At 65.5% G+C, this 55024-nt stretch carries 55 protein-coding genes and 2 pseudogenes (2 of these 57 running past the window's edge); 20 read left to right on the forward strand and 37 right to left on the reverse strand.

Annotated features, from left to right (window positions below):
* Positions 1–1301, reverse strand: the 5' portion of a protein-coding gene (locus tag CDO81_RS08320; protein WP_088482713.1) for an NADP-dependent malic enzyme. It extends 997 nt beyond the left edge of the window; only the first 1301 of its 2298 coding nucleotides appear in the window; its start codon is at positions 1299–1301; its stop codon lies beyond the left edge, outside the window.
* A gap of 91 nt (positions 1302–1392) precedes the next feature.
* Between CDO81_RS08320 and thiL the strand changes: the two genes are divergently transcribed.
* From thiL to CDO81_RS08335, 3 genes are read left to right on the forward strand one after another with little or no spacing between them, the layout of a single operon-like run.
* Positions 1393–2331 carry a thiamine-phosphate kinase gene (gene thiL / locus CDO81_RS08325; RefSeq protein WP_088482714.1) on the forward strand — a complete coding sequence of 313 codons (939 nt, stop codon included), beginning with the start codon at positions 1393–1395 and terminating at the stop codon, positions 2329–2331.
* The gene (locus tag CDO81_RS08330; protein ID WP_088482715.1) at positions 2328–2858 is read left to right on the forward strand and encodes a phosphatidylglycerophosphatase A family protein; all 531 of its coding nucleotides are present in this window, start codon (positions 2328–2330) and stop codon (positions 2856–2858) included. The genes thiL and CDO81_RS08330 overlap by 4 nt, the downstream gene beginning before the upstream one ends.
* Positions 2859–2861: 3 nt before the next feature.
* Complete coding sequence (locus CDO81_RS08335; RefSeq protein ID WP_088482716.1) at positions 2862–3353, forward strand: CinA family protein; 492 nt, start codon at positions 2862–2864, stop codon at positions 3351–3353.
* A 9-nt stretch (positions 3354–3362) separates the two neighbouring features.
* Here CDO81_RS08335 and CDO81_RS08340 read toward each other — a convergent pair whose 3' ends face one another.
* From CDO81_RS08340 to CDO81_RS08380, 9 genes are all read right to left on the reverse strand, one after another.
* The gene (locus CDO81_RS08340) at positions 3363–5756 is read right to left on the reverse strand and encodes a putative bifunctional diguanylate cyclase/phosphodiesterase (protein ID WP_193466488.1); all 2394 of its coding nucleotides are present in this window, start codon (positions 5754–5756) and stop codon (positions 3363–3365) included.
* A 10-nt stretch (positions 5757–5766) separates the two neighbouring features.
* Entirely contained in the window at positions 5767–6372 is a 606-nt protein-coding gene (locus CDO81_RS08345) for a methylamine utilization protein (protein WP_088482717.1), read from the reverse strand.
* A gap of 45 nt (positions 6373–6417) precedes the next feature.
* Positions 6418–7488 carry a DNA polymerase III subunit delta gene (holA, locus tag CDO81_RS08350; protein WP_088482718.1) on the reverse strand — a complete coding sequence of 357 codons (1071 nt, stop codon included), beginning with the start codon at positions 7486–7488 and terminating at the stop codon, positions 6418–6420.
* A gap of 106 nt (positions 7489–7594) precedes the next feature.
* Entirely contained in the window at positions 7595–8080 is a 486-nt protein-coding gene (locus CDO81_RS08355) for an LPS-assembly lipoprotein LptE (RefSeq protein WP_088482719.1), read from the reverse strand.
* On the reverse strand, positions 8080–10710 hold the full coding sequence (gene leuS / locus CDO81_RS08360) for a leucine--tRNA ligase (protein ID WP_088482720.1): 2631 nt from the start codon (positions 10708–10710) through the stop codon (positions 8080–8082). Before leuS ends, CDO81_RS08355 begins: the two co-directional genes overlap by 1 nt.
* A 39-nt stretch (positions 10711–10749) precedes the next feature.
* Positions 10750–11175, reverse strand: coding sequence for an ExbD/TolR family protein (locus tag CDO81_RS08365; protein ID WP_088482721.1), 426 nt, complete (start codon positions 11173–11175; stop codon positions 10750–10752).
* The gene (locus CDO81_RS08370; protein WP_088482722.1) at positions 11175–11831 is read right to left on the reverse strand and encodes a MotA/TolQ/ExbB proton channel family protein; all 657 of its coding nucleotides are present in this window, start codon (positions 11829–11831) and stop codon (positions 11175–11177) included. The genes CDO81_RS08365 and CDO81_RS08370 overlap by 1 nt, the downstream gene beginning before the upstream one ends.
* A 1-nt stretch (position 11832) precedes the next feature.
* Positions 11833–12570 carry a 4-hydroxy-tetrahydrodipicolinate reductase gene (gene dapB, locus CDO81_RS08375; RefSeq protein WP_088482723.1) on the reverse strand — a complete coding sequence of 246 codons (738 nt, stop codon included), beginning with the start codon at positions 12568–12570 and terminating at the stop codon, positions 11833–11835.
* Positions 12570–13142 carry an outer membrane protein assembly factor BamE gene (locus CDO81_RS08380; protein WP_088482724.1) on the reverse strand — a complete coding sequence of 191 codons (573 nt, stop codon included), beginning with the start codon at positions 13140–13142 and terminating at the stop codon, positions 12570–12572. The genes dapB and CDO81_RS08380 overlap by 1 nt, the downstream gene beginning before the upstream one ends.
* A 115-nt stretch (positions 13143–13257) precedes the next feature.
* Here CDO81_RS08380 and fur point away from each other — a divergent pair, with 115 nt between their 5' ends.
* The gene (gene fur / locus CDO81_RS08385) at positions 13258–13698 is read left to right on the forward strand and encodes a ferric iron uptake transcriptional regulator (protein ID WP_088482725.1); all 441 of its coding nucleotides are present in this window, start codon (positions 13258–13260) and stop codon (positions 13696–13698) included.
* A 19-nt stretch (positions 13699–13717) separates the two neighbouring features.
* On the opposite strand, the gene CDO81_RS08390 is transcribed toward fur, so the two are convergent.
* The 4 genes from CDO81_RS08390 to hpf all read right to left on the reverse strand — a co-directional run bounded on the left by CDO81_RS08390 (position 13718) and on the right by hpf (position 17328).
* Positions 13718–15133 (reverse strand): nicotinate phosphoribosyltransferase, encoded by a 1416-nt coding sequence (locus CDO81_RS08390; protein WP_088482726.1) that lies wholly within the window; start codon positions 15131–15133, stop codon positions 13718–13720.
* Between the two features lie 52 nt (positions 15134–15185).
* A complete protein-coding gene (hprK, locus tag CDO81_RS08395) occupies positions 15186–16142 on the reverse strand; it encodes an HPr(Ser) kinase/phosphatase (protein ID WP_088482727.1) in 957 nt (318 codons plus the stop codon).
* 133 nt (positions 16143–16275) lie between these two features.
* Positions 16276–16746, reverse strand: a complete 471-nt coding sequence (locus CDO81_RS08400) for a PTS sugar transporter subunit IIA (RefSeq protein WP_088482728.1) — start codon at positions 16744–16746, stop codon at positions 16276–16278.
* A gap of 240 nt (positions 16747–16986) precedes the next feature.
* Positions 16987–17328, reverse strand: coding sequence for a ribosome hibernation-promoting factor, HPF/YfiA family (gene hpf, locus CDO81_RS08405; RefSeq protein WP_088482729.1), 342 nt, complete (start codon positions 17326–17328; stop codon positions 16987–16989).
* Between the two features lie 423 nt (positions 17329–17751).
* Between hpf and corA the strand changes: the two genes are divergently transcribed.
* A complete protein-coding gene (gene corA / locus CDO81_RS08410; protein WP_088482730.1) occupies positions 17752–18741 on the forward strand; it encodes a magnesium/cobalt transporter CorA in 990 nt (329 codons plus the stop codon).
* Positions 18742–18769: 28 nt separating this feature from the next.
* On the opposite strand, the gene CDO81_RS08415 is transcribed toward corA, so the two are convergent.
* The 8 genes from CDO81_RS08415 to CDO81_RS08450 are packed head-to-tail and all read right to left on the reverse strand — an operon-like array spanning position 18770 to position 25523.
* Positions 18770–19186 carry a nuclear transport factor 2 family protein gene (locus tag CDO81_RS08415; RefSeq protein ID WP_088482731.1) on the reverse strand — a complete coding sequence of 139 codons (417 nt, stop codon included), beginning with the start codon at positions 19184–19186 and terminating at the stop codon, positions 18770–18772.
* Positions 19183–19941 (reverse strand): SDR family NAD(P)-dependent oxidoreductase, encoded by a 759-nt coding sequence (locus tag CDO81_RS08420; RefSeq protein ID WP_088482732.1) that lies wholly within the window; start codon positions 19939–19941, stop codon positions 19183–19185. Before CDO81_RS08420 ends, CDO81_RS08415 begins: the two co-directional genes overlap by 4 nt.
* Positions 19938–20468: a DUF3833 domain-containing protein gene (locus CDO81_RS08425; protein WP_088482733.1), complete on the reverse strand. Its 531-nt coding sequence runs from the start codon at positions 20466–20468 to the stop codon at positions 19938–19940. The genes CDO81_RS08420 and CDO81_RS08425 overlap by 4 nt, the downstream gene beginning before the upstream one ends.
* Positions 20465–21703, reverse strand: a complete 1239-nt coding sequence (locus CDO81_RS08430) for an MFS transporter (RefSeq protein WP_088482734.1) — start codon at positions 21701–21703, stop codon at positions 20465–20467. The genes CDO81_RS08425 and CDO81_RS08430 overlap by 4 nt, the downstream gene beginning before the upstream one ends.
* Positions 21687–22235: a chalcone isomerase family protein gene (locus CDO81_RS08435; protein ID WP_088482735.1), complete on the reverse strand. Its 549-nt coding sequence runs from the start codon at positions 22233–22235 to the stop codon at positions 21687–21689. The genes CDO81_RS08430 and CDO81_RS08435 overlap by 17 nt, the downstream gene beginning before the upstream one ends.
* A complete protein-coding gene (locus tag CDO81_RS08440; protein ID WP_088482736.1) occupies positions 22235–23449 on the reverse strand; it encodes an SAM-dependent methyltransferase in 1215 nt (404 codons plus the stop codon). The genes CDO81_RS08435 and CDO81_RS08440 overlap by 1 nt, the downstream gene beginning before the upstream one ends.
* 5 nt (positions 23450–23454) lie before the next feature.
* Complete coding sequence (locus CDO81_RS08445; protein WP_088483036.1) at positions 23455–24183, reverse strand: DUF1365 domain-containing protein; 729 nt, start codon at positions 24181–24183, stop codon at positions 23455–23457.
* Between the two features lie 17 nt (positions 24184–24200).
* On the reverse strand, positions 24201–25523 hold the full coding sequence (locus CDO81_RS08450) for an NAD(P)/FAD-dependent oxidoreductase (RefSeq protein ID WP_241516922.1): 1323 nt from the start codon (positions 25521–25523) through the stop codon (positions 24201–24203).
* A 536-nt stretch (positions 25524–26059) separates the two neighbouring features.
* On the opposite strand from CDO81_RS08450, the gene CDO81_RS08455 reads away from it, so the two are divergent.
* Positions 26060–27034, forward strand: a complete 975-nt coding sequence (locus CDO81_RS08455; protein WP_088482738.1) for a MerR family transcriptional regulator — start codon at positions 26060–26062, stop codon at positions 27032–27034.
* 13 nt (positions 27035–27047) lie between these two features.
* Positions 27048–27911, forward strand: a complete 864-nt coding sequence (locus tag CDO81_RS08460) for a ferritin family protein (RefSeq protein WP_088482739.1) — start codon at positions 27048–27050, stop codon at positions 27909–27911.
* 71 nt (positions 27912–27982) lie between these two features.
* Here CDO81_RS08460 and CDO81_RS08465 read toward each other — a convergent pair whose 3' ends face one another.
* Genes CDO81_RS08465 through CDO81_RS08475 form a run of 3 tightly spaced genes read right to left on the reverse strand, consistent with a single transcriptional unit; the run spans position 27983 to position 30079 of the window.
* The gene (locus CDO81_RS08465) at positions 27983–28849 is read right to left on the reverse strand and encodes a hypothetical protein (protein ID WP_088482740.1); all 867 of its coding nucleotides are present in this window, start codon (positions 28847–28849) and stop codon (positions 27983–27985) included.
* A gap of 10 nt (positions 28850–28859) precedes the next feature.
* Positions 28860–29729, reverse strand: coding sequence for an ABC transporter ATP-binding protein (locus CDO81_RS08470; RefSeq protein WP_088482741.1), 870 nt, complete (start codon positions 29727–29729; stop codon positions 28860–28862).
* Positions 29726–30079, reverse strand: coding sequence for a GntR family transcriptional regulator (locus CDO81_RS08475; RefSeq protein WP_088482742.1), 354 nt, complete (start codon positions 30077–30079; stop codon positions 29726–29728). Before CDO81_RS08475 ends, CDO81_RS08470 begins: the two co-directional genes overlap by 4 nt.
* A gap of 654 nt (positions 30080–30733) precedes the next feature.
* Between CDO81_RS08475 and CDO81_RS27515 the strand changes: the two genes are divergently transcribed.
* Both CDO81_RS27515 and CDO81_RS08490 read left to right on the forward strand, forming a co-directional pair.
* Positions 30734–32266, forward strand: a complete 1533-nt coding sequence (locus CDO81_RS27515) for a hypothetical protein (protein WP_144397169.1) — start codon at positions 30734–30736, stop codon at positions 32264–32266.
* A 10-nt stretch (positions 32267–32276) separates the two neighbouring features.
* Positions 32277–34592 (forward strand): DNA cytosine methyltransferase, encoded by a 2316-nt coding sequence (locus tag CDO81_RS08490; protein ID WP_088482745.1) that lies wholly within the window; start codon positions 32277–32279, stop codon positions 34590–34592.
* A 243-nt stretch (positions 34593–34835) separates the two neighbouring features.
* On the opposite strand, the gene CDO81_RS08495 is transcribed toward CDO81_RS08490, so the two are convergent.
* Entirely contained in the window at positions 34836–35837 is a 1002-nt protein-coding gene (locus CDO81_RS08495; RefSeq protein ID WP_088482746.1) for a hypothetical protein, read from the reverse strand.
* Positions 35838–36085: 248 nt separating this feature from the next.
* On the opposite strand from CDO81_RS08495, the gene CDO81_RS08500 reads away from it, so the two are divergent.
* The 7 genes from CDO81_RS08500 (at position 36086) to CDO81_RS08530 (ending at position 42006) form a co-directional block, all read left to right on the forward strand.
* Positions 36086–36394 carry a hypothetical protein gene (locus CDO81_RS08500; RefSeq protein ID WP_088482747.1) on the forward strand — a complete coding sequence of 103 codons (309 nt, stop codon included), beginning with the start codon at positions 36086–36088 and terminating at the stop codon, positions 36392–36394.
* A 148-nt stretch (positions 36395–36542) separates the two neighbouring features.
* Positions 36543–37220 carry a hypothetical protein gene (locus CDO81_RS08505; RefSeq protein WP_144397170.1) on the forward strand — a complete coding sequence of 226 codons (678 nt, stop codon included), beginning with the start codon at positions 36543–36545 and terminating at the stop codon, positions 37218–37220.
* Positions 37165–39162: an integrase catalytic domain-containing protein gene (locus tag CDO81_RS08510; RefSeq protein ID WP_088482749.1), complete on the forward strand. Its 1998-nt coding sequence runs from the start codon at positions 37165–37167 to the stop codon at positions 39160–39162. Before CDO81_RS08505 ends, CDO81_RS08510 begins: the two co-directional genes overlap by 56 nt.
* Positions 39147–40103: a TniB family NTP-binding protein gene (locus CDO81_RS08515; RefSeq protein WP_088482750.1), complete on the forward strand. Its 957-nt coding sequence runs from the start codon at positions 39147–39149 to the stop codon at positions 40101–40103. Before CDO81_RS08510 ends, CDO81_RS08515 begins: the two co-directional genes overlap by 16 nt.
* Positions 40090–41046 (forward strand): TniQ family protein, encoded by a 957-nt coding sequence (locus CDO81_RS08520; protein WP_088482751.1) that lies wholly within the window; start codon positions 40090–40092, stop codon positions 41044–41046. The genes CDO81_RS08515 and CDO81_RS08520 overlap by 14 nt, the downstream gene beginning before the upstream one ends.
* Positions 41047–41072: 26 nt before the next feature.
* A complete protein-coding gene (locus CDO81_RS29255; RefSeq protein ID WP_420917021.1) occupies positions 41073–41714 on the forward strand; it encodes a TniQ family protein in 642 nt (213 codons plus the stop codon).
* A 67-nt stretch (positions 41715–41781) separates the two neighbouring features.
* Entirely contained in the window at positions 41782–42006 is a 225-nt protein-coding gene (locus tag CDO81_RS08530) for an antitoxin VbhA family protein (RefSeq protein WP_088482753.1), read from the forward strand.
* A gap of 98 nt (positions 42007–42104) precedes the next feature.
* Here the strand turns inward: CDO81_RS08530 and CDO81_RS08535 are convergent, their stop codons facing one another.
* The 4 genes from CDO81_RS08535 to CDO81_RS08555 all read right to left on the reverse strand — a co-directional run bounded on the left by CDO81_RS08535 (position 42105) and on the right by CDO81_RS08555 (position 44887).
* The gene (locus CDO81_RS08535; protein ID WP_088482754.1) at positions 42105–42350 is read right to left on the reverse strand and encodes a helix-turn-helix domain-containing protein; all 246 of its coding nucleotides are present in this window, start codon (positions 42348–42350) and stop codon (positions 42105–42107) included.
* A gap of 597 nt (positions 42351–42947) precedes the next feature.
* Positions 42948–43811, reverse strand: coding sequence for a GIY-YIG nuclease family protein (locus CDO81_RS08545; protein WP_158218195.1), 864 nt, complete (start codon positions 43809–43811; stop codon positions 42948–42950).
* A gap of 46 nt (positions 43812–43857) precedes the next feature.
* Positions 43858–44385: a hypothetical protein gene (locus CDO81_RS08550; protein ID WP_088482757.1), complete on the reverse strand. Its 528-nt coding sequence runs from the start codon at positions 44383–44385 to the stop codon at positions 43858–43860.
* Entirely contained in the window at positions 44369–44887 is a 519-nt protein-coding gene (locus CDO81_RS08555) for a Panacea domain-containing protein (protein WP_088482758.1), read from the reverse strand. The genes CDO81_RS08550 and CDO81_RS08555 overlap by 17 nt, the downstream gene beginning before the upstream one ends.
* A 420-nt stretch (positions 44888–45307) precedes the next feature.
* On the opposite strand from CDO81_RS08555, the gene CDO81_RS27520 reads away from it, so the two are divergent.
* Entirely contained in the window at positions 45308–48571 is a 3264-nt protein-coding gene (locus CDO81_RS27520; RefSeq protein ID WP_158218196.1) for a hypothetical protein, read from the forward strand.
* Between the two features lie 367 nt (positions 48572–48938).
* Here the strand turns inward: CDO81_RS27520 and CDO81_RS27990 are convergent, their stop codons facing one another.
* On the reverse strand, positions 48939–49082 hold the full coding sequence (locus CDO81_RS27990) for a hypothetical protein (RefSeq protein ID WP_158218197.1): 144 nt from the start codon (positions 49080–49082) through the stop codon (positions 48939–48941).
* 606 nt (positions 49083–49688) lie between these two features.
* On the opposite strand from CDO81_RS27990, the gene CDO81_RS27525 reads away from it, so the two are divergent.
* The gene (locus CDO81_RS27525; RefSeq protein ID WP_144397172.1) at positions 49689–49949 is read left to right on the forward strand and encodes a hypothetical protein; all 261 of its coding nucleotides are present in this window, start codon (positions 49689–49691) and stop codon (positions 49947–49949) included.
* A gap of 101 nt (positions 49950–50050) precedes the next feature.
* Here CDO81_RS27525 and CDO81_RS08560 read toward each other — a convergent pair.
* From CDO81_RS08560 to CDO81_RS08575, 6 genes and pseudogenes are all read right to left on the reverse strand, one after another.
* Positions 50051–50512, reverse strand: a pseudogene (locus CDO81_RS08560) (methyl-accepting chemotaxis protein); the annotation flags it as partial.
* A 49-nt stretch (positions 50513–50561) separates the two neighbouring features.
* Positions 50562–50825: pseudogene (locus CDO81_RS29260) on the reverse strand (hypothetical protein); the annotation flags it as partial.
* A 6-nt stretch (positions 50826–50831) separates the two neighbouring features.
* Entirely contained in the window at positions 50832–50984 is a 153-nt protein-coding gene (locus CDO81_RS27995; protein ID WP_158218198.1) for a hypothetical protein, read from the reverse strand.
* A 146-nt stretch (positions 50985–51130) separates the two neighbouring features.
* Positions 51131–51844: a CsgG/HfaB family protein gene (locus tag CDO81_RS08570; protein ID WP_158218199.1), complete on the reverse strand. Its 714-nt coding sequence runs from the start codon at positions 51842–51844 to the stop codon at positions 51131–51133.
* A 145-nt stretch (positions 51845–51989) separates the two neighbouring features.
* Positions 51990–52136, reverse strand: a complete 147-nt coding sequence (locus CDO81_RS28000; protein WP_158218200.1) for a hypothetical protein — start codon at positions 52134–52136, stop codon at positions 51990–51992.
* Between the two features lie 48 nt (positions 52137–52184).
* Positions 52185–52484, reverse strand: coding sequence for a hypothetical protein (locus CDO81_RS08575; RefSeq protein ID WP_088482762.1), 300 nt, complete (start codon positions 52482–52484; stop codon positions 52185–52187).
* Positions 52485–52975: 491 nt separating this feature from the next.
* On the opposite strand from CDO81_RS08575, the gene CDO81_RS08580 reads away from it, so the two are divergent.
* Together CDO81_RS08580 and CDO81_RS08585 are read left to right on the forward strand one after the other, a co-directional pair.
* Positions 52976–54133 carry a C1 family peptidase gene (locus CDO81_RS08580; protein WP_158218201.1) on the forward strand — a complete coding sequence of 386 codons (1158 nt, stop codon included), beginning with the start codon at positions 52976–52978 and terminating at the stop codon, positions 54131–54133.
* 25 nt (positions 54134–54158) lie between these two features.
* Positions 54159–55024, forward strand: partial view of a hypothetical protein gene (locus CDO81_RS08585; protein ID WP_088482764.1) — the 5' portion only. 544 nt of this gene lie beyond the right edge of the window; 866 of the gene's 1410 nt are visible here — the first part of the coding sequence; its start codon is at positions 54159–54161; the stop codon falls past the right edge of the window.

Here is a 55024-nt window from a genome sequence, read left to right on the forward strand (position 1 = left end):
TTGCCCGAGGCGTAGACGAAGCTCTGCAGCTTCTCGCGATAGGCATCCCAGTCCTGGATGGGGCGGGCCGCCACGCCGGAGTCAGCCGCGGCCTTGGCCACGGCCGGCGCGATGCGCATCATCAGGCGCGGGTCGAAGGGCTTGGGGATGAGGTACTCGGGCCCGAAGGACAGCGTTGCGCCGACGTAGGCGGCGGCCACCACTTCGCTCTGCTCGGCCTGGGCCAGCTCGGCGATCGCCTGCACCGCCGCGATCTCCATTTCGACGTTGATCGTCGTGGCGCCGGAGTCCAGCGCACCGCGGAAGATGTAGGGGAAGCACAGGACGTTGTTGACCTGGTTCGGGTAGTCGGTGCGGCCGGTGGCCATGATGGCGTCGTCACGCACCGCCTTGACTTCTTCCGGCAGGATCTCGGGCGTCGGGTTGGCCAGCGCGAAGATCAGTGGCCGGGCGGCCATGCTGGCCACCATGTCGGCCTTCAGCACGCCGCCGGCCGACAGGCCCAGGAAGACGTCGGCGCCCTGGATGACCTCGCGCAACGAGCGAGCCTCGGTCTTCTGGGCGTACTCGGCCTTGTCGGGGTCCATCAGCTCGGTGCGGCCTTCGTAGACGACGCCGGCCAGGTCGGTCACCCAGATGTTCTCGCGCGGCAGGCCCAGCTTGACCAGCAGGTTCAGGCAGGCGAGTGCCGCCGCGCCCGCGCCCGACGTGACCAGCTTGACTTGCGTGATGTCCTTGCCGACGACCTTCAGACCATTCAGGAAGGCCGCGCCCACGACGATGGCGGTGCCGTGCTGGTCGTCGTGGAAGACGGGGATCTTCATGCGCTCGCGCAGCTTGCGCTCGACGTAGAAGCAGTCCGGCGCCTTGATGTCTTCAAGGTTGATGCCGCCGAAGGTGGGCTCCAGCGCGGCGATCACGTCGACGAGCTTGTCCAGGTCGTTCTCGGCGACTTCGAGGTCGAAGACGTCGATGCCGGCGAACTTCTTGAACAGCACGCCCTTGCCTTCCATCACCGGCTTGGACGCCAGCGGCCCGATATTGCCCAGGCCCAGCACCGCGGTGCCGTTGGTGACCACGGCCACCAGGTTGCCGCGCGAGGTGTAGCGGTAGGCGTTGGCCGGGTCGGCCACGATCTCTTCGCAGGCCGCCGCCACGCCGGGCGAGTAGGCCAGCGCCAGGTCGCGCTGGTTGATCAGCTGCTTGGTCGGCGCGATGGCGATCTTGCCGGGCGTCGGGAACTCGTGATATTCGAGAGCGGCCTGGCGGAGTTGGGCGCGTTTTTCTTCTGAGCTGGACATGGCGGGAGGATCACAAAGGCCGACGGGGTGGGAATCATGCCACTGCCCCCGGACCCGGGTGCTGTGGACATCCACAAGGTCTAATGGCGGCATGGGCGAGTTCGATCTGATCCGGCGCTTTTTCCAGCGCCCTGCAGCGGCCGGTGTGGAGGTGGGCGTGGGCGACGACTGCGCGGTGCTCGTGCCCACGCCGGGCGCGCGCTGGCTGGTGTCCAGCGACATGCTGGTCGAAGGCCGGCACTTCCTGTCCACCGTTGACCCCGCGCGTCTGGGGCACAAGGCGCTGGCCGTCAACCTGAGTGACCTGGCCGCCTGCGGTGCTACGCCGCGCGGCTTCACGCTGGCGCTGGCGCTGCCGCGGGCGGACGAGGCCTGGCTGGCCGGCTTTGCCCAAGGCCTGTGGGCGCTGGCGGATGCCAGTGGCATCCCGCTGATCGGCGGTGACACCACGCAAGGCCCGCTGAACCTGTGCCTCACCGTCTTCGGCGAAGCCCCGCCCGGCCAGGCGTTGCTGCGCAGTGGCGCGCGGGTGGGTGACGAGATCTGGGTGTCGGGTCGGCTGGGTGATGCGCGGCTCGCGCTGGAGGTGTTCCGTGGCCGCGTGGTGCTGGCCGGCGAGGCCTTCGAGCAGGTGCGGGTGGCGATGGAGCTGCCCACGCCGCGCCTGGCGCTGGGCCAGGCCCTGCGTGGCGTGGCCACCGCGGCCCTCGACATCTCCGACGGGCTGCTCGGCGACCTCGGCCACCTGCTCGCGGCCTCGGGCGTCGGCGCCACGCTCGAACTCGCGGCCCTGCCGCGCAGCGCCGTGCTGGCCGTGCAGCCGCCGGCCGTGCAGCAGGAATGCCTGCTGGCCGGCGGCGATGACTACGAACTCGTCTTCACCGCGCCGCCGGGTGCCCGCCTGCCTGACGTCGGTGTGCCCCTGACCCGCATCGGCCGCATCGAGGCCGCACCGGGGCTGCGGGTCGTGGATGCACGCGGCGAGCGTGTGGACCACGGCCTGCGTTCCTTCGATCATTTCCAGTCATGACCGTTTCCGCGCCCATCCGCCCCACGCCTGCCTTCATGTGGGGCCACCCCGCGCGCTGGATTGCGCTGGGTTTCGGCAGCGGCCTGAGCCCCAAGGCCCCCGGTACGGTCGGCACGCTGTGGGCCTGGCTGGTGTTCGCCGTACTGGCGCCCTGGATGAACGACCTGGCCTGGGCGGTGCTGATCGGTGGCGGCACGCTGGTGGGCTGGTGGGCCTGCACCGTCACCGCGCGCCAGCTCCACACGCCCGACCCCAGCGCGGTGGTGTGGGACGAGGTGGTGGCCTTCTGGCTCATCCTGTGGCTCATCGGGCCGGCCTCGTGGCTGGCGCAGGCGGTGGCCTTCGGCCTGTTCCGGCTGTTCGATGCCGTCAAGGTCGGGCCCGTGGGCTGGGCCGACCGACTGTTCAAGATTGAACGCGGCCAGCCGATCGGCTGGGCGCAGGGCTTCGGCATCCTGTTCGATGACTTCGTCGCGGCGGGCTGCACGCTGGTCGTGTTCGCCGCCGGGCGGCATTTTCTCGGGTGACGCATGTTTGCCAACGACGCTGATCTCCTGCACCGCATCGCCGCCGCACTGCTGCGCCGGCACGAATGCTTCGGCACTGCGGAGAGCTGCACCGGCGGCCTGATCGCGGCCGCCTGCACCGACCTGCCGGGCTCCAGCCAGTGGTTCGAGCGGGGTGTGGTGACCTACAGCAACGAGGCCAAGACCGAGTTGCTCGGCGTGCCCGCCGCGCTGATCGCCCGCCACGGCGCCGTCAGTGCCGAGGTGGCCGAACGCATGGCCGCCGGCCTGCTCGAACGCGCGCCGCTGCACTGGGCGCTGGCCGTCACCGGCATCGCCGGCCCGACGGGGGGCAGCGCCGAGAAGCCGGTCGGCACCGTCTGGCTGGCACTGGCGCAGCGGGGGCAGTCGGTGCAGGTGTGGCGTGAGCTGTTCGGTGGTGATCGCCAGGCGGTGCGCCTTCAGACGCTGCGTGCGGGCCTTGGCGCGCTGGACCGCGCGCTGCGGCAGCCCTGAGCTTGCGCCTCAGCCCAGCTTGGCCAGCTGGCTGTCCGCGGAGATGATGGATGGGTCGGGCGCCTGCCAGTCGCGCATCCAGTCGATGAACTGCTCCTGCGGCATCGGTTTGCTGATGTAGTAGCCCTGGCCTTCATCACAGCCCAGCCGTGCCAGCATCGCCCAGGCCTTGATCGTCTCCAGGCCTTCGGCCACCACCGTCAGGCCGAGGTTGTGGGCGAGCTCGATGGTGGACCGCACGATGCGCGCATCGTCCAGGTCGCGCTCCATCGCCATGACGAAGCTCTTGTCGATCTTGAGCTCGTCCACCGGCAGCCGCTTCAGGTAGGCCAGCGACGAGTAGCCGGTGCCGAAGTCGTCGATGGACAGCTTGAAGCCCATGGCGTGCAGATGCTCCAGTGTGGACAGCGCCCGCTCGGGGTCGTCCATGATGGCGCTCTCGGTGATCTCCAGGCACAAGGTCTCGGCGGGCACCTTCAGCGGCGCCATCAGGGCCTCGATCTTGGCCGGCAGGTCCTGGTCCATCAGGTCGCGCGTGGAAAGGTTGACCGACAAACGCAGCGTCAGCCCGGCGTCGGCCGCCTGGCGGGCGAACTGCGCCGCGCCCGCCAGCACCCAGGCGCTGAGCATGCGGATGAAGCCCGTCTGCTCGGCAAATGGAATGAACTGCATCGGCGGCACCAGGCCGCGCGTGGGGTGCTGCCAGCGCACCAGGGCCTCGGCGCCCACCACGCGACGCTGCGCCAGGTCCACCTTGGGCTGCAGGAACAAGCGCAGCTCGTTGTTCTCGACGGCGCGGCGCAGCTCCGACAGCAGGGACAGCGACTCCTGGCTGCCTGCGTCCAGCGCGGCGTGATAGATCAGGCTGCCGCACTGGCGGCTCTTGGCCGCATACATGGCCAGCTCGGCCCGGCCCAGCAGCAGGCCCACTTCGTCACCATGCTCCGGGAAGAGTGCAATGCCGATGCCGGCGCCAAGGTCGACGGTTTCGTCATCGATCTGCAGCGGCCGCTCGAAATCCTTCAGGATGGCCACGGCCGCCTCGCTGGCGGTGCGTGCGTCGGCATGGGCCAGCAGGATGGCGAACTCGTCGCCCGACAGCCGCGCCAGCACGGCGTTGTCAGCCGCGCACAGGGCTCGCAGCCGTTCGGCCACGCTTTGCAGCAGTCGGTCGCCGACGTCATGGCCGAGCACGTCGTTGACGTGCTTGAAGCGGTCCAGGTCGAGCATCAGCACCGCGCCGGGCAGGGGGCTGTGCTCCAGCACATGCTGCACGACCTCGGCGAAGCGCGCCCGGTTGGGCAACTGGGTGAGCGGGTCGACGTAGGCGAGGTTGTTGACCAGCACATCGCGGCGGCGGATGCCTTCGCGCATGGCTTCCAGTGCCACCGCCAGCTCGCGCACTTCGTGCAGCCGCGACGTGCTCGGCACCGGGGTGTCGTAGTCGCCAGCTTCCAGCCGCCCCGCCGCAGCGGACAGTGCCGTGATCGGATTGCTGATGCCACGTGCCAGCAGCACGCTGACCGCGGCGAACACCGCCACGCCGAGCAGGGTCAGGCCGAGCATCACGAGTTGCAGCTGCTGGTAGGGCGCGAGCGCGGCATCGAGCGAGCGCAGCAGCAGCACGCCCAGCGGCTGCTCGCCCCCGATGAGGGCCACGAAGCGGGCACGCATGCGCTCGCCCGCCAGGGTCAGGTTGCCATCACTGGGCACCTCGCGGCCGAGCTGGCTGCGCAGGGCCGTGGAAGCATTGGCGTCCAGGTTGTCGACGATGTCGGCCCAGGGTTGTGACGGGCTTTGCAGCAGCAGTGCGCCCTGCAGCTCGGACAGGGCCTGCAGGTCCACCAGCACCTCGCGATCGAGCGCGAAGGCCATCAGCACCCAGCCCACGGGGGCCGGCGTGCGCACTTGCACCGCCACCACCTGGTAGACCTGCCCGCCCTGCACCGCCAGCGCCGCGCTGTCGTTGCTGCGGATGATCTGCGCCAAGGCACTGCCGAAGGCGGCGGAGCCCTCGCGGGTGGCGGCAATCAGCTGCTGCTGGTCGTCGAAGTAGGCGACGACCGAGGCGCCCACGCGCGCCCCCTGGTTGACCAGGGCGTCCTTGATGGTCTCGACGGTATCGGCCTCGGCCAGCGACAGGCCGACCGTGCTGCGAAAGCCGTAGTCCTTGGCCAGCAGCTCGGCAGCGTCGCGCAGCTTGCCGGCGCGTTGCTCCAGCAGGCGGCGCAGCACGCGCTCGCCGGTCTGCAGCTCAGCACCGAGTGACTGCTCGGCGTTGTGCGTGATGCTCGCGTGGATGATGCCGAAGCTGGCCAGCTGCACCACCAGCAGCAGTGCCAGGAAGAGGGCCACGATGCGCCCTTCCAGGCGCCGCAGGTTCAGCCAGGCAGGCAAGCTCATCGCGCTGCGTTCACTCCGCCAGCGTCAGCGTGAGCGCGCCGCCAGCCGCCGGCACCTCGAGCCTGAGCGCCTGCAGCGTGGGCGACTTCTGGCCTGCGTGCCAGGCCTTGACCGCATGTTCGCCCGGCGGCAGGTCGAAGCTGGCCTGGCCCTTGTCGTCGGTGCGGGCAAAGGTGGGCGTGTCCACGACCACCACGTGGGCGCTCATGCGGTCGTGGATGTTGCAGCCCAGGGCGGCCACGCCGGGCTTGTCGAAGACCACCGGCTCGGCCGGCGTGCCGGAATAGAGCTTGATGTCGATGACCTTGATCGGCGAGAACGAGTAGACGTGATGCCGCACCGTGTCGAAGTTCGGGAAGCTCACGGCCGTGCCGGTCTGCACCACCAGCAGCTGCGGTGTGAACTGGCGGTCGCGCTGGCCCATTTCGGCCTTGGCGCTGCTGGTCTTGCCGGTGCGGCCCTTGACCTCGATGGCCACGGCGGCGCCCGCCAGGGGCTGGCCGCCCGGGCCCCGCAGCTGCACCATCACGGGCACCGCATGGGCTGCCGTGCCCGCCAGGGCCAGCAGCAAGGCGACGGTGGCGGGGCGGCGGAGGCGTGTGCGGTGGGGCGTCATGTGGGGCAGGCGTCTGGGCACCCTCGACGTTAGCCCGAATCGGCCTCAACGTCCCGTGAGAACTGCGCCAGTTTTGCCACTTGCGGCTTCGCCGATCATCATCGCCAGGCGGCGCAGGGCGGCCCAGGGGTCAGAGGGCCAGTCAGGGTGGCGCAGCCCCTTGACGAGGCCATCGCACACCTGGGCGGCCTGCACCAGCGCGCCGGCCTGCGCACTGTCCAGCCGCGGCGCGATGCGCTCGATCAGGCGCTCCTTGGCGCCCCACACCCGGGCTTCGCGCAGCGCCAGGGGCAGGGGCTTGCCGGCATCCAGCGCGGCGCGCACGCGGGCCAGGGCGCGGGCGTCTTCGGCCAGCGTCCAGTGCACCAGCACGGCAGCCTCGCCTTCGGCCTCCAGGCCGTCGAGCATGCGCAGCATGCGCGGCACCGCGCCGGAGAGCACCGCCTCGCTGAGCTTGAACACGTCGAAGCGCGCCACGTCCAGCACCGCAGCCTCGATTTGCTCCAGCGTCAATTCGCCCTTGGGATGCAGGAGGGCCAGCTTCTGCAGCTCCTGGTGGGCGGCCAGCAGGTTGCCTTCCACCCGGTCGGCGAAGAAGGTCAGGGCCTTCTGCCCGTCTTCCCCTTCCGGCACGGACTGCCCCTGGGCCTTCAGTCGCTGGGCCAGCCAGGCCGGCAGCAGGCGGCGCTCCACCGGCTCCACGCGCACGGACACGCCGTTGCCGTCCAGTGCCAGGAACCAGGCGCTGGACAGCTGGGTCTTGTCCAGCCGCGGCAGCGTGACGAGGGTCAGCACATCGTCGGGTGCGGCCTCGGCATAGCGCTGCAGGGCCTCTGAGCCGTCCTTGCCGGGCTTGCCCGTCGGGATGCGGATCTCGATGAACTGCCGCTCGGCGAAGAGGCTCATGGCCTGCGCTGCCGCGAGCACCGGCGCCCAGTCGAAGTAGGCGCCCGTGACGGTGAAGATCTGCCGCTCACCGAAGCCCTGCGCGCGGGCGGCGGCACGGATCTGGTCGGCCGCCTCCTGCGCGAGCAGCGGCTCGTCGCCATGCACGGTGTAGATACGGGCCAGGCCCTTGGCCAGGTGGGGGCCGAGCGATTCGGGACGCAATTGCATGGGTCAGCGACCTGGAACACAGCCACGGAGGCACACAGGCACAGAGGCCGCGGGAAGGCGCCCTCTCTGAGTCTCTGTGTCTCTGTGGCGGTGTTGGGTTTTCATGTCATCCCGGAAGGCGCACGGCCGCCAGGCGGCGCATGACCTGCGCGATGGCGTCGGAGTGCATCGCGTTGTAGAGGTTGGTGGCCTCCTGCTCCTTGGCCAGGGCCGCGGTTTCGGTGTAGTTCATGTCGCGCGACAGGCGCAGCTCCACCTTGGGCACCAGCAGCTCGCCACTGGCCGTGCGGATCAGGTAGTCGAACTGCAGGCGCAGCTGCCATTCACGCACCTGGCCCACGCTGGTGGAGGCCACCACCGTGCGGTCGCGGTACTCGTGCAGCGCCTCCAGCACGACCTCGGCGCGGGCCGGGTCGTCGAGCAACTGCACCGGCGTGCGCTTGATCTGGCGCTTCAGGCCCAGGGCCAGCGGGGAGTCCGCCGGGAAGCCGGTCAGCGCCAGGGTCTTGAACGGCAGCACGGGCTCATGGCGCAGCTCGAAGCCGCAGCCGGCCAGGGCCGTCAGGCCGAGAAGGGCGGCACGCCTTTTCATCAGACGACCACGTTCACGAGGCGGCCCGGCACGATGACGACCTTCTTGGGCGCCTTGCCTTCGCTGAACTTGGCGAACTCCTCGGTCGCCAGCGCGGCGGCCTCGATGGCGGCCTTGTCGGCGCTGGCCGGCACCTTCACCGCGCCGCGCAGCTTGCCGTTGACCTGCAGCATCAGCTCGATCTCGTCCTGCACCAGCGCGGCCTCGTCGACCGTGGGCCAGGGCGCGTCGAGCAGGTCGCCATGCTCGGCGGCAAAGCCGAGGTCCTGCCAGAGCTGGTGGGCGATGTGCGGCGTGGCCGGGTAGAGCACGCGCAGCAGCACCGAGAAGCCGTCGCGCACGGCGGCCGCCTGGCCTTCGGCCTTGAACCCCTCCAGCGCATTGAGCAGCTTCATCGCGCCGGAGACGACGGTGTTGTACTGCATGCGCTCGTAGTCGTAGCTGACCTGCTTGAGCACGTTGTGCACCTCGCGGCGCAGGGCCTTGCCGTCGCCGTTCAGCGCCCCGAAGTCGCTGCCGCCCGTCTTGATGGCTGCCGCGTTGCGCACGCCGAAGTTCCACACACGCTTCAGGAAGCGGTGCGCGCCTTCGACGGCCGCGTCGTTCCACTCCAGCGTCTGCTCCGGCGGGCTGGCGAACATCACGAACAGGCGGGCCGTGTCGGCGCCGTACTGGTCGATGAGAGCCTGCGGGTCCACGCCGTTGTTCTTGGACTTCGACATGGTCGTCATCTCGTACTCGAGACGCGTGCCGTCCTTCTTGAGCGTCGCGCCGACGATGCCGCCCTTGTCGTCGTGGATGACGTCGATCTCGTGGTCCCAGTAGTAGTCCTTGCCGCCGCCCTCGGGCTTGTGGAAGAACGCGCCCTTGAGCACCATGCCTTGCGTCAGCAGCTTCTCGAAGGGCTCGGACACGTCCACCAGCTTCAGGTCGCGCATGACCTTGGTCCAGAAGCGCGCGTACAGCAGGTGCAGGATGGCGTGCTCGATGCCGCCGATGTACTGGTTCATCGGCATCCAGTACTTCGTGCCCGCGCCGACCATCGCCTGGTCGTTCGTCGGGTCGCAATAGCGCATGAAGTACCAGGACGAGTCCACGAAGGTGTCCATCGTGTCCGTCTCGCGGCGCGCAGGCTTGCCGCATTGCGGGCACGCGACGTTCAGGAAGTCGGCGCGCTTGTTCAGCGGGTTGCCGCTGCCGTCCGGGATGCAGTCTTCCGGCAGCACGACAGGCAGGTCTTTCTCGGGCACGGGCACCACGCCGCAATCGTCGCAATGGATGATCGGGATCGGCGTGCCCCAGTAGCGCTGGCGGCTGATGCCCCAGTCGCGCAGGCGCCAGGTGGTCTTCTTCTCGCCCAGGCCCTGGGCGCCGAGCAGTTCGGCGACCTTGTCCACCGCCGCCTTGTGGCCCAGGCCGTCCAGCGCGCCGGAGTTGACGCACACGCCGCGTGTCTTGTCGCCGTACCACTCGGCCCAGGCGTCGGTCGTGAAGGTCTCGCCGTCCACCGCCACGACGGGCTTGATCTCGATGCCGTACTTCTTCGCAAACGCGAAGTCGCGCTCGTCATGCGCCGGCACGCCCATCACCGCGCCGTCGCCGTAGCTCATCAGCACATAGTTGCCAACCCACACCGGCACTTGCGCGCCGGTCAGCGGGTGGGTGACGAACAGGCCCGTGGGCACGCCCTTCTTGTCCTGCGTGGCGAGCTCGGCCTCGGTCGTGCCGCCGGCCTTGCATTCCTCGATGAAGGCCGCGACTTCGGGCTTGTCCTTGGCTGCAATGGTGGCCAGCGGATGCTCGGGCGCCACGGCGCAGAAGGTCACGCCCATGATGGTGTCGGCGCGGGTCGTGAACACCCACAGCCGTCCGCCGCCGCCCTCGATGCTGTGCGGGAAGGCGAAGCGCACGCCCTGGCTCTTGCCGATCCAGTTCTCCTGCATCAGCCGCACGCGCTCGGGCCAGCCGGAGAGGTAGTTGGGGTCTTCCGGGTTGGCAACGGCCGACAGCAGCTCCTCGGCGTACTGCGTGATCTTCAGGTAGTAGCCCGGGATCTCGCGCTTCTCGACCAGCGCGCCGGAGCGCCAGCCGCGGCCGTCGATGACCTGCTCGTTGGCCAGCACGGTCTGGTCCACCGGGTCCCAGTTGACGACCTGGGTGCGGCGCTCGGCGATGCCGGCCTCCAGCATCTTCAGGAACAGCCACTGGTTCCACTTGTAGTAGCTGGGCTGGCAGGTCGCGACCTCGCGGCTCCAGTCGATGGCCAGGCCCATGGCCTGCATCTGGCCCTTCATGTGGGCGATGTTCGAGTACGTCCACTGGGCCGGCGGCACCTTGCCCTTCATCGCGGCGTTCTCGGCCGGCAGGCCGAAGGCGTCCCAGCCCATGGGCATGAGGACGTTGTAGCCCTTCATGCGCAGCTGGCGGGCCAGCATGTCGTTGATCGTGTAGTTGCGCACATGGCCCATGTGCAGCTTGCCGCTGGGGTAGGGCAGCATGGAGCAGGCGTAGAAGTGCGGCTTGCTCGCGTCCTCGGACACGCGGTAGGCATCCCGCTCGGCCCAGTAGGCCCGGGCGGCGGCTTCGATCTCGGTGGGGTTGTAGCTGGGCGCTTCGATGGGGGCGTTCATGCCGAAATTGTAGGGGCCGCCCCCGCGGCCGCCCTTCGCTCAGGGCGCAGACGCGGCGGCCTGCGCGACGAAGGCGATGCGGCTCAGGCCGGCGGCCTGCACCCAGCCGATCAGTTCAGCCACCCGGCCGTAGGGCACGTTGCGATCGGCCCGCAACTGCACTTCCATCTGCGGGTTGGCGCGGCCGAGTTCCGCCACGCGCTGCTGGAAGGTGGCCGCATCCAGCGCGTCATCACCGAGATGCAGGCTGCCGTCGGGGGCGATGGCCACGGCGATGAAGGTCGGCGCGTCGCTCGGCGTGGCGGCTTCGCTCTTGGGCAGGTCCAGCCGCAGCGAGGCGGTCATCAGCGGCGCGGTGATCATGAAGATGACCAGCAGCACCAGCATCACGTCGATGAGCGGCGTCATGTTGATGTCGCTCATCGGCCGCGAGCCTTCGGGCTTCTCGAGGCGACCGAAGGCCATCAGCGGGCCCCGGAGGTGTCGTGCAGCAGTTCGCGCAGGTCGTGCGCGAAGCCTTCGAGGTCGGCCTCGCAGGCGGCGACCCGCTTGCCGAACACGTTGTAGGCCAGCACCGCCGGGATGGCCACGGCCAGGCCGGCCGCCGTCATGATGAGGGCCTCGCCGACCGGGCCGGAGATCTTCTCGATCGTGATGTTGCCGCTGGCCGCGATGCTCACCAGGGCGTGATAGATGCCCCAGACGGTGCCGAACAGGCCCACGAAGGGCGCCGTGGCGCCAATGGAAGCGAGCATGACCTGGCCGAACTGCAGGCGCGCCAGCACGCCGTGCAGTGCGTCGCGCAGGCGGCGTGTCAGTCGGCTTTCCTGTCGGCCGGCGGCCTCCAGGGTGGCTGTGCGGGTGTCGGCCGTGGCGGCCTCCAGCAGCGGCAGCAGCACGGCTTCGGTGTCGAAGTTCTGCAGCGCCGCGCGACCTTCGCTGATGCCCGCGGCCGCCCAGAAGGCCGGCACGGCGCGCAGCATGCCGCGGCGGGCGCGGCTCAGCAGCCAGGCTTTCCAGAGGATCAGGGCCCAGGCGCTGACCGACATGGCCAGCAGGATCAGCGCAACGGCGCGACCGATGAGGTCGCTCTGGGCCCAGAACGCCGAGAAGCCGCCCATGTCAGCGAGCGAACCCAAGCACGTCGTTCATGCCGAACAGCCCCGTGCGCTGGCCCGCCAGGAAGCGTGCCGCGCGCAGGCTGCCCTGGGCATAGATGCCGCGGTTGCTGGCCTTGTGGCTGATCTCGATGCGCTCGCCCGTGCCGGCGAAGAGCACCGTGTGGTCACCGATGATGTCGCCACCCCGCACGGTGGCAAAGCCGATGGTGGACGGGTCGCGCACGCCGGTCACGCCTTCGCGGCCGTAGACGGCGCATTGCTTCAGGTCGCGGCCCAGCGCGTCGGCGACGACCTGGCCCATCTGCAGCGCGGTGCCGCTGGGGGCGTCGACCTTCATGCGGTGGTGCGCCTCGATGATCTCGATGTCGAAGCCCTCGTTCATGGCGCGGGCGGCCAGGTCGAGCAGCTTGAGCACCACATTGACGCCCACGCTCATGTTGGGCGCGAAGACGATGGCGGTGCGCTCGGCAAACCGGGCGATCTCGGCCTTCTGGGCGTCATCGAAGCCGGTGGTGCCCACGACGGCCTTCACGCCCAGGTCGGCGCACACGGCCAGGTGGGCCAGCGTGGCCTCGGGGCGGGTGAAGTCGATCATCACATCCGCGCCCGTGAGGCCGGTGCGGACGTCATCGCCCTTGTCCAGGGTGACGTGCAGGGTGCAGTCTTCTGCCGCCTCGACGGCCTCGATCAGCATCTTGCCCATGCGCCCGGAGGCGCCCATGACGGCGACCTTCAGCATCACGAACCCGACTTCGGCAGCGTCGCATCCAGCGGCGGGTAGACACGGCCGGGCGCCGGGCCTTCGGCGGCGGCGGTGGGCGCGGTCTCGGCGCTGCGCTTGGGCGGCGGCAGGGCGCTGCGCTCGGCTTCGGTCAGCTCCAGCTTGGGTTCCTTCTTGCTGGGCTTGAAGGTGTTGATGGCGGCCACGAAGTCGTTCTCGGCCGGCAGGTCGTCGGGCACCGTCAGCGACTTGAGCTTGTCGCCCTCAAACAGGGCCACGACGAGACGCTTCTGCGGTGCCGTCCCTTGGCGGTTGATGGTGAAGACGTAATCCCAGCGCGACTCGTGGAAGACGTCGGTCAGCAACGGCGAGCCCAGCAGGTCACGCACCTGGGCCTTGGGCATGCCCGGCTTGACGCGGGCGACCATCTCCTTGGTCAGCACATTGCCCTGCACGACTTCAACGCGGTAGGGCGTCACCAGGCCCAGCACCTTTTCGCCGGTCACGGTGGGCAGGGAGTCCCAGGTGGGGAGATACGAGCAACCGCCGAGCAGCGCAAGCAGCGGGAAAGAGGCAAGCAAGGGACGCATCGGGCGGCTGGCGGGGAGCGCAGAGTGACGGGAGGAACGCCAGCCGAAGCGTCGGCTGGCTATGATCGGGCGGATTCTAGCGGGGGCCTCTGCCGGCTTTCCGCGCCCCAGCGCCATGCCCTCTTCACCCAAGAACCAGACCCACGACATCAAGAACAGCGGCCTCAAGGCGACGCTGCCGCGCATCAAGATCCTCGAGATCTTCCAGCGCTCGGCCCAGCGCCACATGACGGCCGAAGATGTCTACAAGGCCCTGCTCGGCGAAGGCGCCGACATCGGCCTGGCCACGGTCTACCGGGTACTGCAGCAGTTCGAGCAGGCCGGCCTGCTCAGCCGCAACCATTTCGAGACCGGCAAGGCGGTCTACGAACTCAACGAGGGCCATCACCACGATCACCTCGTCTGCCTGAACTGCGGCAAGGTCGAGGAGTTCTACGACGCGGACATCGAGGAGCGCCAGCACGCCATCGCGCGGGAGCGTGGTTTCGCGCTGCAGGAGCATTCGCTGGCGCTGTACGCCGCCTGCGTGAAGACCGACTGCCCCAACCGCAGCTGAGCGGGCAGCCTCGCGGCGCTCAGTCGCGTGCTGCGCGGGCGCGGATGGCGGCGAAGCTGTCGTCCACCAGCAGCCGGCCGTCCTCGTACACGGTGCGCAGGGCCTCTGTGGCGCCAGCGGCGAGCGCCTCCTGGCAGCCGGGCGAATCCAGCCGCACCGTGGCATAGGCGCCGTCCTGTTGCAGCAGCGTCAGGCGGCCGGCCTTGCTGCGCTTGGCCGGGTCGGTGACCGGCGCCTTGAAGACATCCCGCCACTGGCCGTCGATCTGCACGGCCGAGGCCTTCATCGCGAAGCCCAGCGTGTCGCGGCTGACCTGCTGCAGCAGTGCGCCGCCCTGACCGAACGCGATGTTGTCGGCCGAGTAGCCCGCGCCTTCGAGCGCCGCCAGGATGCTGGCGATGGACGCGCGCGTGATGCCGTCGCCCTGGATGACGCGCACTTGGCGCAGCACCTTGAAGCCCTTGGCATTGGTGTCGCTGCCGAACGCCGCGTCCAGTGACTGCACGGTGCGCAGCACGACGGTGGTCGGGTCGCCACTGTCGGGGCGGATGACGACCGTGGCCCCGCTGGCGATGACCGCTTCGCGCAGCTCGCCGCCCCAGAGCCGCGTGACGGCGGCATCGAGGTCGTAGGAATCGGACACCACCGCCAGGATGGCGCCGGGCTTGCCGAACTGCCGCAGCATGTTGCGGTAGGCCTCGGCCTCACCCTCGCGGCCCCAGGCGGTGATGGTGCTGTGCTCGGCCGCCGGGATGGAGAAGCCGGCCATCGGCTCGCCGTAATAGGTGCGGGCACCCAGCAGGGCCGTCAGGGTGTCGGTGCCCTGGAAGTTCACCAGATGCGCCATGCCGCCGAGCAGGGCCGACTCCAGCGACGACACGCCGCGGGCGCCAAAGTCGTGCAGCTTGAAGGGCAGGCCGGCGGCATCACCCGTGCGCGCGAGCGCCTCACCAATCAGCCGGCGCGTGGCGTGGCTGTGCGTGGCCACCGTGGTCGGGTACCAGACGCGCAGCAGGGCGGTCTCGACATAGCTGGTGAGCCAGCCGCAGTCCGGATCCGTGTTCTCCACGGTCACCAGGGCATGGTGGACGGGCACGACCGTGCCTTCGGGCACCGCGCGGATGCGCAGCGGCAGGCGGCCGCCGTGGGCGTTCACGATGTGCAGCCAGCCTTCGCGATGAAAGGGCACCCCGTGGGCTGCGCACACGTCGGCAGCGAGCGCGACGTCGTCAGCGGTCACGGGCTTGCAGAAGTACTCCTTCAGCAGCGCCTGAAGGCCGAAGAACACCGTGTAGGGCAGGCTGCCGCCGCGCGCCTCGATGTAGCTGAAGACGGTCTGGGTGCCAGGCGGGTATTGCAGCCAGTGGCTGGTCTTGTAGCTGTCCGTGTTCAGCACGAGCAGCCGGGCGATGTCGCTGAAGCCAGTCAAGGCCATGGGGGTTCCGTTTTACGCAGTGCGGATGTGCGGGCCGTGCCGCACCGCAGCTTCAATCCAACGAGCCGTTGTCGATGGCGCGCTGGTGGCGCTCGACGAACTCCTTGTAGGTGTCGATGCCGCGCAGCTGCAGGATGGTGTTGCGCACGGCCGCCTCCACCAGCACCGCGAGGTTGCGGCCGGCGTCCACCGCGATGACGACCTTGCGCACCGGCATGCCGAGCACGTCTTCATAGAGCGGCTCGTAGGGCAGGCGTTCGAAGTCGCGCTCCATCGTCTCCTTGCGCACCAGATGCACGATGAGCTTCAGGCGCATCTTGCGGCGCACGGCGGTCTCGCCAAAGATGGCCTTGATGTCCAGCAGGCCGATGCCGCGCACCTCCAGCAGGTTCAGCAGCAGCTCGGGGCAGCGGCCTTCGATGGCGGTCTGGGCGATGCGGAAGAAGTCGACCGCGTCGTCCGCCACCAGCCCGTGGCCGCGTGAGATGAGTTCCAGGCCGAGTTCGCTCTTGCCCAGGCCCGATTCACCCGTCAGCAGTACACCGAGGCCCAGGATGTCCATGAACACGCCGTGGCGCGTCGTGCGATTGGCGAAGAGCTGGGACAGGTAGCCGCGCACCAGGTCGATGACGTGACCCGCGGACTCGGCGGTGCGGAACAGCGGGATCTCGGCGCGGTCGCACATGGCCACCAGGCGGGGTGGTGGCACGCTGTCATCGGCCACGATGAGGACGGGCGGCTCCAGCGTGACGATCCGCGAGATGCGCCGGTCCTGGATGTCGGTGCTTTCCTGGCTGAGGTAGGCCACCTCGCGCCGGCCCACGATCTGGACGCGGTAGGGGTGGATGTAGTTCAGGTAGCCGACCAGGTCAGCGGCGCTCTGCGCATCGCGCACGGCGGCTTCGTCGAAGCGGCGCTCCGGGTGGGCGTGGCCGGCGATCCACTCCCAGCGAAGGGCCTCGCGGTGTTCCTCAAACAGCCGCTCGGCGCTGATGGACGTCGGTTTCATGGTGCCCCTCGCCCGGCGGGTACGCCGGTCGGTCCCCCGCGGGGACGGCGATGCCCGCAGCATCGAGCTGCGAGCACATCGCCTGACGGGCCGGCTTGGGAGCGGCCCGGCGCTCGGCCCAACGCGACCCGCATCAAGCGACCGACTTCAGCGGCTCCCAGGCCGCGATCAGCTTGAACAGGGTGGCGGCGTCCGGCTCGGCCTTGAGCTGCTCGCGCAGTTCGCGGTCAGACAGCATCTCGGCGATCTCGGACAGGATTTCCAGGTGGCGCTGGGTGGCGGCCTCGGGCACGAGCAGGAAGATCAGCAGGCTGACCGGCTCGTCGTCCGGCGCATCGAAACCGATGGGCTGGGCCAGTCGCAACACGGCGGCCAGCGGGTTCTTCAGGCCCTTGACCCGGCCATGCGGGATGGCGACGCCGTGGCCCAGACCGGTCGAACCCAGCCGTTCGCGGGCGAACAGGTTGTCGGTGACCAGCGCCCGGGCCATCTGGTGGTGGTTCTCGAACAGCAGACCTGCGTGTTCGAAGGCGCGCTTCTTGCTGGACGCATCCACATTCACCAGCACGTTGTCGGCGGGCAGGATGGCGGCGAGACGGTTCATGGGCGGAGGCCTGGCTTCGGGGGCGCCTGGGGGCGCGGCCGTGGCTGGGCAGGTGGGTCATTCAGAGTCGCAGATTATGGAACCGTGGACCGTTTTGGGGTGGGCGAGAGACCCTAGACCCGTGCAAAACCTGTCCGCCCACCCCCGAATGCGTGTTTTTGCGGCACCGCAGCAACAAGCGATTGCACATCGCAAAAACAAAAGCGGCCCGCAGGCCGCCGTGAGATGAGGCACTCAGCCTCAGGGCGCTGGCACCTCAAGGCGCTTGGCCGAGGCGTGGTGGTGATCCTGCACCTTGTCCTTGTGACGGCAGACCTGGCGGTCGAGCTTGTCCATCAGCTGGTCGATGGCGGCGTACAGGTCTTCGTGCGACTGCTCGACGAAGATGTCGCGGCCCTTGACGTGTAGCGTCACTTCAGCGCGCTGGCGGCGGTCCTTCTCCTTTTGCTTCTCAACGGTCAGCAGGACGTTGATGTCAACGACCTGGTCGAAGTGGCGGGTCACACGGTCCAGCTTCGTGAGTACGTACTCGCGCAGCGCTGGCGTGACTTCGAGATGATGGCCACTGATCGTCAGATTCATAAAGCCTCCTTTCAGAGGGTTGGGTCCAGAAAACAGACCGGGAAAACAGAGAAAACCAAACGAAGGGGGAGGAGGAGGGAGGGGTCTTTTCGGGTAGCGGAGTGGAGGGGGAGTGGGGAAATTGACGAGCCCAGTTTGCGCGCGAAGCGGGCGCATGACAAGGGGATGACGGTGAACCTTTGTGCCGGTCTGGTTCAAGTTTTTGTGCCTTCTTTCACGTGCATCACGGTGCAATAATCCGCGGCTATTCCCCCCTCGGAGAGCCACTTGGACAGCGATCACCCTCGGTGACCGTCCGCTCCTGCCGCTCGGGCCTGCACATTGCATGAGGCCCGCCGCCCGGAGTGAGACGGTTGACCTGAACCCCACCACACCGGACGGCGCACCGTCGTCCTCCCCGCTTGTCGCTGCCGGAGACGAGGCATGCTGAATGTGTTCACGCTGGACAACGGACGCCTGAAGGGCGGTCTGTTCCAGGAAGAAATCGAAACCGCCGAGGACCTGGCCCTGTCGCGACCCATCTGGGTCGACCTCGAAAGCCCCAGCCAGGAAGAAAAGGGCTGGATTCGCGACCGCTTCGGGCTGACCATCCCGGAAGACATCGTCGACGAAGACCTGGAAGAGTCGGCCCGCTTCTACGAGGAAGACAACGGTGAGCTGCACATCCGCTCCGACTTCCTGATCGAGGGCGACGAGCAGCCCGACGGCAAGCCGGCCCGCAACGTGCGCGTGGCCTTCATCCTCTACAACAACGTGCTGTTCTCGATCCACAACGAGGACCTGCCGGTGTTCCGCCTGCTGCGCCTGCGGGCCCGCCGCATCCCGGCGCTGATCGAAGACGCCAAGGACGTGCTGCTCAAGCTCTACGACGCCGACGCGGAGTACTCCGCCGACGTGCTCGAAGGCATCTACGACAAGCTGGAGGCCGTGAGCGCCCGCGTGCTGAAGAGCGACGTGACCGACGCCGAAGCCGGCGAGGTGCTGGCTGCCATCGCCCGCGAGGAAGACTTGAACGGCCGTATTCGCCGCAACGTGATGGACACACGCCGGGCGGTGAGTTTCATGATGCGCAGCCGCATGCTGAATGCCGAGCAGTTCGAGGAGTCGCGCCAGATCCTGCGCGACATCGACTCGCTGGACTCGCACACGGCGTTCCTGTTCGACAAGATCAACTTCCTGATGGACGCCACGGTCGGCTTCATCAACATCAACCAGAACAAGATCATCAAGATCTTCTCGGTGGCCAGCGTGGCGCTGCTGCCGCCGACGCTGATCGCGTCGATCTACGGCATGAACTTCAAGAACATGCCCGAGCTGGAGCAGGCCTGGGGCTATCCGTTCGCACTCGGCCTGATGCTCGTGTCGGTGGCCGCCCCCTTCATCTACTTCCGCCGCAAGGGTTGGTTGAAATAGCCCCCCCTCAACAAGGGTCGGCCGTGCACTACGTCGCCTTCAGGCGGCGTTTGAGCAGTCTCATGAGGGCGCCGAGGACGGGGAGCTTTTCGTAGAGCTCCTCGGCGGCGTCCCAGTAGTCGCGGTGGTCGGCCACGAGGCCGGCGTCGTCGAAGCGCAGGTGGCTCGCGCCGCGGATGACGAAGTCGCCGGCATGGAAATCCCAGCCCAGGAAGCACTGGTCGCCCTCGGCGATGACCGAGGTCACGACGAAGCGCGGCGCCTTCACGGTCTCGAACATGTGCGCAAAGATGCGCCGCACGGCCGCGCGGCCTTCCACTTCGTTGAACGGGTCCTTGAAGCGGCAGGTGCGGGCGTAGCGGGCAGCCAGCTCGTCCAGCGTTGCCGGGGCGAGCGCTTCGTACAGGCCGATCAGCGTGGCCACGCGCGGATCGCTGTGGGTCATCGGTTGGTCTTGCTGACGAGCGGGAAGTAGAGCCGGTAAGGCAATTGGCGCAGCGCCTTCATGAAGCGCGTGAAGCGCTTGGGGAAGTGGATCTCGAAATCACCTGCCGCCCAGCCCGCCAGCATGGCGCGGGCCGCCTGCTCGGGGCTGATCTCGGCGGGCATGTGGAAGTCGTTCTGTGCCGTCATGGGCGTCTTCACGAAGCCCGGGTGGATGACCGATACGCCGATGCCGCGTGGGTGCAGGTCCAGGTAGAGCGCCTCGGCCAGGTGGCTGAGCGCCGCCTTGCTTGGCCCGTAGGCCAGCGCCTTGGGCAGGCCGCGGTAGCCGGCCACGCTGGAGATGAAGCTCAGGTGGCCGGTGCCGGCGGTGAGCAGCTGGGGCAGCACGGCGTCCAGCAGATGCAGCACGCCGTTGAAGTTGATCTCGAGGTGCCTGCGCGCCTCGGCGAGGTCGAAGTTGGCCGCACCCATGGCGCGGTAGTAGCCGGCGCAGTAGACGCACAGGTCCACGGGGCCGAGCTCGCTGGCAGCGGCGTGCAGCGCGGGCAGGTCCAGCACGTCCAGCGGCAGCGCGCGGCTTCCCGGATGAGCGGCGACGAACTTGTCGAGCAGCTCGGCCTGGCGGGCCGAGACGATGACGCGGGCCCCGGCGGCATGCAGCGCGCTGGCGGTGGCTGCGCCGATGCCGGTGGAGGCGCCGATCAGCCAGGCGGTCTTGCCCTGCCAGTCGCGAAGGGGCGGGTTCAGGCTCATGGTTTGTAGAAGCTCAAGGTGACCTCGCCGAGGTCGATGCCGAACTTGCTCATGCGCGCCTTGTTGAGCATGACGCGGTCGTCCATCAGGTACATCCAGTCGTCGAACTGCACGTCGTAGGTGGTGTTGTCCACCGGCAGGCGCAGCGTATAGCTCCAGCGCAGCGCATTGCCGCGGGCGATGCCCTCTGCCTCGCCGATGACGTCGCCGGCCGTGCCCTTGTAACGGCCATTGCCCAGGGCCGTGATGGTCCACACGCGGCGTTCGGTCTTGCCGTCGCTGTAGAGGAAGTCTTCCTCCAGCGTGCCGACATCGCCCTGCCAGCGGCCCACCAGCTTGACCGTGAAGCGGCGCTTCACCTTGCCAGCGCGGTCGGTGAAGAGACCGTGCGCGGTGAGTGGGCCGTTGAAGTAGGTCTTGAGATCCAGCGCCGGCTTCTCGGCGGCGTAGTCCTCGGGCACGGGGGCGCTGGCGCAGCCGGCGAGCAGGGCCAGGGCGGAGGCGGAGAGCAGCAGGCGTCGGTTCATGGCTTGGCGATGAAGTAGCGGTAAAGCAGCGCAGCCGCGGCGAGCTTGAGCGCGCAGGGCAGCAGGCAGTAGGCGAGGGTCAGGGCTTGCAGGGCCTGCGCATCGCGCTGGCCGGGGGCATAGCCCAGCAGCTGCAGCAGCGGCAGGGCCAGGCCCGCAGCGAGGGCGAGGTTGAGTTTGGTCGCGGCGTTCCACCAGCCGAAGAAGGCGCCTTCGGCTTGGCCCGCGTGGCCGGCGCGCTGGATGACGCCGGTCAGCAGCGCGCCGGCCACGGCCAGGTCGGCGCCGAGGGCGGCGCCGCTGGCGATGCACACCGCCAGGAAGCCGTTCCGGTCGCCCTCGCCCAGCACCGCGGCCCAGGCGAAGGTGGCGATGGCCAGCCCCATGCCCAGGCCCCAGGAGCGCGGCTGGCCCAGGCGTGCGATGACGCGCAGCCACAGCGGTAGCGACACGACTGCCGCTGCGAAGTAGCTGGCCAGGAACAGGCCCTGGGCCTGCGGCAGCCGCAGGCGGTCGTCGATGAAAAACAGCAGCAGCGTGGCCGGCACGGCCGCTGCGATGCCGTTGAGCAGGTACACCGCCAGCAGCCGGCGGAACTCGGGCACCCGCCACGCGAGGGCCAGCGGCGCCGGCTCGGCCGGGCTCACGCCGGGCTGCGGCGCAAACGCCAGCAGCACCAGGCCCAGGGCCAGGGTCACCGCCAGCGCCACGGCCGTGGCGCCCAGGCCCAGGGTCGACGGCAGCACGCTGGCCGTCACCACCCCCACCAGCGCGAAGCCTTCGCGCCAGGCCACGACGCGGGTCTGGCGGGCCACGCCGCCGCCCAGGCGCGCGCCCCAGGCCTGGTGCAGCACGGTGAGCAGGCTGTAGGCGAGGTAGGTCAGCACCAGCAGCACGCCGGCCCACGCGAGCAAGGCGCCGGGTGTGCGTGGCAACGGGAAGAACAGGCCCGCGAAGCCCGCGGCCAGCAGCACGCCGGCCAGGGGCAGCTGCCACAGCAGGCCGCGCCGCCCGAGGGCGCGGTCGCTCAGGCGGCCGATCCAGGGGTCGGCCACGGCATCCAGCGCGCGGGCGGCGAGCAGCAGCGCGCCCAGGCTGGCCAGCGGCACACCGAACTGGGTGGCGTAGTGCTGGGGCAGGTGCACATACAGCGGTAGCGCAACAAAGGCGAGCGCCAGGCCGAGTGCACCGTAGCGCAGGCCGTCCAGCGGCGGGAGTTCAGCCTTGTCCGTCACGGCTGCCCAGCAGCTGCTCGCGCAGCGCCGGCTCCGAGGTCTGCGGGCTCAGCCAGATGCCGAAGAACAGCCGTGCGAACTGCGCATCGTCGATGCGCTGGCGCGGCTGGCCGTTGAAGAAGAACTGCGCCCCGCTGCCGGGCTCATAGCGGCCGGTGAGGCGGTCGCCGTCTTTCACGTCGGGGAAGGCGGCCTCCATGGCCTTGAGCCAGGCCTGGCCCTGCGCCTCGCTGATGCTGGCCTGGCGGCGCATTTCCGCGAGCGACCGCTTGGCGATCTCGCGGCCCACCAGCGAACGGGCGTACTGCAATTCGAGCGCCAGCGGCTGCTCGGCCCAACTCGCGGCCTGCACCGGCTCGGCCGACCACAGCCGTGCGTCGTAGATGGACAGCCCGAAGTAGCGGAAGCGCCCCTGGCCGCGCAGCTTCAGCCCAGCCAGCTCAGGACCTGGCTGCGCCTGGGCGCTCGCCGTGAGTGCCGTGCCCAGGGCGACCAGGCTGCCGAGCGAAGCCAGAGCGCGGCGGCGGTCCATCAGTCCCTCACCAGGGTGAACTGCATGACGTCGGTATTGCCGGCCGCAAACGCCGCCTGGCAGTAGGCCAGGTAGAACTCCCAGAGCCGCATGAAGCGCGTGTCGAAGCCCAGTTCGCGCACGCGGCTGTCGTGGCGCAGGAAGGTCTCGCGCCAGCGGCGCAGGGTCTCGGCGTAGTCCGCACCGAAGGCCAGCTCGTTGACCACGCGCAGGCCGGCGCGCTCGGCATGCAGGCGGAACTGGCTCGGGCTGGGCAGCAGGCCGCCCGGGAAGATGTACTGCTGGATGAAGTCGGTCGAGCGCACATAGCGGTCGAACAGGTCGTCGCGAATGGTGATGCTCTGGATGCAGGCGCGGCCGCCCGGCTTGAGCTTGTCATGCACGGTGCGGAAGTAGCCGTCCCAATACTCGCGGCCCACGGCCTCGAACATCTCGATGGAGACCACGGCATCGAAAGGCTCGTCGGCGATGTCGCGGTAGTCCTGCAGCCGCAGGTCGGCGGCCAGGCCCGCGGTCGTGAGGCGATCGCGGGCCCAGGCCAGCTGCTCGTGCGACAGCGTCACGCCGGTGAGGCTCGCGTTGAAATCACGCGCAGCCACTTCGGCCACCGCGCCCCAGCCGCAGCCGATCTCCAGCACCCGGCTGCCCGGTGCCACCTCGGCTTCGGCCAGCGCGCGGCGCATCTTGGCCTGCTGCGCAGCGACAAGGTCGCCACCGCGCTCGCCCTCGAACCAGGCGCTGGAGTAGTTCATCGTGGGGTCAAGCCACAGGCGGTAGAACTCGTTGCCCAGGTCGTAGTGGGCCTGGATGTTCTTGCGGCTGCCGCTGCGGGTGTTGCGGTTCAGCGCATGGCGCAGGCGGTACAGCAGGCCGCCCCAGAAGCCACCGTAGAAGAGCTGCTCCAGTGCGGTGCGGTTGCGGATGAACAGCTCCAGCAGCGCGCTCAGGTCAGGGCTGGTCCAGTGCCCCGCCATGAAGCTCTCGGCGAAACCGACGTCGCCAGACTTCAGCGCGGCATCGCACACGGCCCAGTCGCTGATGCGGATGGCCGCGCGCGGCTGCTGCTCGTTGCCGAAGTGCAGCAGGTCGCCTTCGGGGGTCTGCAGGTCCAGGCTGCCGTGGCGCAGGTGTTGCAGCAGGGCGAGCACGCGGCGCGCAGTGCGGGGGAGGTCGGCCGCGAGCGCGGGCAGGGAGGTCGTGGTGGTGGTCGGCATGGCGGTCAACGCGTCACGAAACGCTCAGGAGGCTGGGGTTTGGAGAAGAAGGGCACGCGCTTGAGCCACAGCTTCAAGGCCTGCCAATGGATGCGCGCGACGATCATCATCGTCAGCGCCGGCATGGCGAAGAAGGCGCGGCGCGCCGCCGTCGTGGTGAGGGGCGCCAGCTGGCCGGACAGGCTGGTCAGCAGCAGCGGGCCGGTGTCGTCGTCGTGGTCCACGCAGCTCACCACGTGGGCTGCCTGGCGCATGAAGCGAAAGCGGTAGCGCCCCTCGACGCGGCAGAAGGGCGACACATGGAAGACCTTGGCAGCCCGCTGCTCCTGGCCCCAGGCCAGGTCGGGCCCGCGCAGCAGGTAGCAGTGACGCTCGCCGAAGGTGTTGTTCACTTCGACGACGATGGCCGCGAGCCCGCCGTCGGCCCGCTCGCAGAACCAGAAGCTCACCGGCTTGAACACATGGCCGAGCACACGCGGATAGGTCTGCAGCCAGACTTCGCCGTCGGCGTCGTCCACGCCTTCGGCCGCCATCAGGCCTTCAAGCCAGGCCAGCGCATCGCCGCCGCCCTCGCCATGGTCGGCATCATGAAAGCTGAGCCAGCCGCGGCCGTTGCGGTTCAGCGCCGCGCAGGCCTCGCGACGCAGCGCGCGCATCGGCAGCCACAAAAAGTAGCTGGCGTAGGCGAAGGCGTGCTCGCGCGGACGCAGCCGGCGGTGGAACACCTGGCCCATGCCGAGCTGGGCGATGTTCACGCCAGCACCCGCTCGGCGACCTGCTGGGCCGCCGTGAGGCCCGACAGCAGGCCGTCTTCATGAAAGCCGTAGCGCGTCCAGGCGCCGGCATACCAGACGCCGCCGGCGCCCTGGATCTCCGGCAGCCGGGCCTGGGCGCGCACCGCGCCGTCGTCGAACACCGGATGCGCGTAGTCGTAGCGGCCGATGACGGTCGAGGCCTCGGGCTGGCGCAGGGGGTTCAGCGACACGACGACCGGCTGCTCGAAGGGCAGGGGCTGCAGGCGGTTGAGCAGGTAATGCAGGCAGACCGACGCGCCCTGGCCTTCGTGCTGGCCCGCACTCTCGTAGTTCCATGCCGCCCAGGCCGCGCGGCGGCGCGGCAGCAGGCGGGCATCGGTGTGCAGTACGGCGACATTGGGTTGGTAGCGTACGGCGCCCAGCAGCTCGCGCTCCCGCGGGTTTGCATCAGTGAGCAGGGCCAGGGTCTGGTCGCTGTGGCTGGCGCAGATGACCGCGTCGAAGCGCTCCTCGCCGCGTGCCGAGGTGAGCACCACGCCGCCGCCGGGCTGGCGCTGCAGGCGCAGCACGGGGGTGGACAGGCGCACCTCGTGCAGGGCCGGCAGCATGGCATGGACGTAATGGCGCGCGCCGCCGGCCACCGTCCACCACTGGGGCCGGTCGTTGACCTGCAGCAGCCCGTGGTTGTGGCAGAACCGGATCAGCGTGCGCATGGGGAACTGCAGCATCTGGGACGTCGGGCACGACCAGATGCAGGCCACCATCGGCAGCAGGTACCAGTCCCGAAAGCCCCGGCCGAAGCGGTGGCGGTCCAGGAAGTCGCCGATGGGTTCGCCCAGCGCTGCCTCCTCGCCGCGCCCAGCCAGCTCGGTGCACAGGCGGTTGAAGCGCAGCAGGTCGGTCAGCATCGCCCAGAAGGCGGGGCGTGCGAGGTTGCGCTTTTGCGCGAAGACGGTGGCCAGGTTGCTGCCGCTCCATTCCACGTCGTCCGCTGGCACCTGGGCGGAGAAGCTCATGTCGCTGCGCGCGGCGCGCACGCCGAGCTGGTCGAACAGCTGGATCAGCAGCGGGTAGGTGCGCTCGTTGAACACCAGGAAGCCCGTGTCCACGCCATGCGTGATGCCGCCGAGCGTCACGTCCACGGTGTGGGTGTGGCCGCCCGCGTAGCTGCCGGCCTCGAAGAGCGTGACATGGGCCCGGTCGCTCAGGCTCCAGGCGGCCGACAGGCCGGCAATGCCGCCGCCGATGACGGCAATGCGCTTGCTGGTGTGGCTGCCCGGCCCGCGGGGGTGGCCGCGCCCGCGCAGAAAGTCCAGCACCGGGGCCGCATGCGCGCCGGCCGGGCCGCCGGTGAAGATCGGGCCCGCGTCATCGACACGGGCCCGGGTTGTAAAAGGGGCCGCGGAACGCCTCGGAGCCAACGAGGGAGGGAGGGAGGAGGAGGAGAACGGCTCCGGGCTGGCTGCTCTGGATTCAGAGAGGTTGCGCGACCCAAATTCGGCGTTGAACGGGGCAGGGCAGGGCGACGACGCCCCCGGGTTTCCACCCGGTGTGTAGCGTGAGAGTCGCTCCGAAACATGAAGTTCTCGGGCGCTGTACCCAGTTCGGGCGACGATTGTTGTCGTCATGGTCGGGTGTCCTGCGCTGTCTTCGACGTTCCGGAACTGGTTTGAAAACAGTGCGCCATGCGCCTGTACCAGGGGGACAATCGAGTGATGTTGTTGATGATTTGTCCTGGGCAAATTTTGTTTGCCGGCCTATATTACGTCAGTGGGCGCGTCTTGTCTCACTTTTGTCCAGGACAAATCTTGAAACCTTCCACTGCACCGCGGCTGCTGCCGGCGGCCCGTCAGCCATGACCGGCCCTGAGACTTACGCGCCCAGCGAGGGAACGGATGCAGCGCCACCCGCGGGCGCGATCGGTATCGCGGCGGTCGAGCGCGAGACCGGCATCAATAAAGAGACGCTGCGCGTGTGGGAGCGCCGCTATGGCTTCCCGGCACCCTGGCGGGACGCCACGGGCGAGCGCCTGTACCCGCCGGAGCAGGTGCACAAGCTGCGGCTTGTGCGCCGCCTGATGGATGCCGGCCACCGCCCGGGCCGCGTGGTGGGCGCGCCGGTGGAGGAGCTGGCCACGCTGCTGCAGCCCGCACCCAACCCCTTGCTGAACCCGGGTGCCCCGGCGGAGGCGCCTGAGATCGCGGCCTGCACCGACGCCCTCAAGCAGCACGACATCGACGGCCTGCGCCGGCTGATGTCGCAGGCGGTGTTGCGCCGCGGCCTGGCCGGCGCGGTGACCGAGGTGTTCGCGCCCATGACCACCCGCATCGGTGAGCTGTGGATGGCGGGCGACCTGCAGGTCTTCCAGGAGCACATCTACAGCGAGTCGCTGCAACTCGTGCTGCGCCAGGCCATCCAGGCGCTGCCCGCCCCGGCCGCCGGCGGCCCCCGCGTACTGCTGACGACGCTGCCAGGCGAAACCCATGTGCTCGGCCTGCTGATGGCCGAGGCGCTGCTGACGCTGGAGGGCGCCGCCTGCCTGTCCCTGGGCGCGCAGACGCCGCTGGGGCAGCTGGTGGCGGCGGCGGAGGTGCACCGGTCGCATGTGGTGGCGCTGAGCTTCAGCATCCAGCTGGCCAATCGCGCCGTCCATGACGGGCTGACGGACCTGCGCGCCATGTTGCCGCCCACCGTCGAGATCTGGGCGGGCGGTGCCAGCCGTGCGCTGCGCCAGACCTCCGCGATCGAGGGGGTTCGTTGCCTGAATGGGTTGGGCGACATCACCGCCGAAGTCACGCGGCTCCGTGAACTTTTAGAATCCGGCCTCTAAACGAGGACCCGCCATGCTTTACCCCGAACTGTTCAAGCAACTCGAAGCCGTGCGCTGGAACATGGACAGCGACATTCCCTGGGACAAGTTCGACGCCAGTCTGCTGTCTGACGAACAGGCGCAGACCATCAAGATGAACGCCATCACCGAGTGGTCGGCGCTGCCGGCGACCGAGATGTTCCTGCGCGACAACCGCGAGGACAGCGACTTCTCCGCGTTCATGAGCGTGTGGTTCTTCGAGGAGCAGAAGCACAGCCTCGTGCTGATGGAATACCTCAAGCGCTTCCGCCCCGACCTCGTGCCGACAGAAGAAGAGCTGCACGAAGTGCGCTTCGACTTCGACCCCGCCCCGGCGCTTGAGACGCTGATGCTGCACTTCTGCGGCGAGATCCGCCTGAACCACTGGTACCGCCGCGCGGCCGAGTGGCACACCGAGCCGGTCATCAAGGCCATCTACGAAACCCTGTCGCGCGACGAAGCCCGCCACGGCGGCGCCTACCTGCGGTACATGAAGCGCGCCATGGCCAAGTTCGGCGACGAGGCCCGCGCCGCCTTCGCCAAGGTCGGCGTGCTGATGGCCTCGGCCCGCCGCACCGCCCAGGCTCTGCACCCCACCAACCTGCACGTCAACGCCAAGCTCTTCCCGCGTGACACCATCCAGAGCCGCCTGCCTGACCCCGAGTGGCTGGAGCGCTGGCTCGACACCCAGATCCAGTTCGACTCGGTGTGGGAGAACAAGGTCGTTGAGCGCATCCTGCACAACATGAGCCTGCTGATGGACCGCAGCTTCGCCACCGTGCAGGAGCTCAACCGCTTCCGCAAGGAAATGGCCGCGCGCCTCACGCCGCCGGCCGGCAGCGGCCTGGCGCCGGCCTGAGTCCACGCGGCACCGGCAATGCAAAAGAGGCCCCGCGGGGCCTCTTTGTCTTGGCGGGCCTGCAGCCGTCTTCAGCCGCCCCGGGCCCGCTTCATCACCACCAGCGCAAAGCCGGCGGCAGCGAGGGCGGCCCAGCCCAGGAACTGCAGCGACGCCAGTTCCAGCAGCGCCTCCCCGAAGTCCTTGGCCACCCAGGCCCAGAGGTTCACGTCCGACATCAGCGCCTCCTGCAGCCCGGGCGGGTTGTGCACCATCGCCGTGTTGACCTGCAGGTTCCAGGCCTGCAGGGCATCGACCGGCCAGCTGATGCCGTAGATCTTGTCCAGCACCAGCACCGCGATCAGCGAGCCCACCAGCACCACCGGCACGCCCAGGCGCTTGAGCCAGGCGGAGGCTGCCATCAGCACGAAGATCAGCGGCGACAGCCACAGCAGCATCGGCACCGTGCCCGCGAAGGCGCGCACCAGGAGTGGCGCCGCGGCCGACATCACCTCCGACCAGTCCACCGCCGTGACGGCGCCGAAGCCATCCTGCTTGGCGACCACCGACATCGCGATCGGCACCCCGAACAACATGCCGATCACCGCGCCGCCAAGCGGCACCAGCCAGGCATGGGCCAGCACCGTGGCCGCCACGCTCTCGCTCGGTCGCCCGGGCAGCGACAGCCAGAACTCGATGGAGCGATCTTGCGTGTCACGCCGCGCCAGCCCCGGCAGCTGGAACAACGCCACCAGCAGGCAGATGCCGTAGATGGCCACCGTCGAGATCATCACGATGATCAGCGCGACCAGCTCGCGGTGCTTGTCCGGCAGGCCCTGCACGCTGCCGATCGGCAGCATGGCCAGGAAGAGCAGCGGCGGTGCGAGGGCGGCGATCAACCAGCCGCGCTTGTGTTGCATCCATTCGCGCAGCAGCAGGGTGGGGAGATGGGTTTGCATGGCAGGTCCTTCAGGCTTGCTTGCTGTTGAGCGCCGGGTTGCGGGTCAGCGCCATGAAGAGGTCGACAAGGCTCGGGCGCACGCGCTGGCCGAGGCTGGCCACATGCTCCGGCGGCGCGCCATCAAACAGCGAGGTCGTGCGACCTTGCTCGCGGTAGCGCAGCAGCGGATGAGCCGCCGCCATGGCGTCCGCCGCGGCGGGGTCGTGGTTCAAGGCCACGAAGCGACGGTCGATGTCTTCCAGGCTGATGGCCAGGGCCACGCGGCCCTCGTCCAGCATGATCACGTCGGACAGCAGCGCCTCCACTTCCTCCACCTGGTGGGTGGAGATCAGCACGCTTCGCTCGCCATCGCACCATTCGTCGATCAGCATCTCGTAGAAGCTCTTGCGCGACACCACATCCAGGCCCAGCGTGGGCTCGTCCAGGATCATCAGCTTGGCGTCGATGGCGGCGATGAGCGCCAGGTGGGTCTGCGCCACCATGCCCTTGGACAGGCTCTTGATCTTGTCGCTCTCGCTCACGCTGGTGCGCTTGAGCAGCGCCCGCGCCCGCTCGGCCGAGAACTTGGGCTGCAGCCGGCTCATCAGCGTGATCAGCTCGCTCACCCGCGCCCAGCGCGGCAGCACCGCCACGTCGGGGATATAGCTCAGCTGTTCCAGCAGCTTCTGCCGGTCGCCTGCGGGGTTCAGGCCCAGCACCGTCATCTCGCCCTGCACCGGCAGCAGGCCCACCAGCGCCTTCATCAGCGAGGTCTTGCCCGCGCCGTTGTGGCCCAGCAGCCCCACCACGCGGCCCTGGGGCACGGTGATGGACACCTCATTGAGCGCCGTCTTCTTGCCGTAGCGCAGCGTCGCGTTCTTGACTTCGATCAGGTTCATGTGGCCTCCCAGTTCAGATCCTTCGCGCTCAGCCCCAGCCGCTTGAGCTTGGCCCGCAGCGCCGGCCAGTCCTTCTGCAGGAACTGCTCCCGCTCCTGGCGCAGCAGCCGCTCGCGGGCGCCCACCGTCACATACATGCCCAGGCCGCGGCGCGACTCGATCAGCCCATGATCGCTGAGCGCCTGCAGGGCGCGCGTGACGGTCAACGGGTTGATGACGTACTGGCTCGCAAGCGAGCGCACCGAGGGCAAGGCCTCGCCTTCCGGGGGGCTGCCGTCGAGCAGCTGCACGGCCAGTCGGTCGGCCAGCTGCTGGTAGATCGGCGCCTGGTCAGTCCAGGTGGGAGTCATGGGCGCTCCGGGGTGTGTTGCTGATGTAGCACACCATATCTCCCGGGGCGGGAGAGGACCTAGCGGGGAGCGACAGACTGCAGATTTGGGGGGATGGGTGGGCCGTGTCCTCAGCTGGCCGATGTCGGTTTGCGCTGAGTTCGGAACTGTTTGCGCTTAACTCTGAACTCGTTCTAGCATCCGCAACGGGTGCCAAATCGATTGCAAGTTGTTGATTGGAAACAAGGTTTTCGCTTCCGCGTAGGCGGATGCTCGCGGATGGCAGGCATGGCCTCAGCAACATCCATGAGTTTTTTCCCCCTCTGCAAGCAGCCGCTCACTGCCCTATACTGATTTTATTCACAGTGCTTGAGATGCGTGCTCTTCTCAACGCAGTGTTATGTGCCTCATGTAACATAACAAGATGGCAAGAGGTGAGTCAGGCAGGATCGTTATCGAGGTTGACCCGGCACTGAAGCGTGAGCTTTATGCCGCTTTAGCGCTGTCGGGTAGCACCCTTAAGGATTGGTTCATACGTAGTGCGGGGGACTATTGCACCTCTGGCGTGCAAGGGTCGCTCTTCGCACCGGTCGTGAGTGCGGCCGGCGCGATTCGGAATGAGACCGACGAGGCAGTCCAAGTGAGCGATGAGGCGCAGACGGAGTCCGCTGAGTAATGCCATACGACCACAACGCTGAAGCCGACTTTGCCGCCTCAGAGGTTGCCCGCATGCTCGTGGCCGACCCAGGGCTTTGCTACGACGCCGCATCGCTACCCGCTTCGATCAGCGCCTCGGCCTCCTACGAGCCGTCGGCGGCGGGGTGGCCGAAGGCCGATGGTCTGGTGTCCGTTCTTGAAGGGGGCACTACGACCCAGCGTGCCATAGCCTTGGAATACAAGCGTCCTCAGGAAGGTATTCATGGCCTGCTGACGGCGATTGGCCAAGCGCATGGCTACTTGCACAAAGGCTACAGCGGGGCCGCAATCGTCATCCCAGGGCGATACAGCTCTCACCCGACGCCGGCTGAATACGTCCGTGATGTCTTGAACGCGATCAGCGGCAGCAGGGCGATTGCAGTCTTTAGCTATTCGCCACCAGACACCACAAGCCCAACACCTTTTGCCGGGCGAATTCAATGTGTTCGACCCCTGGTGTTCGACGCTGGTCGTGTGCATCTGCGGCCGGCCAACCAAGGGCCAAAGACCCAGTGGGTCCATATGCGGGAAGGCTCGACCACCCGCGATGCGTTTTTTCGCTTTCTCCAGGTCGCGAAGCGGCTGTCCGCAGACCCCACCGCTCCGCGGCCCACGCTCAGGAGCGAACTCGTGGCCGCTATTGGTCGACTGGCCCCCGGCAGGGACCCAATCGAGTACATAACTAACACTGCGGACAACAAGTTTTTGACCAAGGTCTGGCAATTCTTCTGGCTCGAATGGCTAGCCACGCCAGCGGTGCTGACGCCTTGGAAACTTGAAGCAGGAGTCTATTCAGCGCCTGGCGCTAGGACTCGCATCCTTCGTGAAGATGGGACGGACTTCAGCCAACTTTGGGAAGGGCGAGTCAATAGCCTCAAAGAGACCATCGCCGGCATGCTGAACCGCGGTGAGATTAGTGAGGCGCAGGGCTGGGAAGCATTTGTCGGCGGAATCTCTGCTACTGGAGGCGGCCAAGATAAGCAGGGCGTGCGTGCGAGGGCACACAGCTACCGCGAAGACATCGACAGCGCTTTGGCTCAGCTCAGGTGGATCGAAGACGACGGATTGCCAACGGACCAGGGCTACCGGTTCATGACTATCTGTGAACGGTATGGAGGAGCCAACTCCCGTGCCGCCATCGACTACATGGGTGCCACGCTCATCCAGACCGGGCGCTACGCGTCGTTCTTGCATTACATCAATCGCCTGTCCGAGCGCAAGTTCGCCGAGAACCCTCTCGCCTACACGAAGCCGGGGCCTGGCGGCATGCCCGTGTTTACCGAAGAGTCTTATTGGGAGTATCTGCAGGACCTGGAAACGAAGCTAACCGACGAACTTAGGGTCATGAGAAAGGTGTCTGGAAGAGCCCGTCCCCGAGTTCGCACCACGTTCCAGGTGGAGCTGACCCTGTTGCGCAACTATGGGTTCGTTAGCTCCACGAGGCACCGGCTCGGCGTCGGCATTCCTATCGACTGGGAGCAGGTCGTGCAGGCCCTCAATGTAGACCTATGAAGCAGTTCAAATGAAAAGCAACAACGACTATCAAGCCGAGTCAGGTGCAGCCCGAGCAACGAGGGCGCGCACTGTCAAGGGTGTTCCGACCGCCGTGGGGCTGTTCGTCGGGGCGGGCGGGCTTGACCTGGGATTTCGGCAGGCTGGGTTCAAACTCTTGGCCGCATCAGACTTCGAGCCTGAGGCCGAAGCCACGCACCAGCTCAATTGGCCGGGAGTGCCATTCATCCTGGAGGACGTTCGCAAGCTGACCGTCGACAGAATTGCCGAGGCAACGCAAGGACGCAGGCCGGATGTGGTGATAGGCGGGCCGCCGTGTCAGGGCTTCTCGACACTCGGAAGTCGGCTCTCGGCAGATCCCCGGAATGATCTTGTTGACGCATTCATTCGCATCATCGAAGGGCTGCGTCCGCAGGCGGTCGTGATTGAAAACGTCCGTGCCATCGCGACCGAATACAACGGTCGCTATCGCGATTACATCATTGCACGCCTGAAGGACATCGGCTACCACGTGAACTTTTCTGTGCTGAATGCTGCCGACTACGGCGTGCCTCAGCTTCGCAAAAGGGCGTTCTTCGTCGCATTCGCGGACCCCCGGGTTCAATACGAGTTTCCCGCTCCGACGCATGGTCCCGACCGACTGCCTTACGAGACGGTTGGCAAGGCAATCATGGATCTCGCGAGGCGCGGCGAAAGCATCCCCAATCACATTCAACTCAAGCACACCGACAAGGTCGTTGCTCGCTACAAGCTCATCAAAGAGGGAGGCATGTTGCCCCCGGCGTCGGAGCTTCCCGAGGATATCCGTCGCGAAAACTTTGGCAGCACCTACAAGCGACTTCACCGCAAAGCTCCGGCACTGACTATCGTGCCAGGCAACAACGCGCTACCCATTCATCCGACGCAACACCGTAGCCTCACCCCGCGCGAAGCTGCGCGTATTCAATCATTCCCAGACGACTACATCTTCACCGGGGACAGACGGCGCCAGTGCATTTTGGTTGGTAACGCTGTACCTCCGCTTCTGGCAAAAGTCATTGCCCAGTCGGTTTGGGAGCGCATCCTTCCGCTGAAGGGAGCTATGGCAGAGCTGCGGCATGCCAGAGAGCAACTTGTGCCCAAGCAACCGCCAGTTCCGCGAAAGGCGTCGTTGCATCTGACCGCGCACATCGCCGAGGATGCCCCAGGTTTCGTTGACCTGTTCTCAGGCGCTGGCGGTTTCAAGATCGGCTTCGCCCGTGCCGGCTTGCGGCCGCTGCTTTGTGCGGACAACAACAAAAAGGTGTTCGCCACGCATGAGCACAACTACCCGAACGTCCCCTTCATTCTTGGCGATGTTGGGTTGCCGGAGGTTCAACAGTCCATCGTCGAAAGCGTCGGCGGGCAAGAACCGTTCGTGGTCGTGGGCGGTCCGCCATGCCAAGGCTTCTCGATGTTCGGAAAGCGCCGCATGGCTGATGGGCTCGGCCTCAATCCGCGCGAGGACCCTCGCAATCGTCTCGTTTTCTCATTCGTTGATACCGTGGCGAAGCTCAATCCACGGTGGGTGGTGATGGAGAACGTGGCTGGCTTTGCGTCGCTAGATGATGGTTGGTTCGTCGAGCAAGTCGTGGCAGAACTTAAACGGTTCGGGTATTCCAATGTTGAGCATCGAATACTCAACACGGCTGACTATGGCGTGCCGCAGCTTCGGAAGCGGTTCGTTCTGATCGCAAACCGCACGGGCCACGTAATCCCATGGCCCAAGCGGAAGTTCCACGCTTCGCCCGAGGACTGGCAAAAGCCATATAGGACTGTTGGCGAGGCTATCGGCGACCTTGCGGACGATGCAAGCTATCGCAGGCAGACGTGCCACGTTCCGATGAATCACAAGCCCTTACAGGTAGAGCGCTACAAACGGATTCCGGAAGGCGGCAAGCTCGACGTTGAGGCTCTTCCCGCGGAGCTTCGTAAGGGATACAGAACCGATGAAGTGAAGAACTTCAGCCACGTCTTCAAGCGCCTTCACCGGAACAAGCCGGCGTCAACTATGGTGCCTGGGCACAACGCGTTCCCTATTCATCCCTGGCTCAACCGAGCGCTCACAGTGCGCGAGGCCGCACGCATTCAGACATTCCCGGACGAGATTGAGTTTATAGGTGCTCGTGAAGATCAGTGCATGCAGGTTGGCAATGCTTTCCCGCCGCTGCTTGCCGAACTGATTGCGAACAATTTGATGAGGGCGGAAAGCGGCGGGTGGCTGCCTGGTGCTGTGCCAAAGCTGGCCCGTTACTCGTTGCTGGAACTTGAGGTTGCGGAGACGCAGGAGGAACTTCCTCTGGCGTAGTCAATACGGCCGGGGCCGCACGATCCCGTCGGCTCGCTACAACGCGCGTTGCGCGCAATGTATAGGCGCGCCACGTCGGGACGGCTTCTCTGGACTATCGTCTGTCTGCTGGTGGAGGCAGAGCCAGCGTTTCCTGTAGCAAGCTAGCTAAGCGTAGGACAGCCCCACGCAACACGCGACTGGTGCGGATCAGCGTACAACGCTACTGGTTGCCTGCCGCGCACCAGCTGCAGCGGAGGTTGTTCAACTGAATTGACGCGTTCGAAATGGCTCCGGTTCCAAAAACACGTATGGATCGTTGGGATCGATAGCCCAGAGATCTTCACCGCTGGACGCTGCGTCCGGTGGGCTATTTCGATGCCCGCCCAGGCTGTGCACGTTCAAGCCCCAGCGATGAAGATTCAGGTGCTTGGACGCGAGGTCGAACTCAACCGAGGCGGCCGGCGAGAAGTCAGCCTGTTGCAACCCGCCGGCATCAAGCAGCGGAACGGGGTTGAATGCCCAGAAGTATCCGAACCCCCACTTAGAACCCAAGAGGTCCTGGCCGATGCGCAGCAGCTGCCGGTCGGTCTTGAGCTCTGGCGAGCCTTTTGCGACACGACGTATCGCTAGCACGAACTTAGACACGACCTGGAGATAGTGGCCAGGCGGGAAGCCGTAGTGGGCGCCCTTGCGGCGCGCCATCGGCATGATCCTTTCCTCCAAGAGGTCGGCCAGCGCCAGCGCGATGCCGCCGCAGATCAGCGCTGGGCCAAGCAGGACCATCATCCGCCACACGCTTCTGCCCCACAGAAATGCAGCCTCGCGTTGGCCGTCGAGATGCGCCAGGCGCAGCAGCAAGATCTCGGCGGCCAACGCGTCTAGCCGGGCCCGCAGTTCCAGCATCGTCGCTTGTTTCGCGCCGGCCGTTCCGTCTTGCGAGCTGGCCCAAACGACATCGCGAATCTCAGGCTCAAGCTGCCGCAGCAGCCTGTTGATTTGTGAGCGCGTCAGCTGGCGATCCGTCAGTGCCGGCCAAAGCGGGCTACGCAGACATGCGTTGGCACCCGGATGGGCGCGCTCGACGGCCGCGAGGATGCGCGTGGGCCGGTGCCGTCCCAAGAAATAGCCCAACCATAGGTTGGTGAAGACGGGATCGACCTTGTTGCAAGCCGCGCTGTGCGGTGCAAAGCGGCGCTCCAGCGCCTTGTAGTCCTCGTCGTTGAAGGCGGCGCTCACCCAGTACGTCCAGTACACCGTCTTCAAGGCATCAGTGATAACCCGCCTTGGCGCTCGGCCGCCAGGCTTTCGAGTGGACGGGAAATGGGCGCGACTCCGGAACTGCGCCAGCGAAAGTGCAGCAGATTCAGTAGCTTGCATGGGCGCTGACGACGGGAAACGACGAGGTTGTATGTCCCAACGTTACCTTGGACGACAGGGTGGGGGTTTCCTACGATCCGCAGCGAACTCAGCGTGACTGGGCAACACCTGCCTCTCCAGACGCAAGCAGCGCAATGAAAAGCGACAGCCAAGACAAGCTGGCTCAAGAGATTGAGCACAGCCTTCACGAACGGCACGGGCCGATGCTCGGCGGGGCGGCGCTCTATCGCGCGCTGGGCTACCCAACCGCTGCAGCGATGCGACAGGCCGTCGCGCGGGGCCGCGTGCCTGTTCCTCTCTTCGATATCGAAAAGCGCCGTGGGCGCTTTGCGCTGACGCGAGATGTCGCCGCATGGATGGCGCGCTGCAGGGCCAACGGCCTGACGTCACCCGCCGCCAATCAACACCGTGCAGCTTCTGCAAGCGAGGAGAACGGCATGTAGAAAAAACGCCGACCACCCTTTCGAATGACCGGCGTTTTCCGCTGGGAGTTACTCCAACGGTTTGGCGACTTGAGTATCTCCCTGCGGTTGACGGTGGTCAAGCTCGTCCCGGCGCCTGGCGTCGGGGCCACCCACCGCAAGGAACCCCATGGACCAACCCGTCCGTCGGCTCATCAAGCCGACCACGCCTCGGACCGTCCACCTGCTGAACTTGAGAGGCGTACTGCCGTCTCCGGTGCAGGCCGAGGCCACCACCGAAAGTGCCTTCGTACAGGTCGCGGCGCTATGCCCAGCGACCCGCTACGTGTCTTCCCAGCCGGAGACCCTTGAGCTTCCAGGGCAGAACTACACCCCTGACTACCGCGTCGAAACCCTCGATGGCCGAACGGCAGTCTGGGAAGTCAAGCTCGAAGCCAAGGTGCCCAAGCACCGAACCCTGTTCAACCTGGCTGCCAGGCACCTGGCCGCGCGCGGCGAACAGTTCTTTGTCATCTCGGAAAAGTCGTTGCGGCGGCGCGATCAACACCACGCCGTGCGCCTGGTGCTGCGATACGCCAAAGGCCACTTCGAGCCCGCTGAACTCGCAAAAGTCACCCAGTACCTGCTGGCTCACCCGCTTGGCGCTTCGATACAGCAACTGATCACCGAGCTGAACGTCGCACGCGATCTGCTGTTTCACCTGATCGCCACGCGCGTCGTCACCTTTGCTGGCGCCGTCAGCACTGCGTCGAACAGCCGCCTCATCCATACCGACTATCGGGAGAAAAACGATGCCCTTTACCTTGCACGCTGGCTTGGCGTTTCGCCGTGGCGCACGGACCTTTGAGCTGATCCGCGAACTGCCTGATGGCAACTGGAGCTACGAGGACAGCCACACCCGTCGCCCGGGCACGATACCCAAGCAGAAGCTGCTGAAGGCGATCTGGGCCGGCGACATTGTGCTCATGGGAAGCGACGCCGCGCCTGCACCGAGGGACGACGAGAGATCTTCGCCCCCGGCGCTGGCCCTCGACAGCCTCAAGGGCGTCAAGTTGGAACGTTTCAAACGGAGGATGACCTACGTCGTCGCGATCCATCAGGCCCATCTCAGCCGCGGCATGCGTCGGCCTATCGACAAGCTCGTCACGAAGGTCGCAGAGAGGATCAACGATGGCAAGCCGCCGTCGAGCAGCACCGTGATGGGCTGGCTACGTGCCTACGAGTCGTCGCAGCACGCGCCCCAGTCGCTGGTCGACGGCAACGCGCACCGGGTCCGCAGCCGCAAGCTCAGGCCGGAGATGGACCGAATCGTCAACGAGTCGATTCGGAAGTACTACCTGACCCGAGACAAGTTCTCGCTGCGACACACGTTGACCATGATTCACGCGCAGGCCAAACCGCTGGTCGTCCAGGGCAAGCTGGCAGAGGCGGACGCACAGATCAGCCTCAGCACCTTGTCGCGACGGGTCGGCGCGATAGACCGGTACCGCGTCATCGAGGCTCGTGAAGGCTCGGCAAGGGCACGGATGGTGACGCGCACAACGATGGACGGGACGACCGCCAGGTACCCACTGGATGTCGTCGAGGTGGACCACACGCCGTTGAACTGGGTCGTGATCTGCGACCGCACCGGCTTGCCGCTCGGACGGCCGCTGCTGACCGTGATGATCGACGCCTACTCCGGCTACGTGCTCGGGTTCTATGTCAGCTTCTATGGTGCCGGGCTGAGCAGCGTGAGCGGAGCGTTGAGATGCGCTCTGAGATTCAAGGCGGACATGGTTGCCGGCATCAAGCTGGAGCACGACTGGATCGCCGAAGGCATTCCCGACACGCTGAAGCTCGACAACGGGCTGGAGTTTCACTCGCCCGTCTTTCAACGCATGGGATGGGAGCTTGGTAGCAGCTTCACCTACTGCCGGGTCAGGACGCCATGGCTCAAGCCGCACGTGGAGCGCTTCTTCGCGTCTCTCGACACCTTGACCTTGACGCGCGGACGAGTCCACAAGCGAGTAGCCAACGTCATCAACCTGGACCCCAACAAGGACGCCGCCATCATGTTCACGGCGTTCGTTCAGGGCCTCGTGATGTACGCGGTCGACTACTACCCGTTCCAGATCAACGAACGCAAGCTGGCTCGTCCCTACGACTTGATGCAGGACGGGCTGCTCAGCGTTCCTCCCGCGCGTTTTCCACACGACATGGAGCGCCTGCGCATGGTGTCGGCGCTGTCCAGGCAGTACACGATTCATCAAGGTGGTGTCGATCTCCACGGTTTGCCGTTTGGCGGCACCGAGCTGCTGTCCATGCGGCAGGCCCACGGCGGGAACTTCAGGGCGTGGGTGAAGTGGGACCCGGACGACATGTCTCAGATCTGGGTTCAGGACCCGCGCAGCCAGCAATGGGTCGCCAGCCCCTGCCGATGGGGCGAGTACGCCGGACTCAGCTGGAACCAGTACCTGATGATCCGCAGGTTCGCGGGGAAAGAACTCAAGCGCAAGGGCGCCTACGAGTACCTTGAACAGGCACGCCTTCGGCTGCATGAGCACTGGCAGGAAGCCGTGAGCTGGAAGACCAGGGCGGATCAGAAGCTAGCTGCGCGCTTCTGCGGCGCCACCTCTGCGCGCGTCTTGGGCGCATCTGCCGCCGCGCCGCTGGACACCACGACACCGTCGGTGGCACTTGCCCAGGCGCCCGTTGAGCCCATCAGCAATGAGCAAGTTTCAGAGGGCTACGAAGAGGACTTCGAGGCCGTCGTCCTGAAAGGAGGCAGCTCATGGCGTGCGATGTGATCGATGCTGACTTTGAGCCGGGTGACGATGACGACAGGGCCATGCACGCGCGTCGGATGTCGATGTACTCGGTCCAGGCGCTCAAGATTGCTCGTGAGGTAGCGAACATGTACATCCTGTTCCCACAAATCAAGACAGCCCTTGCGGCGTTCGATCGCATCTACCAGCTGTCGCGCACCGTCTCGATCCCGCAGGGGGCGCTGCTGAATGGACCGCCTGGCTCGTCCAAGACCAGCGTTGCGCACTACTTCATGCAGTCGTTGCCGCCAGTGCCCGATGTCGTTGATGGCTTCGGCGCCTTGTACTTGCGCCTGCGGCCTGGTGCATCTGCCGGGTTCATCGTGTCGCAGGTGCTCAACGCGGTACGGCACCCCTTCACGAGCGTTCGCCACGACCGCATCACGCCCATGCGTGACATTGCCTGCGAGGCGTTGCAGCACAAGGGCACACGGCTCCTGTTCCTCGACGAGGCCCAGTGCCTGTGTCTGCGCGGTAGGTTGCGCACCGCGGATGACAGGGACACCTCCGCAGTCAACATGCTTCGCGAGATCATGGACCGGGCGGGTGTCGGGCTCGTGCTCCTGGCGGACCATCGGCTGTCCCGTATCGATCAGATCGACCGTGCGCTGGCCGACCGAGTGTCCGTCAGCCTCTCGCTGTCGCACTTCCAGGACGATGGCGCGTGGTCGGCCTTCTTGCGGGGCCTGGCTCAGCACGTTCGTATCCCGAGCCTGCAGATCCTCACGGAAAGTGCCATCCGGACTGCCACCCATGTGGCCACGGGAGGCAATCGGCGGGCAACGATGCGGTTGATCATCGAGTCGGTGCTGATCGCTGTCGATGCTGGCGCCGATGCGGTGACCCTTGCACATCTGCGGCTGGCGTTCGAGCGGACGCACGGGTCGACCAAAGAAGTCCCCAACCCGTATGGCAGCGCTTGACCCACGCCAGTTGCCGGTGCGGCTGGATCTCGCGCCTGCGGAGTCAGGCCTTGGCTTCGCGCTGCGCGCTCTGCGCGCCAACGGCATTGCGTTCGAGCAAGGCATGCGGTGGCTGGACCTCGAACGGCATCGCCCGCTGGATCACCAGACAGTGCTGCGCATTGCCTGGGCCCTCAACGTCGATGCCAGCCTGCTGGGGCCGCGCCTGGTCATGCAGGACAGTAGCCGCCCTGGATGGGTTCAGTACGCCGGTATGCGATTCCGGCGGCAGGTTGCGACCAACAGGCTGTACGCCAAGGTCTGCCCTCAGTGCTTGCGCCGGCATGGTGTGACCAAGCTGAGCTGGCAGCTCCGCGCTGCGGTCGGATGCGCGGAGCATGGCTACAGCCTGATCTGGATGTGCCCTCAGTGCGGTGAATCGATTGGCTGGAACAGGCCGGACGTGGACATTTGCCGATGCGGGCGACATTTCGGGGGCGAGCGGGCCGCCCCGTTGGAACCAGAGGTGCAGGCTTGGCTGAGTTGGTTGGAGGGGAGCATGACCAACACGCTGCCGCCACCGTCCCCAGCGCTTCCGGCTGCCATGCTGCACTTGAGCGTTGACGGAGCCTTTCGCATCATCGAAGCGCTTGGGCTGTGTGAGGTGCCAGGGAGTTCGGTCCGCTCAGCGCTTTCTCGGTGCAAGACGCCCCGTGGCCTGGGTGCCGTCGTGCAGCGAGGACTGCAGCGTCTGAGTGCGATCGAGGCAGATGCGGGAGTCGCCATGCGTCTATCCGGGGTCGCGAACCAGTCGGCCTTGGCGCAGATCGCGGCGGACGCCGCAGCGGAGGAGGATCGGGCGCTTGCCTGGTGGCTCATCCAAAGCATGCGCAGTGGCATCGACCCTGGGTCGACCCGCGCCGGCAGCCGACCGCGGGGCCAGCTGCCGCTGTTCATCGCATGAGCGAAGTTCTGCGTCACGGAGTCCCGATGCCCTTGGAATGGGAGGCCCCCAGCGGCTGGCTCGGTCGCCTCTCGTTGGCCCAGGGCTGTCGAGTCGTCGAGGTGAAGCACTTTCTTGGCCTTGCCGCTCGCGGCGTGCGGGACGTGGACAGTGCGTTTGTCGGGGACATTGCGAGCGTCGTGCGCTACCGATGTGGCCTACCCCCAACAGCATTTCGCCGCGTCGAGGTCGCCTTGCAGTCCATGGATGTCCAGTGGCTTCGTCATGCCGGGTGGCCACGCTTTCGCTACTGCCCGCTTTGTCTCTCCGAACGTCAAACGCCCTACTTCGACATTTATTGGCGCTTCCTACACTTTGGCGTCTGCCTTGTTCATGGCTGCGACCTTCAACTGAGGTGCCCGGGATGCCAAGGCCAGATCAGCGCACCGAGCGATGTTTTCAAGTCGGCAGCCGGGCGCGCGGGTTGCGCCTCTCAGAATCACTGTCAGCGGTGCTCTTGGGATCTGGCGCGGGCACCGGCAATGCCGAGCAGGCATGGCCTACCGCTGGCTGAAGATCTCGAGGCCAGGTTGCTCGAACCGCAAGCGCCGGTGCCCAAGGAGCCTTCCGCAAGAGCACGAAATCGAGTCAAGGTCCCCGATAGTTGGCCGTGGCTGACAGAGCGCTAAAGTCAAGCATGGACAGGCCGATCTTCATCGCCCCGGCCATGTTGGGCACTGGCTGCGGGGGAATCGCATGACGAAGTTGAGCAAGGCCGAACGACGCCTGGCGCACGAACAAGCGTTGGCCAGTGTGCGCATCGAGGGTTTCGAACCGAGTCCCGAGTTCCTGGCAGACTGCGAAGCGGTGGTGGAAGGCGCCATGACGAACGCCGCGGCCCGAGCAGCGAGCCTGGCACGAGCCTTGGCCAAGGATCAGGCAGCCGCAGAACGCAGAGGTGTGCCTCGCACGCCTGACTGACACCTGTGGCGTTCCACTTTCGCGGTGCGCGGCGCGCGTGCAGTGAGGGCTGAAGCCTGCGTGCGTACCGCGAGAACCATCGCGGCGAACTGTTGGACCTAGAGGCCTGCCTCGGCCATCAACTCCGCCAGTGTCATGTCCAGCGCGCTCGCGACGCGCGCGACAGATACGAAACCGGGATTTTGCTGACCTCGTTCGATGCTGCTCATGTACGCGCGATCGATTTCGCTGCGATGGGCCAGTTCTTCCTGGGAGATCTGCCGATCTATGCGCGCCTGACGTATGGCCTGCCCAAGGGCGACCAGCACGGGGTGCTGTGCGTGGCGCGGCGAGGCAATTGGCATCCAAGCATCGTCCGCATATGATGACGATCACACCACGGCCGATCTTCCACATGGGGCGGCGGCGCGGTGCCGCTCGGCTGAGCCCATCGAAGGAGAACATGGATGTTCAGGGCTGATGCAATGCACCGTGTGCGAATGCCGTCCGCCGTATCGGCGCTCGACGCGGGCTCGGCGTACTACGAGCTGATCGAGCCCATCGCCAATCTGCCTACCTGGCTGATACACGTTCTGCCTAGCCCTGCTGCGTCGGACGACATGCCTCGGTGGCGACGGCTGATGACGACCAGCCTGCCGTACGCGCTCAGCGTCATGGCTAGCAGGGAGTGGCTTCGGGTGCGGCTGTACGTCCTCTTGCCGCCCAGTTCGCCCACCGAGGAGGGCGCGTCTACGGCCCAATGCCTGTCTGTCTGGGAGTGCCGGGAGCCACGTGGCAAAGAAGTGTGCTGGCTCGTCGACACCGACTGCGGTGCCGTTGTGGACAGCGCGTTCGGCACGCGGCCAGCGCAGGCGAAGAGGATCCGATTGCTTTGGTCGGACGATACCGCTCGCTAGCTGCCAGAGGCAGCACGGAGCGTCAGCGGAACAGCATCGATAGCGCTAGCGCTGTGCGTGCGCGCCATCGTCAGCGGCTTGCGCTGCGGCCTCCCTAAGACGCCAGCGCATCTCAGGAAACAGCAGCGAGACGAATGGGTCGTATCGCCGGTCCGGCACTCGCTGGCTGGAACCCGCAGCAAAGTCCTCGACCCGCCGGTGCTGCGCATCCGTGGCGTCGGGTCGGTAGGCGTCCCACGCAATCAGGAAGAGGTGCGTCCACGGCTGCACTGCACCTCGCCCCATCTGCATGCCGCTGGTTAGCACCGCGAAGACATCTTGAAGCTTGAAGCCGATCACGCGGTTGCATCGGATGGACAGCAGCACGCGCAGCACACCTTTGGCCCCCCAGAACTTCTCCTCCAGCGCGGGCTCTAGGTCCGGACGCCAGTGGCGGTGCTCGCGCAGGCCCATCAAGTGGGCCACTAACGGGGCGCGGGCCGCATCGCTGGCGTTGGCGGCGTGGTAGCTCTCCGCCAGGGTCAACAGCGTCTGCATAGCTGTCGCCCAGTCGCTGGGTGGCTGTGCCGGCGAGAGGGTCGACTGCAGCACTCGGTCCCAATGACCATGCGATCGCAGTTGCGCTTCGACTTCCTTGTCATCGAGTGCGCAGAAAAATCCTCCTCGCACCTTCTGCCAGCCATGCTCGATCATCATCCGAACGGTGATCTCGTTCTCCAGCAACTCAGCGGCCCTGTAGTCGGCCACCTCGTGCTGGTGCTGGAACAGGACTCGGATCGGCTCGTGCAGCCTGGTCCACACCGCGCCTTTGCCGTTGACGTGCTGGCGGTGCCGTCGGACGAAGTTGTCAGAGATGCCGACGTAGAAGTGGTCGCCGGTCAGCTCCAACACATAGAACCATTTGCGCATGCCTGGGAGCCCCGCGCGCTGGCAGCTCATACTAGGCCGACCAGCGCTACTGGGCGATGTCGTCGCCCGGCTCTTTGGCGCTGGCGCGTTTGGCCCTAGACACGCGCGCACGAGCCGCCGGCTTGGCCGGCGCCGGTGCCGCCGTCCGCGACATGATGGACTGGCCGTTCTTGGGGAACAGATAGTTGGCCACGATGGTGAAGATGCCCAGCACGTTCAGCGTTGTGCCGCCCACCAGCGCGAGCAAGACTTTCGTGTCCAGCGTAAAGTGCGTGAAGGCACTGAAGCCTGAGAGTGCCAGGAACGCCGCCAGCCCCACCAGCCACCACACGACAAGCAAGAAGATCTTGTTTGCGTACGACTTGCGCGACCTGATGACCTCGTCGATCTGACGAAGCTCACGCATGTGAAATGCGCGTTTGACCTTGCGCTCGTACGCCTCGTCATCCTCGGCCTCAGCCGAGCCGTAGGTCTGCAACTCTTGTTGGTACAGCCTAGACTGCCCGTCGCTGTCCGCCGCGGCAGACAGATCGGGCCCAATCAGCGAGAGATCGTCGTCAAGCTGCGGCGGCACGCTTGGCCCGGTTCTTCTCCGCCTCCTGGCGGAAGTACGTACGAATGAGATCGTCGTCGATGGGCACGCTGCGCATGTCTCCGTCGTACTTCTTGCGGGCAAGGTCCCACGGCGAATTCGGCAGATGCGTGAGGTTGGAGAGCTGCACGGCTGTGAGCTTGCCGTACGTGTTCCACACGCTGTCCATCAGCTTCTTGACGCCTATGTCATCGTTGCGCACGGCCGGTACTTGGTACTCGAAATCTTCGAGATCCAGCTCCGTGGCTCGGCCCGTGATGGCGCCAGCGCGCTCGTGCTTGAACTCGTGATAGAGCGAGGGCACCACCGGGCCAAACTGCCACGCCTCGATCGGGTCGGAGATGAGCGGCTCATCGTTGAGCCCCAGATGCCAGCCGTGCGCGAAGAACACGAGCTTTTGCAGCTTCATTGGGGTCAGCGTGGTGCCACTGGACTCGGCCTTGTCCAGAAAGTAGTTGGCGACGGCCTTCGCGTCGTAAGCCATGGTGCCCTCCTTTCTGTTGCTATGAGTCGGTAAGTGCTTGCGCGGTAATGTAATTCAAGCCCGCAACTAGGCGCTTGCGTTGCGGCAGGCGAGCGATGAGATCGGTAACTGTACACAAAAACAGCATTCCGTGTGTCTTAAAGCCCCAGCGGTAAGGGCGCTACCAGCTCACTGCGTCACGCTGCCCACCATGGCTAAGCGGTTCTTGCGATTGTCGGGGGACGCCTGGCGAGCACGGCGTTCCGCGCCTATCCAGGAAGTCAGCGCGATCACCGTGCAAGCGACCTTAAGTGCGGTAGAGGAACTTCCCTACTCCCGGCGAGTTCATCCCAAATCTTATTGAGGCGCCCGTGGCGTGGGCCGTACCGAGATAGAACAGAGTAAAGCATCCTTCTATCATGGTTTGGCAACCATTAGAAGGTGAAGGTCGTGACTATCTGCGCCAAATACACAGCATGGATTACTGCTCGCCCCCGCTGTTTGCCGCATGTCAGGGCGCTCGTAATCGTTTTGAGCCCACTAATTGCATATGGGGCAGAAACTGATGTTGAGCGTGAAGCACTTCGACGTGAAGCATGGGTGGCTGGCCAAATGTCTGCGATTGAGCGCGATCCACGCCTATTTATTGAATATCAGAAATCGGTTACGGCTGATTATTTTCGCAGAGAAAATAGATTGCTGAACGAGCGATATACACCGAGATTAGGTGACGCAATTCAGGAGCTAGGTAAGCGCACGTGGGATTTCGCTAAATCTGAGGAGGTCGATTTGGCATTAAGCGCTGGCTCTACGATTGGGTCTGGAAACTCAATTGGTAGAACAATAGGCGTTATCAAGACGCTAAGAGACTACGGCATCAGAGTAGACAACATTACAGAAAAATGGAACAAAGCGGAAGCAAAAAAATTCGTTTCTCTCGTTAGAGAGGATATGGAGGTTGTGCTTAGAGATCTTTACGACAAAAGCAATGCGCTTCAGAAACGGTCACTCGGAAAGGGATACAGGCCAGATTTCCTGCAAGAGACTGATGCGATCGGAAAACGCTTTGCAGTAACGCTTCCATATGCCACCGACCGAGAAATATTCGCAGCGGCGCCGGCTGGTCCAATGGCTATTAAGGTATACGAGGCTCTTGCTCGGAAAAGTGACGCCCAGCTTCAAAAAATATTACTTAACAGAGACGATTTTAATAAATTCTTAGCTGAGGAGTTGGGCGGGCAAAAGAAAATAATCGAGTCTTTCGCCGGCGAAATGCAGTCGATGCAAGAGGGACTGTCTGAGTTGCTTGAGGCAAAACGCAAGAGGCAGTCTGCAGACAAAATCGCAAAGGCAAAAGAGGTTTTCGAAAGAAAGTATGAGCGAGCGCATGAGTACACATATGCTGCCGCTGCAGCGCTTCAATTTGTAGATCCGCACATGGCCGCTTTCGTTCAAAACGGGGGATCTGCTGCGCTGGTTATGTCTAAGTCACTCGAGTCACTCGCTTCTGACGGCTTTACAGCGGCCGCAACAGGCAATTTTCTTGGATCCGCTTTTGCGCTCTATTCGCTTTTTTCTCCAGCTGGGCAGGATCCGGCAATGGCGAACATGATGGCGCAATTTCAAGCGCTCACAGACAAGTTGAATGATCTATCAAAGCAGATCAAAGGGCTAGATAAAAAAGTCGATCAATTCATTGCTGCGCAGAATGCTGGTTATTCAGATGTTCGCGATCAGCTGCGAACTATTACTACTGAACTGCGCCAACTTCAAACATCGATAATTGAGAATGAAAACGCCAGAATTCAAGCGGATATAAACTCGCAGGGGCTCATCTGTGCGGACCGCTTGTCGAGTAGGCTATTTTCTGTGGAAAATGTCAACTCTCTGGATGTATATCATCAATGCTTGTGGCGAATGTACGCATTCGGCATCATAGAAGGTTCTAGGCCTGCTGTTGTTTACTCCGCATTTGCCGGCAATCTAGCTGAAAAATCATCATTAGTGCACGTTCGAAAAAAATTAGTTGACGGAGACGATATCGAAACAATGATCAGCGTCCTTGAATTTTTGGAGCGTTATGCCAAAAAGCATTTGGACGTCACAATAAAAACTTCTTCTCTGCGCACTTTCTCACCAGCATTCAATGCTCATGCCGTTGATGAGGCCAGAATATTTTCGCCACGCCTATGGAGCGTCGCCGTACGCAGCCTAATAAATTACCGCCTTGGATTTTCAGAATATGCGCCACCGAGGCAAGCGCCTTCTTCTCGGTATCTTCAGGATTTGGCGGAGATAGGCGAATGGATGAGTGAGAGATTAACTTTGCTGAGTTCGCAGGCGGTGGTTGATCGTTCTATTAAAGTTTACCGGGCGCGTGCGCTGGAGGTGGCTCGACTTAGCGATGCTATATTGCGCGCAGATTTTGCAGAAAGATATCCATCCGCCTTTCATGCTCGACGCCTGGGTGTAAACCTAAAGAATTATCTGGATCTTCCAGTTGCGTATTTTTTGGGATATCTTGGCGATAGAGATTGGCGCACAAATGGGTTCTCGTCAAATTCCGCGCGCGACCTAATTTCGTTGGCAGGGTTGATGGATCTTTTGGAAGATGAGACAACCGCCTATAAAACAACTGGTGACGCTGAAGTTGGCGGCGGCAAGTACTACTGCTATCGGGCCGATTCGAAAATATTTTTTAAGTCGGTTCCGAGGATTGAAATGGGAACGGTGTCTGTCGATGCTTGTGGAAATCTGACAGATGGCGGCATGACGGGCTTGCTGCAGACAGGTAATTTAAAAAATCAAGCGACAAAATTGGCAATTTTCTACGGGAAATATGGTTACGTAAGTCCGCACTTCAATGCTCAATATCCGATCCCCGACGAGCAGCTTGATGGAATAACTATTGATTTTAACGGCCGAACCTATTCGCGCGGAATCGCTAATCTATCAGTTGTCGGTGAAAGCTATCAACCTAATGTTGTCCAAGAGCTTCAGCCCAAGCTGCGTGCTGAAGCAACGAGGGTGACGCTCGCGGCTCATAACAAATATTTCAGTGCGGCTGCAGATGCCCCGACATCCCACCGCTCGATAACGCGGAAAAATGTGTTCGAGCCATTAAATGAGGCTTATGCCGCGATGCTGGTGGCTCTGAGCGCTCGCCATGGCAGTTGCGCTACGCACAATCCCGAGATAAGCAAGATTCGGGTTAATGCAGTAAGTGAGCTTGATCTTGAAAACTATATTGACGGAAAAGACGCTCCGTTGGACCAAGGGTTTTGGCGGCAGTTGAGTCTAACAGTGGATGAGGGGGCCGAGCGACTGCTTAAACAACGCAGGAACACCGATGCTGAGATAAAGTCGCTGGAGGCTATCGTCGAAGGCCTCGAAACGAGCAATGGCATAGGAGCGTCGGATTCCATTGACTTGTATAAGCGAGCACTTCACGACTTTGCAAAGCCCACGGATCCGGCACGCTATCGCTATTGCGCCAGTAGCGGGGCTCCATCATTAATCACGGGAATGCGCGCGATTACTCGGTGGAATGATTTGATGGAATTTGGGGCGAGACGGCCGGCTTTAACGGACGCGCTTTCGAGTGGCGATGATAATCGGCAGATATATAAATGCACAAAACAAGGAGCTGCTACCCTCTTGCAAAATTCGTTGTGTCCGCCTGGATATTTGCAAACCAAGCTCTAAAATAGGGCAATGCAATTGCCTCATGGCGCGGTCTTTGAGCGGAATCAAAGCCGTCGGCGCGCTGCCGAGCACATAAAAGGCGCAGCTGCGTCCCCTCGACGTTCAAGATGAAAACGACGATGAAGCGACATGCCTCATACGAGGTGGGAGAAGGTGTCAACTATCTCAGCGCGTCAAAGCGGCCACGGTACTTGGCTCGTCGACTGGTGGCTGTCCTCCCATGTCGAGTGATGCCCAACGCATGCTCGCAAGACGGTCTACAGCTCGTCTTGGATGGCACCGGTTGGCTGACATCCAGTCCGCCAGGTGAAGATGGAATGGCCAGGATGTTTGGAGGCCAACTTTTGGTCGGCTTCGACGCCTGCCTTTAAGCGACCTTGCGTTGAACAACGGCGTCAGCGCGGGAAACGAAGCTATTGGACAGTGCTTCTACGCCGTTGGGTATCGCGGTCTTCGACGCGATGCGGTCGGCTGCTTCGCGCTTCATCGGCGTAGGGTTGCGCTTGGGCATTTGAAACTCCTGAACTTCCGCGACATTGCTGTCGCCGCAGCGTCTCGACCGATGGCCGGATGCAAGTGGAGTTTTCTGGAAAAGCTGCACAGCAAGGCGGGCGGCCAATGAGGGTCGTAACTGCCCATCGCGGTGGGCCACAGCGAAGGCAGTTCGCACAAGCCTGCCAAGGGGACCAGACTGCGAACCACAGTGCGCCTGTCGTGTTTCCAAAAACTGGCAGTCCTTGGGAGCAGGCTCATTTGGTGAGCCTGCTCAGGGGCACGATAGAGGCATGACTGAAGCTCTAGCCTGCGGCGCGTCGCCACGACATGCACCGACTGACGGCGGTGTCGTGGCCCGTGTGCCTGGCCAGGACATCGCACAGGCCAGAAGATCGCTGCCGGAACCTGCCTGTGCGCTCGATGACGAATTGAGCGTGGAGGTTGACGCCGCACGGATGGGTCGCGTGCGCCTGATCTTCAGGATGCAGCGCTACAGCAGACCCCGGGGCAAGGTCTCCTATTTCTCCTGGCTCTGCCGACACGCCGAGCAAGTTATTGACCCATCGAAACAGGATCCGCTCGGTCCGCGGCACATCTCCCAACGTCCGTCCGAGCCTTCTCCATGAGCGCACCCTCGTTACCTCAGATCCTGCTTCGGAAGGCCCATTCGCCACAGACTGATCTGGACCTCGCGACGGAAGGTGTGCTGCGCTACGTGTGGAGTAGCGAGTGGGGCGGCATGCTCATCGAAGCGCGGGATGGCGTGGTCTACGTCAACGGTCGGCGCGTCGATGCGGCTCCCGCACCGGCCGGCGCCGTGTCGGCTGATGACCGCGTTGCCAGTGTTGAAAGTTCAAAGTTGAGTGACACAAAAAGCCGATAGTTCAGACTTGGGTGAGACACGGGTTCAAAGCCTGCTGACCCGGCCGGAGCCAAGTAGTTGATCTGAGCCGGTTTTCAGTTTTGGGTTGAGCGCAAACCGACAGCCGAGCGAGACGCTTCTTGCGCCAGCTTGAAAACAGCCACGGAATGCACCAGCCCTTGCGCCTGTTGATTCAGCACGCCGGCCGCAGAGGCCATCTGTTCGACAAGCGCCGCATTCTGCTGCGTGGATTCGTCCAGGCGGGCCACGGAGCTGCTGACGTGATGGATTCCGTTGGCCTGTTCCTGCGTGGCGCGGCTGATTTCTGCGATCAGGTCAGCGACACGCTTGACTTCGTCGACAATGGTCGTCATGGCCGAGCCAGCGTCGTTGACGAGGCTGGAGCCAGCGACCACCTTGGTCACACTGGCGTCGATGAGTGCCTTGATCTCCTTGGCTGCCAGCGCACTGCGTTGAGCCAGGTTGCGCACCTCGCCGGCCACGACGGCAAAGCCGCGTCCCTGGTCGCCTGCCCGCGCCGCTTCGACCGAGGCGTTGAGCGCCAGGATGTTGGTTTGAAAGGCTCTGGCCCCAGACCCGCTGCATCAGCTGCTCCCGGCTTACCGGCTCGCCTGACGCGAGTGCGAAGCTGGCAATCACCTGCTGCTCAGCCTCGCTCAAGTCAATTTCGTAGCCCTCCGGCGTGAGCAGGCGTGAACTCCCCGCGGCGAAGGTCCAGGGCGCTTTGGTGGCGCCCGGTGGATGCACCCGTCTCTGCACCGCTTCGATGGCGGCCTGGACCTCTTCAGCGCCTGCGCCTGCAGGCAGCACCAAGTCCGCGCCCGCGCGCAGCAGGCTGGCGATGGGGCTGCCGCCGTCAGGGCACAGCACCACCACGCCGGCCTAGCTGCGCTTGCGGATCAGGCGCACGAGGACCGGCACCGGGAGGCCCTGTTCCAGTGGCGCGATCACGAAGAAGTCGCTGCCCTGCCAGCCTGCCTCCAGCACAAAGTCGTCAGCATCGTCGGCAACGATCACCTCGCCAACCTGCTTCATCGCAAAAGCGGGACCGTGCCCAATCCAGGTCAAACGGTCAACGAGCACAACATCCTCTGTACCAACTTCAAGATCATGTTCATGGGGCAGCCGCAGCGGGACGAGCGTCGCCGCGGCGGTCGAGAGTGTCCCCTCCCAGGGCCTTGCTACTGCGCCGGCTTCTGGTCGAAGCGCAGCGCCAGCAAACGAACACCCTCTTCAAGGCAGCTGCGCAGCCCCTCGTCCAGGCTGTCCTTGCGGCTGCTGGTGTGCGCCACCTCGGGCGTGTAGGCGCTGGCCACCTTGCCGCGCTCGGCCATGACGCGGCTGGCGAGGGCGCCCACGCCTGACACGCTCACCTGCGAGCCTGACAGCTTGCGCCGCACGTTCACGGCATCCACGATGTCGCCCGTGGCGGCGTCGACGATGGAGATATCGACGCCCAGGGAATCCTTGTTGCCGGAGCCGCCGAGCTGCAAGCCGGCGATGTTCACGCCTGTGGACGAGCCGCTGGCAGCGGCGTTGATCTCGGTGATCTCGGCCTGGAAGATGTACTCCGCGCCGCGCAAGGGCTGCTGCGCCACGGTCCCCGTGGTCTGGCCGGCAGCGTTCAGCTGCTTCTCGGCCACAACGCCTCGCGCCAGCTTGGCGCGCTCCACCACGCGGAATTGCCCGGACTTCACCAGCGCCGTCTTGAACATCTCGGTGGCGCCCCGCGAGGGCAGCTCCATCAGGTTGCTGCTCACCTCATAGACGGCCACCGCCACGCGCTGCTCCGGGCTCTTGCGCGGCAGCTTGCGCAAGGACTGGGTGCTGGTCGAGCTGTCTTCGCGCGCCCCCGGGCTTGCGCACCCCGTCATCGCGACAAGTGCCAGCGTCATGCTGCCGGCCAAAGCGCGGCGACGCGCAGGAGAGAACCGAGTGGGGCTGAGCCGTTGAGTCGTCATGGTGCGGTCCGGGAAGTGGGAAGCTCGACCAAGCCAACGCCGTGCACGACCGGAACCGGACATGCGGGCGCGACCTGCATCACAGGGGCGCCGTGACGTTGCGATAGCTCGTGGTGGCCTTGACCGTGGCGCTGTCCTCGCGGCGCGGCAGGCCGTCTTGCGTGCCCACCCAGACCTGAGCCGCTACCACCTCGCCCATCGGGCCCTTGACGGAGAACCTGAACACCTGTGCCGGTGTGCCGTCCACCGTGTCGGTACCACCGCGCTCGCAGCTCTACAGCGCGCGCTCGGCCACCTGCACGGCCTCGCGCAGCTCCTGCACCGTGAATGAAGCCGGCGCCCAAGGCTCCGTGCCCAGGCGCTGGTACAGCTTGCCGTTCGCCTTGATGACCTCCAGGCTCGTGCCCGAGAAGCGCTTGACCGAGTGGAAGGCGGGCGCGTCGATCTGCTTGAGATTGGCCTGGGTGATGGCCTTGGCGCAGGCGGCATCGAGTGCGTGCGCGGCGCCTGGGAGGGCGCAGGCCAGCACAACCGGGAGCAGTGCGCGCTGAGGGCGCGAGCGGCGAAGTTTCATGGCATGTCCTTGTGTCTGATGGCGGGCACGGAGGGACCAACGGCGCCGCGGTGCGAATCCGGACATGCCCGCCAACCGGCCGGCAGCAGGAGGGGCGGGCAGGGGCAAAGGCTGGATGGCACGACATGATGTCCGGATCTGTCTGCGGCCCACGTTGGCGTTTAAAGCCAGCCTGCAAGGACCTCGACATGCCCCCACCGCGCCATCATTGCGTTTTCATCGGCCTCATCGCCTGGGTCGCCACAGGCGCCAGCGTGGCGCAAATCAAATCGGCGCCTCCCTCGCCTCTCAATTGGGGCGGGCCTCCCGCCGGCATGCAGTCGCCCATCCAGAACGCAGCGGGGCTCCCAGGGGCGGTTGCAAGCCCTTTGCCGGCGGAGGCACTGAAAACCCAGCCCAGGGCCTCGCCCCAGCAGGCCTTTGAGGATGCCCAAAAGCTGCACCGCGAACACAGGCTGGCGTTCGGCATTGCCCTCACCCCAGCGCTGGGCATGCCCACGGTCAACTTGCGAGCAGTTGAAGCAGCCTGGCAACGCGCGGCGCAAGTCAATGCGCGTGCGGCCCAGGCGCTGCGCGATGAGGCTGCGGACCGGGCTCGCATGCCCGGGGGCGGAGCCCCGCAGGGCGGGCTGGCCCAGGGCGTGCCTCAGTTGCCTCGTTCGACCAGCGCAGGCCGCTTTGACTGGCGTGACTTCAACATCGTGTCGCCTGTGCGCGATCAAGCGCTGTGCGGCAGCTGCTGGGCGTTTGCCTCGGCCGCTGCGTTCGAGAGCAGCCACCGTCTGCGCAACAACAAGGCCATCGACGTCTCTGAGCAGGCGCTGCTTGACTGCAACACCGGCAGCTGCAACGGGGGCAACACCGGCGATGTCTTTGACCAAGCCCTGCCGGGTGCCGACGGCCTGGTGCTGGAAGCGGACTACGCGCCCTACGGCGCCGCCAAAGCCTCGCGCTGCATGCGCCGCCCTGACGCCGCACGCCTGCACGCGGTGGCGTGGGGCTTTGTGAACGCGGCGCACGCGGTGCCCAGCAATGCGCAGCTCAAGCAGGCTTTGATCGAGCGGGGACCGCTGGCCGTGGGGTTGTTCGCCGGCCGTCTGTTTCAGGCCTACCGCCCCGTGCCCAATGCGAAGAATGGGGCCGAGGTCTTCACCTACGGCGTGGACATGGGCGACAGCTTTGCTCAGCCCTACCCCGACGAGAAGGGCAATGTCAGCACCGCCTGGTTCAAGGTGGCCAAAGATGGCTACCTGCGCGGCACGCACCGGGGTGAACTGCTCAGCGACGTGGATGCCATGGCCAAGGCCTGGCTCGTGGTTGACCACATGGTGCTGCTGGTGGGCTGGGACGACCAGCGCCAGGCGTGGCTCATCAAGAACTCCTGGGGCAGAGACTGGGGCCTGTACGGCGAGAAAGAGGCGGGCTATGGCTGGGTGCGCTACGGCCAGGGCAACCTCGGGGCTTATGCCGCTTGGGTGCAGGCCGCCTACACGCCCCTCGGTCGCGCCACCAGCGAACCCCTGCAACGCCAGACCACCGTCACTCCCCAGCCCAACCGCACGGCGCCCGTGCTGGTGCCGCCGGCGCCTGCGGGCCCGGCGTTGCCCAGCGTCCCGGCCGTCCCCACCACGCTGCCACGCCGGTGGTGAGTTCAGTTCCAACGGGATGCTTCCCATGACACCACGCCTTGTTCTGACAACCGTCCTGTGCACGCTGTTCGCGCATGCGGGCCACGCGCAACCACTGGCACCTGCGCCCGCGGCCTCGGGCCCGATCAAATGGGGCAGCAGCCCCACGGTGCCGGCGCCGTCCGCGTTGTCCAACCCGCAGCCGTCCGCCTTCCCCGCGCGGCCCGTGACGGCCCTGCCGTTGACCCGCGGCGCTCCAGCCGCCGCGCAGCCCCCCAGCGTCGGGGCGCACACGCTGGCGCCCACCCAAGCGCCGGAGCTGAAAACCCCGCAGGACCTGGCCGGCCTGAGCGATACCCAGCCGGTTCGCTATGAAGGCCGCACCACCACGATCAAGGCCCTGCGTGAGTCTTCGCCGCCCCAGGTGCTGAGCAGGGGCAGCGCGGGCGTGACGCAGGCGCAGTGGACGCGCACCGTGCGGGGCCAGGCTCTGAACATCGCCGGCGGCTCGCCCGCAGGGCAGCTGGCTGCCGCCAATGCCGCACTGCGCCAAGCGGTGGAACGCTCAGCCGTCGGCGGCGCTGCCAGTGACCTGCTTCGGCCCAGCAGTGGCGCCCCCTCGGTGCAGCGCTGCAACGGTGTGGACTACGTGCAGCGCAGCGCCGCCAATGCGCCACCGCTCGCCGGCCCTCAGGTGCTCAACCTCAAGCAAAGCCATATCGGCCCTGGCGGTGCGGTCGTGCTGAACGGCCTGTGCTTTGGCGCTTCGCCGGGGCGCGTGCGCTTGATTGGCAACTTCCCGGGCGGCCAACTGCTGCTCAGCACTCCCGTCTGGCGGCACGACGTGGTGTACGCAGAGATCCCCCAGGTGAATGGCGTGGCCAGCCACAACGTGGTGGTGCAGTTGCTCGA

It is taken from the genome of Roseateles puraquae (genome assembly GCF_002205845.1).
GTDB lineage: Bacteria > Pseudomonadota > Gammaproteobacteria > Burkholderiales > Burkholderiaceae_C > Pelomonas > Pelomonas puraquae.

Coding starts and splice junctions, on each gene's coding strand:
- CDO81_RS08555 (WP_088482758.1), bottom strand. CDS start 44,887: ATGGCTTACGACGCGAAGGCCGTCGCCAACTACTTTCTGGACAAGGCC.
- thiL (WP_088482714.1), top strand. CDS start 1,393: ATGGGCGAGTTCGATCTGATCCGGCGCTTTTTCCAGCGCCCTGCAGCG.
- CDO81_RS08420 (WP_088482732.1), bottom strand. CDS start 19,941: ATGAGCCTGAACCCGCCCCTTCGCGACTGGCAGGGCAAGACCGCCTGG.
- CDO81_RS08345 (WP_088482717.1), bottom strand. CDS start 6,372: ATGACGCCCCACCGCACACGCCTCCGCCGCCCCGCCACCGTCGCCTTG.
- CDO81_RS27995 (WP_158218198.1), bottom strand. CDS start 50,984: ATGAAGCAGGTTGGCGAGGTGATCGTTGCCGACGATGCTGACGACTTT.
- CDO81_RS08470 (WP_088482741.1), bottom strand. CDS start 29,729: ATGAACCTGATCGAAGTCAAGAACGCGACGCTGCGCTACGGCAAGAAG.
- CDO81_RS08335 (WP_088482716.1), top strand. CDS start 2,862: ATGTTTGCCAACGACGCTGATCTCCTGCACCGCATCGCCGCCGCACTG.
- CDO81_RS08380 (WP_088482724.1), bottom strand. CDS start 13,142: ATGCGTCCCTTGCTTGCCTCTTTCCCGCTGCTTGCGCTGCTCGGCGGT.
- CDO81_RS08545 (WP_158218195.1), bottom strand. CDS start 43,811: ATGCGCAAATGGTTCTATGTGTTGGAGCTGACCGGCGACCACTTCTAC.
- CDO81_RS08505 (WP_144397170.1), top strand. CDS start 36,543: ATGGACCAACCCGTCCGTCGGCTCATCAAGCCGACCACGCCTCGGACC.
- fur (WP_088482725.1), top strand. CDS start 13,258: ATGCCCTCTTCACCCAAGAACCAGACCCACGACATCAAGAACAGCGGC.
- CDO81_RS08340 (WP_193466488.1), bottom strand. CDS start 5,756: ATGAGCTTGCCTGCCTGGCTGAACCTGCGGCGCCTGGAAGGGCGCATC.
- corA (WP_088482730.1), top strand. CDS start 17,752: ATGCTGAATGTGTTCACGCTGGACAACGGACGCCTGAAGGGCGGTCTG.
- CDO81_RS08500 (WP_088482747.1), top strand. CDS start 36,086: ATGAAAAGCGACAGCCAAGACAAGCTGGCTCAAGAGATTGAGCACAGC.
- CDO81_RS08370 (WP_088482722.1), bottom strand. CDS start 11,831: ATGGGCGGCTTCTCGGCGTTCTGGGCCCAGAGCGACCTCATCGGTCGC.
- CDO81_RS08490 (WP_088482745.1), top strand. CDS start 32,277: ATGAAAAGCAACAACGACTATCAAGCCGAGTCAGGTGCAGCCCGAGCA.
- CDO81_RS08535 (WP_088482754.1), bottom strand. CDS start 42,350: ATGCCAATTGCCTCGCCGCGCCACGCACAGCACCCCGTGCTGGTCGCC.
- CDO81_RS27515 (WP_144397169.1), top strand. CDS start 30,734: ATGCCATACGACCACAACGCTGAAGCCGACTTTGCCGCCTCAGAGGTT.
- CDO81_RS08400 (WP_088482728.1), bottom strand. CDS start 16,746: ATGAACCGTCTCGCCGCCATCCTGCCCGCCGACAACGTGCTGGTGAAT.
- CDO81_RS29255 (WP_420917021.1), top strand. CDS start 41,073: ATGCCCTTGGAATGGGAGGCCCCCAGCGGCTGGCTCGGTCGCCTCTCG.
- CDO81_RS08575 (WP_088482762.1), bottom strand. CDS start 52,484: ATGAAACTTCGCCGCTCGCGCCCTCAGCGCGCACTGCTCCCGGTTGTG.
- CDO81_RS08460 (WP_088482739.1), top strand. CDS start 27,048: ATGCTTTACCCCGAACTGTTCAAGCAACTCGAAGCCGTGCGCTGGAAC.
- CDO81_RS08330 (WP_088482715.1), top strand. CDS start 2,328: ATGACCGTTTCCGCGCCCATCCGCCCCACGCCTGCCTTCATGTGGGGC.
- CDO81_RS27990 (WP_158218197.1), bottom strand. CDS start 49,082: ATGCCCAAGCGCAACCCTACGCCGATGAAGCGCGAAGCAGCCGACCGC.
- CDO81_RS08455 (WP_088482738.1), top strand. CDS start 26,060: ATGACCGGCCCTGAGACTTACGCGCCCAGCGAGGGAACGGATGCAGCG.
- CDO81_RS08440 (WP_088482736.1), bottom strand. CDS start 23,449: ATGCCGACCACCACCACGACCTCCCTGCCCGCGCTCGCGGCCGACCTC.
- CDO81_RS08415 (WP_088482731.1), bottom strand. CDS start 19,186: ATGACCCACAGCGATCCGCGCGTGGCCACGCTGATCGGCCTGTACGAA.
- CDO81_RS08435 (WP_088482735.1), bottom strand. CDS start 22,235: ATGGACCGCCGCCGCGCTCTGGCTTCGCTCGGCAGCCTGGTCGCCCTG.
- CDO81_RS08510 (WP_088482749.1), top strand. CDS start 37,165: ATGCCCTTTACCTTGCACGCTGGCTTGGCGTTTCGCCGTGGCGCACGG.
- CDO81_RS08520 (WP_088482751.1), top strand. CDS start 40,090: ATGGCAGCGCTTGACCCACGCCAGTTGCCGGTGCGGCTGGATCTCGCG.
- CDO81_RS08390 (WP_088482726.1), bottom strand. CDS start 15,133: ATGGCCTTGACTGGCTTCAGCGACATCGCCCGGCTGCTCGTGCTGAAC.
- CDO81_RS08425 (WP_088482733.1), bottom strand. CDS start 20,468: ATGAACCGACGCCTGCTGCTCTCCGCCTCCGCCCTGGCCCTGCTCGCC.
- leuS (WP_088482720.1), bottom strand. CDS start 10,710: ATGAACGCCCCCATCGAAGCGCCCAGCTACAACCCCACCGAGATCGAA.
- dapB (WP_088482723.1), bottom strand. CDS start 12,570: ATGCTGAAGGTCGCCGTCATGGGCGCCTCCGGGCGCATGGGCAAGATG.
- hpf (WP_088482729.1), bottom strand. CDS start 17,328: ATGAATCTGACGATCAGTGGCCATCATCTCGAAGTCACGCCAGCGCTG.
- CDO81_RS08465 (WP_088482740.1), bottom strand. CDS start 28,849: ATGCAAACCCATCTCCCCACCCTGCTGCTGCGCGAATGGATGCAACAC.
- CDO81_RS08445 (WP_088483036.1), bottom strand. CDS start 24,183: ATGGGCCAGGTGTTCCACCGCCGGCTGCGTCCGCGCGAGCACGCCTTC.
- hprK (WP_088482727.1), bottom strand. CDS start 16,142: ATGAAACCGACGTCCATCAGCGCCGAGCGGCTGTTTGAGGAACACCGC.
- CDO81_RS08530 (WP_088482753.1), top strand. CDS start 41,782: ATGACGAAGTTGAGCAAGGCCGAACGACGCCTGGCGCACGAACAAGCG.
- CDO81_RS08515 (WP_088482750.1), top strand. CDS start 39,147: ATGGCGTGCGATGTGATCGATGCTGACTTTGAGCCGGGTGACGATGAC.
- CDO81_RS08475 (WP_088482742.1), bottom strand. CDS start 30,079: ATGACTCCCACCTGGACTGACCAGGCGCCGATCTACCAGCAGCTGGCC.
- CDO81_RS08365 (WP_088482721.1), bottom strand. CDS start 11,175: ATGGCCTTCGGTCGCCTCGAGAAGCCCGAAGGCTCGCGGCCGATGAGC.
- CDO81_RS08570 (WP_158218199.1), bottom strand. CDS start 51,844: ATGACGCTGGCACTTGTCGCGATGACGGGGTGCGCAAGCCCGGGGGCG.
- CDO81_RS08355 (WP_088482719.1), bottom strand. CDS start 8,080: ATGAAAAGGCGTGCCGCCCTTCTCGGCCTGACGGCCCTGGCCGGCTGC.
- CDO81_RS27525 (WP_144397172.1), top strand. CDS start 49,689: ATGAGCGCACCCTCGTTACCTCAGATCCTGCTTCGGAAGGCCCATTCG.
- CDO81_RS08580 (WP_158218201.1), top strand. CDS start 52,976: ATGCCCACGGTCAACTTGCGAGCAGTTGAAGCAGCCTGGCAACGCGCG.
- holA (WP_088482718.1), bottom strand. CDS start 7,488: ATGCAATTGCGTCCCGAATCGCTCGGCCCCCACCTGGCCAAGGGCCTG.